Here is a 55,944-nt window from a genome sequence, read left to right as displayed (position 1 = left end):
CCCAAGTACCCCGCCGACTTCAAGCATGTCGACTATGTAAATCCCGACGCACCCAAGGGCGGTACCTTTCGCGAATCCAGCATGGGCGGCTTCGACAGCCTCAACCCGTTCATAAGCAAGGGCGTGCCGGCAGACAATATCGGGCTGATCTACGACACCCTTGCCCAGCAAAGCCTGGACGAACCCATCACCGAATACGGCCTGGTGGCCGGCAAGATCGAAAAGGCCCCGGACAACAGCTGGGTACGCTTCTACATTCGCCCCGAAGCGCGCTTTCACGACGGCCACCCGATCCGTGCCGAAGACGTGGTGTTCAGCTTCCAGACGCTGATGAAGGACGGCTCGCCGATCTACAAGACCTACTACGCCGACGTCGACGAAGTGGTCGCCGAGGACCCGCTGCGGGTGCTGTTCAAGTTCAAGCGCACCAACAACCGCGAACTGCCGCTGATCCTTGGGCAACTGACCGTGTTGCCCAAGCATTACTGGGAGGGCCGCGACTTCTCCAAGGGCAACCTGGAGATTCCGTTGGGCAGCGGCCCGTACAAGGTGGCGGAGGTCAAGGCCGGGCGTTCGGTCCGCTACGAGCGGGTCAAGGACTACTGGGCCAAGGACCTGCCGATCAACAAGGGTTTCTACAACTTCGATTACCGCGTCACCGATTACTACCGCGACAACACCGTGGCCCTCGAAGCCCTCAAGGCCGGGCAGTTCGATTACTGGCTGGAAATCAGCGCGAAAAACTGGGCCAACGCCTACAACACCCCCGCCGTTGCCCAGGGCCGCCTGATCAAGGAAGAAATTCCCAACGGCAACCCTACCGGGATGCAGGGCTTCGTGTTCAACACCCGCAAGCCGATGTTCCAGGACGTGCGGGTGCGCAAGGCCATCAGCCTGTTGCTGGACTTTGAATGGAGCAACAAACAGCTGTTCAATGGCGCCTACACCCGTAGCCGCAGCTATTTCGAAAACTCCGAGATGGCCGCCACCGGCCTGCCCGGCCCGGATGAACTGGCGATTCTTGAACCGCTGCGGGACAAAATCCCGCCCCAGGTATTCACCGAAGCCTTCGAGCCGTCGAAGACCGACGCCAGCGGTATGATCCGCACCCAGCAGCGCGAGGCCTATCAGTTGCTGCAAGAGGCCGGTTGGAAGATCGTCGACGACAAGATGGTCGACAGCACCGGCAAACCGGTGACCATCGAGTTCCTGCTGGCCCAGACCGAGTTCGAACGCATCCTGTTGCCGTTCAAGCGCAACCTGGCAGACCTGGGGATCGACCTGGTGATCCGCCGGGTCGACATCTCGCAGTACATCAACCGCATCCGCTCCCGGGATTTCGACATGGTGGTGGGCAGTTTCCCGCAGTCCTCTTCGCCAGGTAACGAGCAGCGTGAGTACTGGAAGTCATCCAGCGCCGACAAGCCCGGCAGCCGCAACTACATCGGCCTGAAAGACCCGGCCATCGACCAACTGGTGGAAGAACTCATCGACTCCGACTCGCGCAAGAGCCTGGTGGCCCACGCCAAGGCACTCGACCGCGTGCTGCAGTTCGGCTACTACGTGATCCCCAACTGGCACATCAAGACCTTCCGCGTGGCGTATTGGGACCACCTCGGCCATCCGAAGGTCTCACCACGGTATGACGTCGGCACCGCCACCTGGTGGAGCAAACCCGACGCGAAACCTGCGATAACCGTGGACACCAACCAGAGCGCCGATCCGGCGAGCGGGGGCGACTGAGATGCTGGCCTATATTGTTCGTCGACTGCTGCTGATCATCCCGACGCTGTTCGGCATTTTGCTGATCAACTTTGTGATCATCCAGGCTGCGCCCGGTGGCCCGGTGGAGCAGATGATCGCCAAGCTCGAAGGCTTTGAAGGCGCCACCAGCCGGATTGCCGGTGGCGGTGCCGAAGTCTCGGTGGCCGGCTCCAGCTATCGCGGCGCCCAGGGCCTGGACCCGGCGCTGGTGAAGGAAATCGAGAAGATGTACGGCTTCGACAAGTCGGCGCCGGAACGCTTGTGGATCATGGTCAAGAACTACGCCCGGCTGGATTTTGGCGACAGCTTCTTCCGCGACGCCAAGGTCATCGACCTGATCAAGGAAAAGATGCCGGTGTCCATCTCACTCGGGTTGTGGAGCACCCTGATCATGTACCTGGTGTCGATACCCCTGGGGATCGCCAAGGCTACGCGGCACGGCAGCCACTTTGACGTGTGGACCAGCTCGGCGATCATCGTCGGCTATGCGATCCCGGCGTTCCTGTTTGCGATCCTGCTGATCGTGGTGTTCGCCGGCGGCAGTTACTTCGACTGGTTTCCGTTACGCGGGCTCACGTCCAACAACTTTGATGAATTGAGCTGGGGCGGCAAGATCCTCGATTACTTCTGGCACCTCGCCCTGCCCGTGACGGCTTTGGTGATCGGCAACTTCGCGACCATGACCCTGCTCACCAAAAACAGCTTTCTGGACGAGATCAACAAACAGTACGTGGTCACCGCCAAGGCCAAGGGCCTGACCAATCACCGCGTGCTCTACGGCCACGTGTTTCGCAACGCGATGCTGCTGGTGATCGCTGGCTTCCCGTCGGCCTTTATCGGCATCTTCTTTACCGGCTCGTTGCTGGTGGAAGTGATCTTCTCCCTCGACGGCCTGGGCCTGATGAGCTTTGAAGCGGCGATCAACCGCGACTATCCGGTGGTTTTTGGCACGCTGTTTATCTTCACCCTGCTGGGGCTGGTGGTGAAACTGATCGGTGACCTCACCTACACCCTGGTCGATCCGCGTATCGACTTCGCCAGCCGGGAGCATTGAGATGAATCTATCCCCCTCAATCGTCGGCGGTTCGAACGTTTCAAGGCCAACAAGCGTGGCTGGTGGTCGCTATGGCTGTTCCTGATTCTATCCGGCCTGAGCCTGGGTGCCGAGCTGATCGCCAACGACAAGCCGCTGGCGGTGCATTACGACGGCGACTGGTATTTCCCGGCGCTCAAGCGCTACCCCGAGACCACCTTCGGCGGCGAATTCCCGCTGGAAGCCAACTACAAGAGCCCGTATATCCAGGAGCTGCTCAAAGCCAAGGATGCCTGGACGTTGTGGGCGCCGATCCCGTTCAGCTACCAGAGCATCAACTACGACCTGAAAGTCCCGGCGCCCGCGCCGCCGTCACGGGACAACCTGCTGGGCACCGATGACCAGGGCCGCGATGTACTGGCACGGGTGATCTACGGGTTCAGGATTTCCGTGCTGTTTGCCCTGACGTTGACCGTACTCAGTTCGATCATCGGCGTGATCGCCGGGGCCTTGCAGGGTTTCTACGGTGGCTGGGTCGACCTGGCCGGGCAGCGCTTCCTGGAGATCTGGTCGGGCTTGCCGGTGCTGTATTTGCTGATCATCCTCGCCAGTTTCGTGCAGCCCAATTTCTGGTGGCTGCTGGGGATCATGCTGCTGTTTTCCTGGATGAGCCTGGTGGACGTGGTGCGCGCCGAATTCCTGCGCGGGCGTAATCTGGAATACGTGCGGGCGGCGCGGGCGCTGGGGATGCAGAACGGCGCGATCATGTTCCGCCATATCCTGCCCAACGCCATGGTCTCCACCATGACCTTCATGCCGTTCATCCTGACCGGCGCCATCGGCACCCTCACCGCCCTGGACTTCCTGGGCTTTGGCCTGCCGGCCGGCTCGCCGTCCCTGGGTGAGCTGGTGGCCCAGGGCAAATCCAACCTGCAGGCGCCGTGGCTGGGCATGAGTGCGTTTGCCGTGCTGGCGATCATGTTGAGTTTGCTGGTGTTTATCGGCGAGTCCGCTCGCGATGCCTTCGACCCGAGGAAATGAGATGAATCAGGACAATCTGATCGAAGTCCGCGACCTCTCCGTCGAGTTCGTCGTAGGCAACACCCACCAGCGTGTGGTGAACAACGTCAGCTTCGATATCAAGCGCGGCGAAACCCTGGCGCTGGTGGGCGAAAGCGGCTCGGGCAAGTCGGTCACGGCGCACTCGATCCTGCGCCTGCTGCCCTACCCGCTGGCACGACACCCGTCGGGGACGATCCAGTACGCCAACCACGATTTGCTGACCCTGAAAGAAAAGACCATCCGGCATATCCGCGGCAACCGGATTGCGATGATCTTCCAGGAGCCGATGACCTCGCTGAACCCGCTGCACTCCATCGAGAAGCAGATCAACGAAGTGCTCGGCCTGCATAAGGGCTTGACCGGCAAGGTCGCCACCAAACGCACCCTGGAGCTGCTGGAACTCGTAGGCATCCCCGAGCCCCACAAGCGTCTCAAGGCCCTGCCCCACGAGCTGTCCGGCGGCCAGCGCCAGCGGGTGATGATCGCCATGGCCCTGGCCAATGAGCCGGAGCTGCTGATTGCCGACGAACCGACCACGGCGCTCGACGTCACCGTACAGTTGAAGATCCTGGAGCTGCTCAAAGAGTTGCAGGCGCGCCTGGGCATGGCCTTGCTGTTGATCAGTCATGACCTGAACCTGGTCAGGCGCATTGCCCACCGGGTATGTGTGATGCAAAAAGGCTGCATCGTCGAACAGGCCGAATGCGAAACCCTGTTCCAGTCGCCGCAGCATCCGTACACCCAGGAGCTGCTGGCAGCCGAGCCCAGCGGCGGCCCTGCCACCAATGAAATTGGCCCTCCGCTGCTCGAAGTCGACGACCTGAAGGTCTGGTTCCCGATCAAAAAAGGCTTCCTGCGCAATACCGTCGATTACGTCAAGGCAGTGGACGGCATCAACTTCAGCCTGCCCCAGGGCCAGACCCTTGGCATCGTCGGTGAAAGTGGTTCGGGCAAGTCCACTTTAGGCCTGGCGATTTTGCGGCTGATTGCGAGCAAGGGTGGCATTCGCTTCGAAGGTCATCAGATGGACAAACTCAGCCAGCAGCAGGTGCGCCCGCTGCGCCGGGAAATGCAGGTGGTGTTCCAGGACCCGTTTGGCAGCCTGAGCCCGCGCATGTGCGTGAGCGAAATCGTCGGCGAAGGCCTGCGCATCCACAAGATGGGGACTGCCGCCGAGCAGGAAGCGGCGATTATCGCCGCGCTCAAGGAAGTAGGCCTGGACCCGGAAACCCGCAATCGCTACCCCCACGAGTTTTCCGGCGGCCAACGCCAGCGCATCGCTATTGCCCGCGCGTTGGTGCTCAAGCCACGTCTGATTTTGCTGGATGAACCGACCTCGGCCCTCGACCGGACCGTGCAACGCCAGGTGGTGGAACTGCTGCGCAACCTGCAGGCCAAGTACAACCTGACCTACCTGTTCATCAGCCACGACCTCGCCGTGGTCAAGGCCTTGAGTCACCAGCTGATGGTGGTCAAGCACGGGCAGGCGGTGGAGCAAGGGGATGCACCTGCGATCTTCGCCAACCCCCAGCATGCCTACACCCGGCAACTGCTCGAGGCAGCGTTCCTGGTGCCCGGCCCCTAGCAGTAGAACCACCGTAGCAGCTGTCGAGCCCCAGCGAGGCTGCGTCAGGCGCGCCTCGGTGCAATGCCAGGCTCGATAACAGCGGTGCGACTAACGCAGCCTCGCTGGGGCTCGACAGCTGCTACGCCATTGGGTGTCAGAAATCGGTAGAGGCCGACAACTCACGCCAGGCGGCGGTCTCTTCCTTGACGTAGGCCAGCTTGGCCTCGATCGCCTGCAACGTGTCGGTGCCCAAGGCCAGGCGCATCGGTGGATGCGGCGCTTCCACCAATTTGATCATGGCCACAGCCAGCAGCTCCGGATTACCCGGTTGCTGCTGGTTGTAGACCTTGGCCAGCTTGCGCACCTCGCCGGAGGTGGCGGCATAATCGTCGATGATCAAGGGCGACTCCACCAGGGAGTTGCCGTCCAGGAAATCGGTACGGAAATAACCCGGCTCCACCACCGTCACCTTGACGCCCAAGGGGGCGAGTTCTGCGTGCAGCGCTTCGCTCAAACCTTCAACAGCAAACTTGGTCGAGCAATACGTGCCGAATCCCGCCCCCGAACGGAAGCCGCCTACCGACGAAATATTGATCACATGCCCACTGCGCGCCTGGCGCATGAACGGCAATACACCCCGTGTGACATTGAGCAGGCCGAAGACATTGGTTTCGTACAAGCGGCGAACCTCATCGGCAGACGCCTCCTCCACCGCACCCAGTAAGCCAAAACCGGCATTGTTGACCAACACATCGATGCGCCCGAAGTGCTCGACGGCGGCGCGGGCAACGTCGGCTGCCTGGGTTTCGTCGGTCACATCCAACTGCACGGCCAGCAGGCCAGGTTGGGCGCCGAAACGCTCGATGACTGTCTGGGCATTACGGGCCGTTGCCACCACTGCATCGCCGTGGGCCAGTGCCGCTGCGACGATTTTCGCGCCGATGCCTCGGGAAGCCCCGGTTACCAACCAAACACGCTTGAAGGAATGTGCCGTTGTCATGATCCGTACCTGATGGAGTGAAAGTGAAGTAAAGGTACGCCGTGGCATTAGCCGGAAAAATCGTCTCGTGCTACAAGCACTATGAAACTCTCTTTCATAATGGTCCGTGAATGAACCTTGATCCCTTCAATGGCTTGACCGAGTTCCTCGCAGTGGCTGAGCTTAAGAACTTCACTCAAGCCGCCGCGCGCCTGGGGGTTACGCCGACGGCGGTCAGCCATGCGGTAAAAACCCTGGAGAAGCGCACGGGTGTAGTGCTGTTCCAACGCACCACGCGCCGGGTGGCGCTGACTGAGGCCGGAATGACGCTTTACAGCCGCCTGCGCCCCGCCGCCGGAGAAATCGACGACGCGCTGGCGGCCCTCAGTGGCTACCGCGACCGCCCCATGGGCACCTTGCGCCTGACGGTGCCGAGGTTGTCGGGCAAGCTGCTGATCGAGCCGTTGATTCCACGCTTTCGTGAGGCGTTTCCGGATGTGGTGCTCGATATTTCCCTGGACGATGCCGCCGTGGATCTGGTGACTCAGGGCTTCGACGCCGGTATTCGCCTGGGGGAATCCATCGACAAGGATATGGTCGCCGTACGCCTGACACCGGACTTGAAGTGGTCGGTGGTGGGCTCTCCCGACTACTTCGCCAAGGCCGGCAAGCCGACAACGCCGGAAGAGCTCACCGCCCATGAAACTATCGGCTATCGCTTCCTGACGTCGGGCATGGCTCACCGCTGGGAATTCGAGCGGGCGGGCCGGGAATTCACGGTCGGCGTTCAAGGCGGGCTGATCGTCAATGACCGCAACCTGATGATCGCCGCCGCGCGCGCCGGCCAGGGCCTGGCGTACGTGAGTGATTTCGAGGTCATGGAGGACCTGGCTTCAGGCGCACTGGAACCCGTGCTGCAATCTTTCGTACCGCCAAGCAGCGGGCTGTACCTGTATTTCCCCGCCCGAACCCAGAGCCAACCGAAACTGCGGGCCTTTATCGACCTGGCCACCGCGTGGATTGCCGAGAAGCGTGGGCTCTGACAGCGCCGCAAAAGCAAACCAATATCATTTGCGCAGCGCCCGGCCCTTTGGTTTAATCGCGACCAATTCTTATTTACGCCAAGGCTTCTACGCCACATGGATACTGTGTCGACCTCGCCCACCTCATTCAGCGACCTCTACGGCAATCACCATTCCTGGCTGCTGGGGCTGCTGCGCAGGCGCCTGAGCAATCGCTGGGATGCGGCGGACCTGGCCCACGACACGTTTATCCGGGTGCTCAAGCGTCCGCCTGCCGACACCGATGAGACGCGGGAGCGCTCCTACTTGGCCACCATCGCCCGGGGGCTGTGCATCGATCACTGGCGCCGGCGCCAACTGGAACAGGCGTGGCTGCAAAGCCTCGCGGATCGGCCGCAAGCCCTGCAACCTTCGCCGGAACAACGGGCGATCATCGTCGAAACCCTCTACGAAGTGGACGCCATGCTCGCCCGACTGCCCCACAAGGTGCGCGAAGCGTTTTTACTGGCACAGTTACACGGCATGCCCTACAAGCAGATCGGTGAGCAACTCGGGGTGGGCGAACGGATGGTGAAAAAATACCTGGCCCAGGCGCTGCTGCATTGCGCGGTGCTCGAAGCGGAACTGGACGGGATGCTCGTGGAGTGACCAGCCCCGGAAAACTCAGCCATGTCAGCCTGGAACAGGCGGCCCAGTGGTATGTACGCCTGCAGGATCAGCCCGAGGCTGCCCAGCACTGGCAGGCATGGCTGCGACAAAGTCCGGAACACCAGGCCGCCTGGGGTTATGTAGAGCGGGTCAGCCAACGCTTTGCCCCGTTGGCCGAGCAATCCCACAGCGCCAGCCGTGCGTTGCGCAGCTCTCGGCGCCAGACGCTCAAGACCCTGCTGGTGTTGTGTGCCGGCTCAACGCTGGCCTGGGGCACCTGGCGCAACACCGCCCTGCCACGGCTGGTGGGCGGCTGGAATGCCGACTACGCCACCGCTGGAGGTGAAACCCGCGAAGCGCTGCTGGACGATGGCAGTCGTCTGTGGTTGAACGCCTTGAGCGCCCTGGATGTACGTTTTGACCGGGGCCAGCGCTTGCTGCACCTGCGTTTCGGCGAAGTGCTGATTGAGACCGCCAAGGACCCGACCCGCCCGTTCCTGGTGGAGACTCAACAGGGTCGCCTGCGGGCACTCGGCACCCGCTTCAGCGTGGTGCAGGACGGCGACAGCACCTTGCTCAATGTGTTTGAAGGCCGGGTTGAAGTGCGCACTGCCGCGAGCCATCAGGTACAGATCATTGAGGCCGGGAAACAAGTGGCCTTCACCCGCGACGGGTTCAACCTTAACTCACCCGCATCCGCCACCCGTGAGGCCTGGAGCCGTGGCGTGTTGCTGGCCGACAACCTGCCGCTTGGCGAACTGATCGCCGAACTCAACCGTTTTCGCTCCGGCCACCTGGGTTGTGATCCAGCCGTGGCGCAACTGCCGGTGATGGGCTCGTTCCCCCTCAAAGACAGCGACCACGCACTGCGCCTGCTACAGGCCGCGCTGCCGATTCAGGTCGACACACTCATGCCGTGGTGGGTCACGGTCAGGCCCAAACACCCAAGCGCATAAAAACTTTCAGCCGTCAGTTCCCTTTTCCAAAACTCGTTCGGTTAACCCAGCAGATGCTTTCAATTCGCCGATCGATTTGATCCAAAGGGAATGTTCATGTCGCAACCCGCTCGCTTCACTTTGCGCCCGCTGGCGCTGGCCGTTACTGCTACCTTGTTGTGCCTGGGCGCGCTCGACGCGCAAGCCGCCGAGTCGCCGTCGACTCAGGAAACCGCCCGCCACTACACCATCGCCGCGGGTTCTTTGGTCAACGTGCTGAACAGCTTCGCCGAGCAGTCAGGGATCTTTTTCGCCGGCCACAACAGCCTGGCCAGCGGCAAAACCAGCCCGGGCCTCAACGGCAGCTACACCCCGGCCAGCGGTTTGCAACGGCTGTTGCAAGGCAGCGGCCTGCAGGCCGTGCCCCAGGGCAACAACGGCTACGTGCTGGAGTTGATTCCAGCCAACACCGGCGCCCTGGAGCTGGGCGCCACCACCATCTCCGGCGAAGGCCTGGGCGCCACTACCGAAGACACTCACGCCTACACCACCGGCGCCATGGCCTCGGCCACCGGCCTGGCGCTGTCGATGCGTGAGACACCGCAATCGGTGACGGTCATCACCCGCCAGCAAATGGATGACCAGGGTTCCACCAGCATCGCCGACACCCTGCGTCGTGCGCCCGGCGTGAGCGTGCAGAACTACGACAGCGAGCGCTGGGAGTTTTCCAGCCGCGGCCTGCCGATCACCAACTTCCAGTACGACGGGGTCAACTCCACCTACGACGGCGTGTATGACTACGGCACCACCAGCACCGACATGGCGGTGTATGACCGCCTGGAAATCATCAAGGGTTCGGCCGGCCTGATGTCCGGTTCGGGCGACCCCTCGGCCACGGTCAACCTGATTCGCAAAAAGCCCACCCGGGATTTCAAGGCCTCGGTCACCCAGACGTTCGGCTCGTGGGACAACTACCGCACCGAAGGCGATATTTCCGGGCCACTGACCGACTCCGGCAATGTGCGCGGGCGTTTTGTCGGTGTGTATCAGGACCGCCAGTCGTACCTGGACCACTACCAGAACACCAAGGACATCGCCTACGGCATTCTCGAGGCCGACTTGACGCCCGACACCCTGCTGACCTTCGGCATCGACCAGCAGGACACCCGCTCCCGCGGCGCCAGCTGGACCGGTTTCCCGATGTACTTCAGCAACGGTTCGCGCACCGATTTCTCGCGCTCGTTTAACCCGGCTGCCGACTGGAGCCGCCGCGACTTCCAGAACCAGACCCTGTTTGCCTCGGTGGAACAAAAGCTGGCGAACGACTGGTCGCTGAAAGTCAGCCTCGACCGCAAGCGCAGCCAGCACGACACCCTGCTCGCCTCCGCCAGCGGCGGCAACCCGGACCCGGTCACGGGCGACGGGATGTACATGTTCATGGGCAAGTACAAGGGTGACCAGGTGCAAAACACCCTGGACATCAACCTCAATGGCCCCTTCAGCCTGTTCGGGCGCGAGCATGAATTGATCATGGGCTTCATGGCCACCCGCTCCAAACAGGACGTGCCGGTGTACGGCTCGATCTACCCACCCGTGGGTGGCAGCATTTACGACTGGCGCGGCGAATACCCGAAGCCTGACATTCCCCGCAGCGGCCAGAACGACATCGTGCAACGCCAGACCGGCGCGTACCTGGCCACGCGCTTGAAACCCACCGATGACTTGTCGGTGATCCTGGGTACCCGCGTCAGCAACTTCAGCGGCACCGACAACACCGACTTCTACGACCCGACCAAGGCCGACAACCGTCTCACCTACCGCCAGACGGGCGTCGTCACGCCCTATGCAGGCATCGTCTACGACCTGAATGACATCTGGTCGGTGTACACCAGCTACACCAAGATCTACAAGCCGCAGAACAGCAAGGACGCCGACCGCAAGTTGCTCGATCCGATTGAAGGTGACACCTACGAAGCCGGGCTCAAGGCAGCGTTTTTCGACGGCCGCCTGAACGCCAGTTTTGCCGCATTCCGCATCGAACAGGACAACGTCGCACAGTACGTTTCCGGGTTTGAGACCGACTCGGTGTATCGCCCGATTGCCGGCGCCACCACCAAGGGCTTTGAAGTCGAACTGGCCGGTGAAGTGCTGGACGGCTGGAACGTCTCGGCGGGCTACACCTACCAGCACAGCCGTGACGCCAACGGCGATTACGTCTATGGCTCCGTGCTGCAAACCACCACGCCGCAGCAAGTGGTGCGGCTGTTCAACACCTATCGGCTGCCCGGCGCTCTGGAAAACCTGACCGTGGGTGGCGGCGTGAATTGGCAGAGCGAGTTCTTCGGCAATGTGTTCCAGCCCGATCCCAATGACTCGGTGAATTTCGGCCACAACTCACGCATCACTCAGGACAGCTACTTCCTGGTGGACGTGATGGCGCGCTACCGCTTCAACGAGCACCTGAGCACCACGTTGAACGTGAAGAACCTGTTCGACAAAAAGTACTACACCGGCCTGGGCAACTTCGGCACCGGTTTCTACGGCGAGCCGCGCAGCCTGCAATTGGCGACCCGCTGGGATTTTTGAGCCCAAACGCCAGACTGCCGTAGCGCCTGCACCGGCAGTCGACTCGGGCTACACCCCATCAGGAAGGTACGTCTTTTGTTCTTGCCCGGCCCATCCGACGATGCAGGCTCCGGTCGCCCATAGCACATGGGCGACCTTGCACAGAGCCTGAACGCCATGGATGATTTACCCTTTCTGTCCCACCTGTTGAAGAACATCTCGCCCTCCGCCCTGGAACTGATCAAGCGCCAGGCATTGCGCCTCAAGGATGACCAAGCGTTGATCGCCGAGCTGATCGCCGGGTTGATCAGCCTGGTTGCCCAGGGCACCGCACCGGCCACCGACCCCATTCTGGTCAGCGTGCCCGAACACACCATGCTCGGTCAGTGGGCGCGCCTCTTCTGCGATGCCATCGGCCGCCCAGCCTTTCGTGAGTGGGCCTCACGCCATGACCTGGAACTGGCAAGCCTGGTGTTTCGGGGCGGCGATTTGCAGGCCAATATCCTGGAAGGCACGGTCAAAACACCGTACACCTTCACCCTGAACAAAGACTCGGACTGGTGGCGTGTCGCGAATCCGATCCTGGAGGTGGTGCAGATTATCGACACGGTCAACGCCGGCTTGCCGTTCATGGACAACCCCGTCGAGCCTCATTCGCGAAAATTGCCGCTGAACCTGGTATTGCCGTTCTACGGCTACCCGGTACCGACCAATCATTTGCAGGCCCAGGTGATTCTCGAAGAGATCCACACCCTTGACACGCTGCCCGGTGTCGATGAAAGCGGGCGCCTCAAATCAACCCTGCGCAAGCGCCTGACCGAGGAGCAGCGGGATTACCAGCAACTGGCCGACGCGCTGCAGACGCTCCTGGGGCAAAGCACAAACGGCAGCCCGCCTTTCGATTGGCTCCAGCTCTACCTGCAACGATGCAGCCTGGACTCGGACTCGATGCTGTCGAGCACGTTAAAATACGCGGCACAGCTGCTTGACGCCGTGACGCAAGGGGAAGAATTCGCGAGCCTCAACCTGTCGAGTGAAGGCGCAGTAACCACCTACCGCTACTCCGTCGACCAAAAAGCAGTGATTGCCGTGATCGACGACCGAGAGGTGAACAGCTCGCCCCTGGATCGCTCCAATAACTCGCCGCTGAACCAGCAATGGGACGAACTCGAGCGCCTGGCCAATCTCGCCCATACCGACGTATTGCCGGACGCCAGCCTCACCCTGGCCGCGCTGATGACGGTATATCGGCTGCCCCGGCCCGCCAGCGCAGAGGAAGCCCTGGCTCTGATCGAACAGCTACGCGCCACCACGGCTGCCACGTTTCCCTACGTCAGCTCGGCGGCGCACTCATTGATGGCCGTCAGCAAACACACGCGGCATATCGCAGTGCTCAACGACCGCTACACCATGCGGGCAGCACTCAAGTCGATCACCCTCGATACACAGCTCAACAGCACCCTGGACATGACCTTCAACCTGGCCCTGGGCTCACCCTTTTTCGGGTTGATCGACAAAGGCGCGCAATTGCTCGCCGGCCTGCGCCAGGAAGCGGCCTTTCAACGCGTGAGCGCCAGACGCCAGTTCGACCTTGCCCGGGTATACGTACTGAACGCGGACGGCGACCTCAGTGGCTACGCGCTGGACGATACCCCCAAGGTACTCACCCGTACCGACACGCCGCTCTCAAGCCTGACCTCGATGGCCGAGCCCTTACTGGAGCTGGCCCGCCAATCCGGCGGGCGCATCAGCAGCGATGGCCAGGTCAGCTTGCGACAGTTACTTAACCTGTACCAGATGGCGCTCCCCACCACCCGTGAAGAGGCGCACATCACCGCACGCCTGCTGGGCATCGCGATACTCAAGCCGCCCCGTCACGGCAACTACTGGCGGGCGTTGCAGGTGATGCCACTGCTGGCAGCGCAACGCAAACAGGTGCTGCAGACCGTCGCCGCCTTCCTGCCCAACCCGGACGTAAAACTGTTCGACTACCTGAGCGAAGTGGTCGTAGGCGAAAAAAACCGCGACCAAGTGCGCGCCGAGGCTGATCTGCTGCTGCACCAACTATTGGCGTCGCCCCGGGCCCAGGCACTGGCCGCGCGGCTGTCCGAAACCGTGGGCTGGTACGGAGAACATGCCAGCGCTGCGAACACCCGTGCCAGCCGCAACGCACTGTTGTTTGCCGCACTGATTCTCAGCCTGGACGCGAACGCCGGTACGCGGCGGGCCACTGTCGCTGGTTACGACCTGACTGATTCCCACAACTGGGGCCTGACCTTCGATGAAGTACTTGGCGTCGTAGAAGCCATGGTCCAGTTCAAGGTCTTGCGCACCAACGCCGTGCCCATGGCCACGCACCTGCTGCTGGCGGGCACCGCTCCGGAATTCCTGGTACGGGACATTCCTGATGAGGTGTCGTACATGAGTTCCCATACCTGGGTGCATTTCAAGCAATACGTAGACCTGATCGAAGCTGAAACACCAGGCGCGTCAAGGGCCATGCGCTTCACTGACTTCATGGCGATGATCTACTTCATCATTCCTTCCCGCAGGGTCCGCCGGGGCAGCCTGCCGATTACCGATTGGGCCGTGGCCAACGGGGTGCTGGTCAAAAGCATCGAGCCTCGCGATACCGCCGAAAAGAATCGCGCCATTGCCGCGTTGAACGAGCAGATCAACCTGCTGCAGGTCAGTTCCGAGTTGCTGAAGAACGGGCATATCAGCCTGTATGAGATGGCCTTGCAGGATCTTCAGCGGGTGTTTGCCGGCAACCCCTACCTGGAGCGATGGGTCATACAATGGCAGGCCAGGCCAGGTACGCACCCGCCGCCGGGCATCGCCGCCAACACCGCCGTTTCGCTGGTTCAGTTGCACATGGCAGGCCAGCTGACCAAGGGCACTACGCAATGGCGCTCGACCGTCAAGGACGTGGATTTCGCCAGCATGGCGCCACGGTTCGATGAGTTGGGGTCGATCCATTCCGCCTTTGCCACCGAGTTCGAGAAACGCTACACGGCGGTGCGCGCAGCGCTGATACAGTCGATCATGTATTGGATGTCACAACTGACCCTGCTGAGTCGTGAAGCTATGGAGTATGGCAAGCTGGAATTCCATCGCCTGCAAACCCCGCGCACCAGCGCGGGCGGGCAACCACCGGGCATCGGGCGATTCGGGGTGCTGGTGCTGTGTCAGTACGCCCGCGACAAACGCTTCTACGAGTTTTTCCCAAAGCAACTGAAGGTTGCCCCACTACCGGACCTGACCCTGCAAACGTTCGAGCAGGCCCTGCGCACCGGCAATACCCAAGGCAGCCCGCTGCCGATCGATTGGTCAGCGTACGCGCGCGGCACCCTTCCCAACGGGCAGCAACAAGCGACGGTCATCGCCCAACGTTTTGCCGAGCTGCCTGCCGTCTATGGGCCGGGCCCTGCGGTGCCCAACACCTTCACCTCGCCACGCAGCCTGGCCATAGCCAGTATCGTGATTGACCAACATTTGCTGGCAGGCGCCGATGAGGCGCGAGCGGCGGCGAGGCAACCCCTTTCCCTGGCAGACGCCATCAACGGCGTAGATCCGCGGGTCGGTTTCCTGCGCAGAATGGAACCCGAAACCATGAAATGAAACGTTGCAGGCCGGTTTCTGTGTAATTATTCACTGCATTGTTTCCCGGTGAGACTTGTAGTGATGCGATCGCCCCTCGAACCGACTGCCCCTTCCTTCTGGCGCGACGAACGCCTGCCGTTCATTGAGGCGCGGACCATCGCCGACGGGCGAAAGGTCTGCTACACCCGCCACGCCCACGAGCACTTTTCCATCGGTGCGATCACGTCCGGGCAGAGCCTGTACATCCATGGGACATCGACCCTCAAGATCAGCACCGGCACCGTGGTCTTGATGAACCCCGGGGATGTCCACGCCTGCAACCCCATTGATGATCTGCCCTGGTCCTATCACATGCTGTATATCGATACGGCCTGGCTGACCGACCTGCAGCACCAGCTGGGTTTCAGCAAGGACCAGGACTTTCGACCGTTCACCGCCACGCACACCACGGATATCGCGTTGTACAGCGGGCTGAACGAGCTGTATGAGGTGCTGGTGGACAACCACGCCGAACACCTGCACAAGCAGAGTGCGGTGGTGAGTTTTTTCACCGACGTGCAGCAGCGTCTCAATCCTTCGACAACCCCGGTGCGTGAGGTTAATCACAAACTGGAGCGCGCCGCCGACTATATTCGCGAGCATTGCACCGAGGCCCTAAAGCTGGAGGATATTTGCCTGGCGGCCGAGCTGTCGCCGTCCTACCTGATCCGTGCGTTCAAACAGTATTACGGCATGACGCCCCATGCATTCCTGGTCAACCGGCGCATCCAGTTTGCTCGCACCCAGTTACGCAACGGCCAGTTGATCGCCGACGTCGCACTGGCAGCCGGCTTTTCTGACCAGGCGCATTTCCAGCGCACGTTCAAACAGCACCTGGCGGCGACGCCCGGGCAATATCGCGGCTGACTCAGGCCAGCAGCAGATACCCCACGCTGGCCACCAGCAACCCGGCCATGGAGCGATTGAACAGGCGCATGCCCTGGGGGTTGCTCAGGTAACGGCGCAGGAACGTCCCGGCGTACGCCCAGCACGCCACCGACAGGTAGCAAATCACCAGGTAGATCGCCGCAAACAGCCAGACTTGCCGGGCATCACCATCGGCGACAAACAGCCCCATGCCTGCCACACACGCCAGCCAGGCCTTGGGGTTGAGCCACTGCATGATCGCGCCGTAGAGCATCGAGGGCGCCGTGGCCGTGCCTTCAGCGTCCAGTCGCCCATCGTCCACCGCCAGCTTCCAGGCCATGTACAACAGGAACGCCACCCCGCCCCATTGAATCAGCTGGGTCAGCAGCGGCCAGCGCACCAATACTTCATGCAGCCCCAGGCCAATCAGCACCAGCAGCAAGGTGAACCCCAGCGCGGCCCCGGCCACGTGCTTCTGGCTGGCGGCAAACCCAAAGCGCGCCCCTGAACTGATGGCCACGACATTCACCGGTCCCGGCGTGATGGAGGTGGCCAGGGCGAAGGCGGCCATGGAAATGATCAAGCTCATTGCAGTTCCTTGTTGTTGTGCAGGTATGAGCTGAACCTTAAGGGGAAGACGGATCGCGGTATTGAAGAAAATGACCCTGGCGAGACTACTCCCCCGTCATCCGCTCCAGGCTGTTGCTCAAGTGCAACAGCATGGCGGCTCTGGCCGCGTCCGGGTCCTGCCGGCGAATGGCTTTCAGGATCGCCTCGTGCTCAAGGTTCGCCAGCCGACCCAGCTCCATCAGATCCGCGTCACCGCGCTCTTCGGCGTTGATTCGGGTGCGCGGGATTACCGAATTGCCCAGGTGATAAATCACGTCGGTGAAATAGGTATTGCCGGTGGCCTGGGCGATCAAGCGATGGAAGCGCACATCGGGTTCAACGGCGCTGTCGTTGTTGGCCAGTGAGTCCTGGTAGTCATCCAGCGCCTGGCGCATCTGCTGCAATTGTTCGTCGGTGCGGCGCAGGGCCGCCAGTGCGGCCGCTTGGGTCTCCAGGCCCATGCGCAGCTCAAGAATGCCGCGCACGCTGGCAGCGGTGTCATGGGTCAGGTGCAGGCCCTGGCGTTCGTCGCGCGCCAGCACAAAGGTGCCGACACCGTGGCGGGTTTCTACAAGCCCTGCGGCCTGCAATTTGGAGAGCGCTTCGCGCACCACCGTGCGACTGACGCCGTACTCACCCACGATGGCCGATTCGGACGGCAGTTTTTCACCCGGCGCCATTTGCCCCAGGAGAATCTGCTGGGTCAACGCGGTAACGATGTCGTGAGCAAGGCCCGGGGAGCGCTTGCGATGAGGTGCCGAGCTGGGGTTTTGCATCAGGAATTCCGTTGAAGGGCGCCTGGCAATACTAGCATTCTTAAACGAGCCAACTTGTATGACAACAAACAAATACCTGTAGGAGCGAGCTTGCTCGCGAAAAAACCTGCAGCACCGCAAACATTCAAGAATACCGCGTAATTGTTGATTATTTTCGCGAGCAAGCTCGCTCCTACAAAGGGTTGCCATCTCTGAAATTGCAGTTGTATGATGTCTATCAAGTTGTCAGACATCTCTGGTAACCCAAGCACTTCCCCGCACAACAATAATCAGTGGGAGTTTGACCTAGTGACCCCTTCCAGCCCTGCGACAGCTGCGCCTGCCACCGACCCGGTCTTGGCCCGCGCGATCAAGAAAGTGAAGAGCCACGTGCTCCCGCTCTTCGTGATCATGTTCATCGTCAACTACATCGACCGCGTCAACATCGGCTTTGTGCGTACCCATATGGAGCACGACCTGGGCATTGGTGCGGCCGCCTACGGCTTCGGCGCCGGGTTGTTTTTCATCGGCTACGCGCTGTTCGAAGTGCCGTCCAACATGCTTCTGCAAAAAGTCGGCGCACGCATCTGGCTGACCCGCATCATGTTCACCTGGGGCATCACCGCGACGTTGATGGCCTTTATCCAGAACGAAACCCACTTCTACATCCTGCGCTTCCTGCTGGGCGTGGCCGAAGCCGGCTTCTTCCCTGGGGTGATTTACTATTTCACCCGCTGGTTGCCCGGTGTCGAACGCGGCAAGGCGATTGCGATTTTCCTCAGCGGCTCGGCCCTCGCCTCGCTGATCTCCGGCCCCTTGTCCGGCGTGCTGTTGCAAATCACCGGCCTTGGCCTGCACGGCTGGCAGTGGATGTACATCATCGAAGGCATGGCCTCGGTGCTGCTGTGCTTTTTCGTGTGGTTCTGGCTGGACTCCAAGCCCCACGACGCCAAGTGGCTCAGCCTTGAAGAAAAGGATGCGCTGGTGGGCGAGATCGACCGCGAGCAACGTGAGCGTGATGCCGCCACCACGGTCAAGCCGACCCTGGGCAAGTTGCTTAAGGACCGCCAGATCATGCTGTTCTGCGCCTTGTACTTCTGCATCCAGCTCACCATCTACGCCGCCACTTTCTGGCTGCCGAGCATCATCAAAAAGATGGGCGACCTGAGCGACATCCAGGTGGGTTTCTACAACTCGATCCCGTGGTTGATCTCGATCATCGCGATGTACGCTTTCGCTGCATTGGCGGGCAAGTTCAAGTTCCAGCAAGCGTGGGTCGCGGCGGCATTGTTGATCGCTGCGGTCGGGATGTTCCTGTCCACCACCGGCGGGCCGATCTTTGCCTTTATTGCCATCTGCTTTGCGGCGATTGGCTTCAAGTCGGCCTCCTCGCTGTTTTGGCCGATTCCCCAGGGTTACCTGGATGCACGCATCGCCGCAGCGGTGATCGCGCTGATCAACTCCATCGGCAACCTGGGCGGGTTTGTAGCGCCCACCACCTTTGGTTTCCTGGAACAGACCACCGGCTCGATCCAGGGCGGCCTGTATGGCCTGGCGGGCACTTCGATCCTTGCGGCCATCCTGGTGTTTTTCGCCAGGACACTGCCTGCGCCGACCGCCAGCAGGGTGCTGCAACCCGCCCCCGTCTTGAGCAAATAAGGACTACACGATGAACACAGAACACCAGCACCACGCCAACGGCGCCCCAGTCGTTACCGGCCTGCAAGTCATCCCGGTGGCCGGCCACGACAGCATGCTGCTCAACCTCAGCGGCGCCCACGGGCCGTTTTTCACGCGCAATATCGTGATCCTTACCGACAGCGCCGGCCGTACCGGTGTGGGTGAAGTACCGGGTGGCGAACGCATTCGCGAAACCCTGGAAGACGCCCGCAGCCTGGTGATCGGCAAGCCCATCGGCCAGTACCAGAGCATCCTCAATGCCATGCGCCAGACCTTCGCCGCGCGGGATTCGGCGGGCCGGGGTTTGCAGACGTTTGACCTGCGCATCACCATCCATGCCGTCACGGCGATGGAAGCTGCACTGCTGGACTTGCTCGGCCAATTCCTTGAAGTCCCGGTGGCAGCCCTTCTCGGCGAAGGCCAGCAACGCGACGCGGTGAAGATGCTCGGCTACCTGTTCTACATCGGTGATCGCCAGCAAACCGACCTGGCCTATCGCAGTGAAGACCATGCCGAAGACTGGTTCCGCCTGCGTCACGAACAGGCCATGACCCCCGAAGCCATCGTGCGTCTGGCAGAGGCGGCCAAGGCGCAATACGGTTTCAATGACTTCAAGCTCAAGGGCGGCGTACTGCGCGGCGCCGAAGAAATCGAAGCGGTCACGGCGCTGGCCGAGCGCTTCCCCGATGCGCGCATCACCCTGGACCCCAATGGCGCCTGGTCACTGAAAGAAGCCATCGCCCTGTGCCGCGACCAGCACCACGTACTGGCCTACGCCGAAGACCCTTGCGGTGCGGAAAACGGTTACTCCGGGCGTGAAGTCATGGCCGAATTCCGCCGCGCCACCGGGCTGCCGACCGCCACCAATATGATCGCCACCGACTGGCGGGAAATGGGTCACGCGATCCAGTTGCAGTCCGTGGACATCCCACTGGCCGATCCACACTTCTGGACCATGCAAGGCTCGGTGCGCGTGGCGCAGATGTGCCACGAGTGGGGCCTGACCTGGGGCTCGCATTCCAACAATCACTTCGATATTTCCCTGGCGATGTTCACCCAGGTGGCTGCCGCGGCACCGGGGGAAATCACCGCCATCGACACGCACTGGATCTGGCAGGACGGCCAGCGGTTGACCAAGGCTCCATTGAAGATCGTCGACGGGCATATCAAGGTGCCGGCCAAACCGGGCCTGGGCGTAGACATCGACATGGACGCCGTGGCCCACGCCCACGAACTGTACAAAGGCATGGGCCTGGGGGCACGTAATGACAGCGTGGCGATGCAATTCATGATTCCGGGCTGGACGTTCGATAACAAACGGCCGTGCCTGGTGCGCTGACCTCAGCTGAAGATCATCGAAAAGTGCGCGCCCACCCCGGCGCGCACGCCCTCACCTACTGCCAGCGCTACCGAGCCGCCGGCCAGGTTGGCATCACCACAGGTAAACACGCCGGGCACCGTGGTCTGGCGCGTTTCGTTGGTCAGTAGATAAGGTCCGGTCGGCCCTTCGACAAACTCACACCCCAACTGCTCGGCCAACGGGCTGGCCATACGCGTACGGGACAGGGTGAAGATACCGTCCAGGGCGATCACTCGACCGTCTGCCAATTCCATATCCGCCCGCTCACCGACAATCCGCCGCACCGCCTGACTTTCGATATGGACGCCACGCCGCTCCAGTTGCGCCTGCTGTTCGGCATCCGGCACAAATACGCCGTTGGTAAACAGCGTGGTGGTGCCCCAATCCGGCAGCAGCATGGCGTGATGCATCGCTAGCGGCGAAGTCGCCAGCACGCCAATGCGGCCTTGATCCAACTCGTAGCCGTGGCAATACGGGCAATGAAACACATGCTTGCCCCAGCGCTCCTTCAGCCCTTCCACCTCGGGCAACTCATCCACCACGCCGGTGGCAAGAATCAGGCGCTTAGCGTTGAACCCACCGTTGCAGCGGGTTTGCACCACGAAACCGTCCTGGCGTTGGGTAGCGTCAACGGCGGTGTCCTGCACCCAGGTCACCGTCGGATACTCCATCAACTGCCCTCGCCCTTCGGCGGCGATCAACTCCGGCGGCTGGCCATCCTGGCTGAGGAAACCATGGGAGGTGGCCGCAAACCGATTGCGCCGCTGCCCGGCATCAATCACCAGCACCTTGCGCCGGGCCCGCGCCAATTGCAGGCCGGCGGACATTCCGGCGTAGCTGCCGCCCACGATAATCACGTCGTAAACCATGAAGATGACCTCTCTGGTGGCCCTTGCATCGGTTGCCGGGCATTCACGACACACCATAAGTTACGTAAAAATACCTCGTCAAGCATCTCGCAACTCTAATCGTTACGAACGATACTTTCGGGCAGGAAATCCAGAGGCTTGCAGATGAGAAACGACACCCGGCTTTCGCGCATGCTCCATGTGCTGATCCACATGGGCCGCCACGAGGAACGCGCCACCTCGGAGACCATCGCGCAGATGCTTGGTACCAACGCGGTGGTGGTGCGCCGCACCCTCGGCCTGCTCAAGGAGAAGGGTTATGTGCGTTCGGAAAAAGGCCATCAGGGCGGCTGGAGCCTGGGCAAACCCTTGAGTGAAATCACGTTGCTGGACATCCACAACGCCCTCGGCACGTCGTCGATCTTTGCCGTCGGCTTGTCCACCGATCACCCGCAATGCCTGGTGGAACAGGCCGTCAATGCGGCGCTGAACCAGGCCTTTGATGACGCCCAGGCGTTGCTCCTGCAGCGTTTGGGCGAGGTGACGCTAGCCCAGTTGGCGGATGATTTTGACGAGCGCTACCAAGTAGCGATGACACCAGCGCCGTGCGCGTGATGCCTTCGGCGCCCTAGGCGCCGCCCACCGAACGCCACGCGGCCTCGGCCAGGGTCTCGCGATAGAGCCGCGGGCTGCTGATCGCCCGCCCGGCCAGCCAGGCGCGGCAGTAGGTATCGGCCTGGCCGATGATCAGTGCCGCCAGCAGCTCGGCCGGTACCTGATTAAGCTGATCAGCACGCCCAGGTAGCCCCATCCAATCCTTCAGCACTGCATTGCGCGCCTGGTTGCGGCTTTCCAGCTCGGCGGCGAATGGCCCCTTGGTCACGGCGAAATGCGCGTGGTACTGAAAACGCGCCCATTGCGGTTCGCTGTCCACCCAATCGACATAGCTGTGAACCAGCGCGTACACACCCTCCTTCGCCGTTTCGGCCGATTCAAGATAACGCCCACGCAATTCGGCTTGGTCTTCCAGCGCAGTAAAAAACAGCGCGGCGACCAGGCCTTCCTTGTTGCCGAAGTGGTGATAGATCGCGCCGACGCTGGTGTCGCAACGTGCGCGGATCATCTCGATGGTGGTGGCTTCAAGGCCCTGTTCGTTGAACAGGTCGAGGGCGGCCTTGAAGATGTCGCGCTTCAATTCGGCCCTTCGGCCAGGGAAGCAACGCTGGAGCAGATCCGGGGTTTGCATGCTGAACATGAGCTCAATCGTTTGAAGAAAGGATAAGCCCGGGCAGCTTGACAGATTTCCCAAGGGCAGAATACTGTTCCGTTACAGAACATAATTCTGTATCGGAATAATATTCCGTAAATCTCACACCTCAGCGAGGCAGCACCATGAGTCAGGCTTTGAGCATGTTCAACAGTGTCGGTCCCGAAGCGTTCAGCAAACTGGCGTGCCAGATGGCGCCCTACTTCAGCACGATCAATCCGTTGATGACCCAGTTGCGGCCGGGGTTTGCCTCGGTGGAAGTGCCGTTCAGCAAGGCTATTACCAACCACCTGGGCACGGTGCACGCCATTGCCATGTGCAACGCTGCGGAGTTGGCGGCGGGCACCATGACGGACGTTTCTGTGCCGGCGGGTGCGCGGTGGATTCCCAAGGGGATGACGGTGGAGTATCTGGCCAAGGCCAAGAGCAGCGTGACGGCGACGGCCAATGGTGAGGGGATTGATTGGCAAACGGCGGGTGACAAGGTGGTGCCGGTGGAGATGCTGGATGCGGAGGGGAAATTGGTGTTTACCGCGCGGATTACCATGAATGTGAAATTGGGGTGAGTGTGTTGGGGATTGGGGGTATATCCGTTATTTAGGTAACGGCCGCCTATGGTTCCGCTCTTACAGCGGCTCACTTTTGAAGAGCGCAAAAGTAAGCAAAACGCTCTTGCCCCACCACTCGGCACCTCGCCTAGGCTCGGTGTGCCCTCACTCCGGCTTTGGACCGTGGGCCGCCGTCATGGGCCATCCTTGGCCCAGGACGGCTAACCCGGCGTCCTGCCGGGTTACCCACGCTCCAAAGCCTGCGTTCGGCCAGCGTGGTTTAATGGGGCGCCTAAGATCAAGATCAAAAGCAGAGCACAGCGGCCTACCGGCCGGCTTGAGTGTAGTGAAGCAAAGGCACAAGCCAAATCAAAAGCGGGCACAGTCAAATGTGGGAGCTGGCTTGCCTGCGATTGGATCGCCTCGGTGCATCTGGAAGACCGAGGTGTCTGCCTCGCAGGCAAGCCAGCTCCCACAGAAAAGCAGAGCTGCATCAGCTTCAGATTTGGCTTTCGCTCTGGTCTTTGCCTTTGCTTTTAACACTCAAGCCGGCCGGTAGGCCGCTGTGCTCTTGATCTGCTTTTGATTTTGATCTGACTGCCCCAATAAGCCCGAGGCCGAACGCAGGTATTGCGGAGCGGGTAAACCGGCAGGACGCCGGTTTAGCCGCGCCGGGCCATGGATGGCCCGTCGCGGCGGCCCGCGGAGCAATGCCGGAGTGAGGGAACACCGAGCCTAGGCGAGGTGCCGACAGGCGGGGCAGAGCCCTTTGCTTACTTTGGGGCTTTTCCAAAGTGAGCCGCTGTAAGAGCGGAACCATAAGCGGCCGTTACCTAAATAACGGATATACACCCAAAAAACTACCCCCCACAATTCCCACCAATCACCTCCCCCGCAAACGCCCTACGCACAAACGGCGTCGAGTCCACGAGCGAACCATTGACCGTCGCAGAATGATCAAGCTCAGGATAAAAATGCCATTCGATCCGATCCCCCGCCTTGCACGCACCCCTGACAAGCGCCTTTTGCCCCGGCACAAACACATCCCGATCCTGCCCCCGTACCGATGAACACCGGAATATCCGTCTTCAACGTCGGATACGCCGACTCACGATAAACCCTGTCGAGTGCCGCTTTCGGCGAACGCTTGAAGCTGTCATTGAAGCTGAGCCCATCAGCCATCACCCGCTGCTCTATGACATGCAAGCAATCACGCTGACTGATCTCAAACGCCGGCATCCCACGCTCGCTCAAGTAGTCGGCAGCCACGAACGAAGGATCAAACAAAGTGGCTGTACTCAGCCGCAGCAGGTTGTAGGCAAAGGTCGGCACCACCGAACTGCGTGCCTTTTCCACCTCGGCACTGTCACCCGTTTTATGGGCAGCCGCGTAAGGTGTACCGGTCGCCACCACCCCCACAATATCCAACTCGGGCGCATAGTCTTTCGCATAGACCGCCGTGGCAAACGCAGCACGGCCGCCCTGAGACTGCCCGAACACCACCACCCGCTTGGAGAGTTCGAAATCACCCGCCATCACCGCACGAATGCTGTCGAGCACACCATAAGCGAGCGGACTGGTCAGCCCATACGGATGCAGGCCAGGTGTCCCAAGCCCTTGGTAATCAGTGGCGACGATGGCGTAGCCCTGGGCCAGCCAATAATTGAGATACCGCGTATCTCGCGGGCTGCGCCCGGCGAACGATGGCGCGCAGATATCGGCGCTGCCCACCGTGCCGTGGGCCCACGCCATCAACGGCCAACCACCCACCGGCGGTGTGCCCTTGGGCAGGAACAGCGCACCGGAAACGACAATCCGCTTGCGGGCATCGAGACCGTCGGTGGAGGTGTACAAAATACGGATGTTCTGCCCTGCATCGGCCAGGCTTTGCTGGCCGGTCAACGGCTCGCTGCGCAGCATCTGCCCGGGTGAGGCAGGCAGCTTGTCGGTCCAAGTATAAAACGCGGGAACAGCACCATCACCGACAAACGTTTGCTCAGCACTCACACCACTGCATCCGGCAAGCAACATCGCCAGCGCAAGCGATAACCGTCGCGACATCACCAGCCCTCTTTCAACATCCGCAATTCCAGGTACTGCAACAGCATGATGGTCTTGCCATCGACGATCTCGGCACTTTCTACCATGGCCAGAGCCGCCTCAAATCCCAACTCCAGCACTTCGATATCCTCGCCCTCATCTTCCAGCCCGCCGCCATCACTGACCCGATCACCGGGCTGATATTCGCCGATGAAAAAGTGAATGCGCTCGGTCACCGAACCCGGGCTCATGAAGGCCGAATAGATCTTTTCTACATGCCCCACACGGTAGCCCGTCTCTTCTTCCGCTTCCAGGCGAATACGTTCCTCGGGGCTGGCGTTGTCGAGCAGGCCAGCGGCGGATTCGATAAGGTAGCCGTGGTAGCCATTAACGAAGGTCGGCATGCGGAACTGGCGAATCAGCAACACCGTGCGCCGTTCGCGGTTGTACAGCAGGATGGTCGCGCCATTGCCCCTGTCATAGATTTCGCGGGTCTGGGACTGCCAGCTGCCATCGCGGCGGCGCAGGTCGAAGGTGTATTTTTTCAGCACATACCAGTTATCCGAGAGCAACTCTTCGGCGTGGATACGAACGGGGCTGTTTTCCATGGCGGGGCCTTTTTGTCTTGTGTTATTCAGCATGTCGTGCAAAATCGTGCACAGTCAAGAAAAAACGTGCAGGAAGCTACTGATGCTGACCCAACAACGCAAACAACACCTGCTGGACACGCTGCACCGCGATGGCCGGCTGATTGCCAAGGAGTTGAGCCAGGCATTGGAGGTGTCCGAAGACACGATTCGCCGCGACCTGCGGGAAATGGCCAAGGAAGGTTTGCTGCTGCGGGTGCATGGCGGCGCCTTGCCGGCTTCGCCCGCGATGGCGGATTTTTCGGTACGGGAACACCTGGTGCCCGAGGAAAAAATCGCCATTGGCCGCGCGGCAGCACAACTTGTGCAGCCCGGCCAGGTGGTGTTTATCGATGGCGGTACCACGTGCCTGCAACTGGTCCATCACTTGCCGGCGGACCTCAGCGCCACCGTGGTCACCCACAGCCCGTCGATTGCCATGGCCTTGGTGGATCATCCGCAGATTGAAGTGATCATGCTCGGCGGCCGGCTGTTTCGCCATTCACTGGTGGGGGTTGGCGCGGCCACGCTGGAGGCCATCGGCCGAGTAAACGCCGACCTGTATTTCATGGGGGTGTGCAGTGTGCACCCGAGTGCCGGCCTGTCTACCGGCGATTATGAAGAGGCGGTGGTGAAGCGCGCGCTGTGCCACGCCGCAGCTGAAACCATCGTGCTGGCCACCTCGGAAAAGCTCAACACCGCATCGCCCTACCAAGTGGTGGAGCTGGCCCATGCCAGCGCGATCGTCGCATTGGCCAGTACGCCGCAGGCACTGCTGCAACCCTATGAGGCCCAAGGGCTGACGCTTTATCTTGCGTGACCTTCAACTCTCCTTGATGGCCTCCCATGATGCGGCGACTTGCGTAGCGTCCGAGGCTTGGACCCGCGCCAGGTCAACCGGATACTCGACATGCGGATTCTCAGCGAAACGCGTGGCGGTGAACTGGCCGTTACTGGCCCGCAGGATATAACCGCTGTCCAGGCACAACGCAGAAGCCAGGAAGATCACCCCGGGGGTTACCCACTCCGGCTTGAGGTTGTGCGGCTCGCCGCTCACGCCCCACATGCGGGTCTTGGCTACCGGCGAGATGGCATTGACCAGGATTCCATCCTCGGCCCCTTCCCCACTCAATGCATTCATGATCCCCAATTGCGCCATCTTGCCGGCGCTGTAGGCCACGAGTCCCGGCTGGGCATAGTGTGTGTACATCGCACGGTCAGAGGTGGTCAGCACGATGCGCGGTGCGATGGATTGCTGGAGATGCCGCCAGGCGTGTTTGCACAGCCAGATCGGTGCGTAGACATTGATGTCCATTGCCCGTCGGATAAACGCCGCGTCGGCGGCCTCGATCGGTTGATAGCCGACCCAGCCGGCATTGTGGATCAGGATATCGAGCTGCCCGAAATGGGTGATGGCGCACTCGATCAGGTCTTGGCAGCCAGCTTCACCGGACAGGTCACCCACGTGACTAACCACCTGCAGACCTTCACGTTGAAGCGCCAGCGCAGCCGCCTGGACCACCTGTGGGTCCACACCATCACCGAGGGTGTCCGCGCCGATATCACTGATCACCACCTGCGCGCCGAGGCGCGCCAACTCACGCGCATAGCTGAAGCCCAAGCCTCGGGCGGCACCGGTCACGATTGCGGTTTTACCTGTAAAGTCCATCGTTGCGTTCTCCTGATAGGCACTCCACCCTAACAACCCGAGGCCACCCTGTTTAATACTGAAAAACAGCGATGTTGATACCCCGGACGTATCAAGCCCCACAGGCTCCATCTACCTGAAGGATCAGCCCTGATGATCGAAACCCGCCTGCTGCGCCAGTTCGTTGCCGTTGCCGAGGAGCTGCACTTTCACAAGGCTGCGCTGCGCCTGCATATGGCGCAGCCCGCGTTGAGCCAGGCGATCAATCGCCTGGAACAGAAGTTGGGGTTTGCACTGCTGGAGCGTGACCGACGCGGTGTGCGGCGGCTGCCGGCCGGGGCAGCGTTTCTTCAGACGGCCTACACCGTCCTCGGGCAATTGCAGCAAGGCGTCGAACACGCCCGGCAGGTGTCTCAGGGAGTCGCCGGCACCCTCACCATCACCTCGGTGTCGATTGCCGGTTATCCCTGGCTGCTGGATGCCCTCAAGCAGTTTCGCCAGGCGTTTCCCAAGGTGCAGCTGGTGATCAAGGAAATGCCCTCCGCCAGCCAGGCGAAAGCTCTGATAACGGGTGAGGCCGATATCGCCTTTTTGCGCCGTCTGCCGGGTCTGGCGGATCACATCGAGTCCCGGCTATTACTGGATGAACCGATTCTGATGGCGCTGCCCGTGGACCATCCCGATGCCGGCAACGCCGCTATCGAGCTGAAGGATTTCGCCGATGCCGACTTTGTGTTCACCCCACAGGTATTGGGCAGCGGCTATCACCACCAGTTGATCGTCTTGTGCGAGGCCGCAGGCTTCTATCCGCGCGTGGTCCAGGAAGCCGATCAATTGCACACCCTGATTGGCCTGGTGGCGTGCGGGTTTGGGGTGGCACTGGTACCAGAGTCGATTGCCCGTTCGATCACCGGTGACAAAGTGGTGTTTGTTCCCCTCTCCGTGTCGCCTTCCACCATCGGGCTCTACCTCAATTGGAGCACCGACAATCCCTCGCCATTACCCGGACACTTCTTCTCGGTACTGGAAGGAGCCCTGTAATACTTTGCAAGCAATGCCCGATGACGGCTGTCTAAATATTTCCTGCACAGCCAAGGCATCTGTTAAAACCCGTGCTTTGCCTCTGTCCTGGAACCTTCATGTCTTCACGTTTCCTGTCCCGCCTCGGCTTGCGCTGGTTTCCCCTGCTGTGCATGGCGGCCTTGATCATCGGCCTGCCCGTGGGGTGCGCGGTGCTGCAACACAAGGAGCGCGAACTGCTGTTTCGCGTCGAGCCGGGCACAGCCAGTTGGTACAGCGGGTTGCCGCGTGATGTGCAGGAGTTCGACCTGAAACCCGCAAGTTTCAAGTCCGGGCAAAATATTCACGGCTGGTGGTGGCCGGCGGCGCAGAAGGACGCCCCGGCGATTCTCTATTTGCACGGCGTACGCTGGAACCTCACCGGCCAGCTGTTTCGCATCGAACAACTGCGGGCCCTGGGCTTCTCGGTACTGGCCATCGACTATCGCGGCTTCGGCCAGAGCCGGGGTGACCTGCCTTCGGAAACCAGCGTGTACGAAGACGCGCGCATTGCCTGGGAACGCTTCCAGGTGCTGCAACCCGACCCCGCCAAACGCCTCATATACGGGCACTCCCTGGGTGGCGCTGTGGCCATCGACCTGGCGGCAGAGCTGGGCAAGCAGGCCGCGGATAACCATGTGCCGCCTCCGGTGCGCGGGCTGGTAATCGAATCCACCTTCACCTCCCTGGCAGATGTAGCCACGGCGGTGGCCAATACTTCATTGCCGGTGCGCTGGCTGCTGTCACAGAAGTTCGATTCCATCGACAAGATCGCCGATATCCACATGCCGCTGCTGGTGGTCCACGGACTCGCCGATGCCTTTGTGCCACCGCGCTTCAGTCAGCAATTGTTTGATGCCGCGCAAGAGCCCAAGCACCTGTTGCTGGTGCCCGGCGCTACTCATAACGACAGCATGCGGCTGGCTGGGCGCAACTATCGCCAGGCCCTGGATAGCCTGATGCAATCGAAGCGCCCAACCCAAGTGGCCGGTCCCTCTACCGGGCGCCCGAACGACTCTTAAATCTGCATTTCGGCACCGGTTTCGCCGGTGCCTGTCAAGGCGCAAAGCCTGCCCATACTGGCCATAAACAGCGACTGATCAAATATTAACCGCCGGTTAAATCGCCATACCCGCCGGGCTCAAGGGAAGTTATCCACAGAGATACCCACGGTTTTCGTGGACAACTCTTTTTACTTTTTTACGATTTTTTTGCTCAGTGATGCCCTGCTGGAAAGCTTCACGGCAGCTAAAACTCCTGCATCAGCCCGCTGACCGAAACACGGCACTGGGTACCGAGCACGTTCATGATCCTGTGTGGTTTGGTCATGATTTTCAGCACATTCGACAGGGCGTCGGAGGGACACAGCCACCCATTGCATTTCCGCCGAATGCTGATTAATCTCGCACAAACACGCATTAACGAGCACAAACATGCATAACACCCATGCCGCCGTCGACCTGCCCTCCCTGCGCAAACAAAAAATCCTGTTGCTGCTGGAGCGCGACGGCAAGGTCACCGCCTCGGAACTGGTGGAACATTTCGCTGTTTCCCAGGACACCATTCGCCGCGACCTCGGCGAACTTGCCTCCGCAGGTTTACTGCAACGCGTGCATGGCGGCGCCCTGCCGCGACCGAAGGACACCGGCAAGGACTTCTTCACCCGGTTCGGCGAAACCACCGCGACCAAACGCCACCTGGCGCAACTCGCCGCCGATCGCGTGGAAGACGGCCAGATCGTGCTGTTCGACTCCGGTACCACCACCCTGCAAATCGCCCAGTCCTTGCCGCACTCCATCAAGCTGACCGCCGTCACCCACTCACCGATGATTGCTATCGCGTTGTCCGAGCACCCCAATGTGACGGTGATCCTCGCGGGAGGCCAACTCAACCCGGTGACCATGGCGGCCAGCGGACACGAGGCGTTGCGGCTGATCCAGGGCATCAAGGCCGACCTGTTGTTCACGGGTGTGTGCGCCCTGCATCCACAGGTCGGCATCAGCTCGCTGCACTTTGAGGAGGTGGCGGTAAAGCAAGCTATGCTCGACAGCGCCTCCCACGTGGTGGCCGTCACCCTGGCCGACAAACTGGGCGCCGTGGAGCCATTTGTGGTGGCACCGTGCAGTCGCATCCATACCCTGATTACCGAGTGGCATGTGCCGCCGGGCAGCGTCGAGGCTTATGAATGCCTGGGGCTGGAGGTGATGCAAGTGGATGCCTGACATGCCCCCCATAACAGCCCGATAGCCTTTGCAGAGGAGTATTCCGATGGCGTTTCCCGTCCTGATCTTGGATGCCCCCAACCCTCCCCTGCTCCATGATGAGATCGAACGGTGCCTGGCATACGGCCTGGAAATCACCCTCAACCTGCACTACTTCACCGATCAGGACAGCATCAAAACCCATTACGACGGGCGCATTCAGTTCGTGGATATCAACTGCCACGACACACCTTCGCTGATCAGCGCGGTGGTAAAAGCCGGTGGCTACAGCGTACTCAAGACCCGCTTGAACATTCCCCTGGGCGCTGCACTGATCAACGCCGTGGCCTCGCCGGATCTAAGCAGCCCGCTGCAGGCGATCGCCCAGGCCGGCGTCGGGCTTAACCATATCGACTTGCAGGCCGCCGCCGAGCATGGCGTGGCCGTGCTCAATACCCCGGGCTCCAACGCGACGGCCGTGGCGGAATATGTGCTGGCGCAAACCCTGTTCCTGTCTCGGGACCTTAACCTCTACAACACCCAAACCCATCAAGGCCAGTGGTCGAAAGGCCTGCTCGCGCCCGCGTTGCAAATCGCCGAGTTGACGCTGGGGCTGGTAGGCACCGGCAGGATAGCCCAGGTGCTCGCCCATAAGGCCCGGGCCCTGGGCATGCAAGTGATCGCCACCGGCTCGGAGCGATTCACCCGGCAGGCCGCCGCGAACCTGGGCCTGCAATGGCGCGCCACACTCGGCGAATTGCTGGATGAGGCCGATGTCGTGTCCATCCATACCCCACTCACCCCGCAGACCAGGGGCTTGTTCGACAGCACTGCATTCACTCGGATGAAGCCGGGGTCGATCCTGATCAATACAGCCCGTGGCGGCATTGTCGACGAGGGCCAGTTGGCGACGTTCATGACGCGCGTTCCCGGCCATATCAAGGGGGTCGCCATCGATACCTTTGCCAGGGAAAAACATCAGTTCGAATCGCCTTTGACGGGTATTGCCAACGCGATACTGACGCCACACATCGCGGGCAACACCCGTACCGCAATCACCGAGGCGTCAGCGCAAATCATTGACCACATTCATGCCTTCCACCAAGCAAGGCTTGAAGGCTGAGGGCATCCCCAACCGCATGGCCACTGGCGGTGTTGTCAAAAATGCACCAGGTGGGAACGCCCTCGGTTGACGATCTTTGCATCGCCTCGCACAGGGCGTGTAATCGATCCATTTCGTAGGCGCTGTGATAGATACGCGGCGAACCGTGCAGGCGCCAATAACGCACGCCTTGCCAGCCTCTCGGTACGTCACCTTCAGCGATCACCGGAGGGTCGGCGGCCACCCGGCCTATTTGATACTCCTGCAACATGCCTTCGGCCTGCACCCAACTGGCATGCCGAGGCTCCAGCACCACATTACCGGCGAAGCGTTGGCGCAAGGCCGTGAAGAAACCGGCAGCGATGGCTGCCTCATAGTTCAATGAAGGCGGTAATTGCACCAGCAGGCAGCCCAGGCGATCACCCAACTGCAGGCACTGTGAGAGGAATTCATCCAACGCCTTATCGCAGTCATGCAGACGCAACTCATGGGTTATCAGCCGAGGCACCTTGACCGAAAAACCAAAGCCCGGCGGCACCGATTGCGCCCATCGCTCATAGGTTTGCGGACGATGGGGACGATAAAAGGAGCTGTTGATTTCAACCGCATTCAAGCATGCGGCATAACGTTGCAGATGGGTGCCCTGGCGGGGAAAGCGAGGCCATTGCTCACGAGGCAGGCTCCAACCGGCACACCCCAGAAAAATCGGCATCAGAACAGCACCGACGCTGCATCCCTCATGAAGATCTCCACCGTCTTCGGCCCGACGCCTTCGAACGCGTTCAAGCGTTTTTCAAACTCCGCGCGGTCGGCACTGGCATCGTGTATCTGGCTGATCTTGCCCGCGTACTCCGCGTTCAACTTGCTACTGAGGTCCAGCAGGCGTTGCGCGGTGCTTTCGTCGTAACGCACGTAATGCGCCTCGCCGAGCATGGCCACCAACTCACGGGAGGTGCAGTGTTGCAGTTTGCGCGGCGTGTCCCGGCCATGCTTCACCACAATCACCTGATAGGCCTGCGCCGCGATCTGCGCCTGAATGCGCTTGCCCATCAAGAAGCTGGCGATAAACCACTTGAACAGTGCGGTGTCATCACCGGCTTTGAGCTCGATACCCAGCTCACCGGCACTGATGGATCGCCCCATGACGACCTCCGTTCTTCACTGGCCCAGCTTGCGCTCGGCCTTGGCCGCTTGTTCATTGATCAAGTCGGTTTGCCGCTGTGTGTCCTTGATGGACGTCGGCGTAATCACCTTATCAACGGTTTCAGTCTTGGGGTTGGGGCGCTGCAAGGAACTGTCCTTCTCGTCAAGCTGGCGACCTTTCTGCGCCTGTTCGGAGCTGATTGCATCGGGGGTTTTGTCGGCGGTTTTTTCAGTGCCCATGGTGATTCTCCTGCTGTTAAAAGATCAGGCTCCAGCGCGGAGCCGTTATGCAGCAGAGCCCATGGTTTTTTGATAGTTCAAGGAAATTGCGTGGGCTGCGGCCCGGAGAAATAAGCGCAAATTAATTTAAACCTTTTGCTCAGGCACCCGCTCAACAGTCAGGTAACGGCATCGCGCCACTCTTCAGGAGAAGCATCATGAAGCACTTGCTGATGAAACAAATGGGACTGACCTTCGCACTGGCCGCGGGCTCGATTGGCATGGCCATGGCGGCCACCTCCAATGACTTCGTCGACGCCGCCGCGCAAGGCGGAATTACCGAAGTCGAGGCCGGAAAACTGGCGTTGGAAAAAAGCGGTGCCGCCGATATCAAGGCGTTTGCCCAGCACATGATCACCGACCATACCAAGGCCAACCAGGAGCTGACTGCCCTGGCGACCAAGCTTGATATCAAGGTACCGGATGATGCCAGCCTGACCGACAAGGCCAAAAAATGATCCTGGAGATTCGTGAAGAATCTTTCGACAAGGCTTACGCCGACAACCAGGTGAAGGCCCATGAAGACACCGTGGCGCTGTTCAAAAAAGAAGCCGCTTCTTCGGACAACGCCGAACTGAAGGCGTTTGCCGAGAAGACGCTGCCGACGCTCGAAACCCACTTGAAGATGGCCAAGGAGCTGCAATCCCAGCACGCCAATTAATTATCTACCCACTCAGGAGACACTCGACCATGAGTTCGCAACTGCACGGCAAGAAGATTCTGATCATCACCTCCAACACTGGCATCGAGCGCGACGAATTGCTCAAGCCGCTGGAAGCCCTGCGCGGTTTTGGCGCCACGGTAACCCACGGCTCGAGCAAAGGTGGCAGCACCCAGACCTTTCTCCAGGACACCGAGAAAGACAGGACAGTGGAGTCCGATGCCAAGCTTTCGGATCTGCACGGCAGTGATTTTGATGCACTGGTCATCCCCGGCGGCACCGTCAACGCTGACACCCTGCGTCAGGATGCCGATGCCTTGCGGCTGATCAATGATTTCGTCAAGGCAGGTAAAACCGTAGCCGCCATCTGCCACGGCCCTTGGGCCCTGATCGATGCCGGCGTGATCGAAGGCAAGACCCTCACCTCCTACAAAAGCGTGCGTACCGACTTGGTCAATGCCGGCGCAGCCAACTGGGTGGATGCGCAGGTGAAAGAATGCCCGGCCAATGGCTGGACGTTGATCACCTCGCGCACGCCTGATGATTTGCCTGCGTTCAACGAGGCGATTGCCAAAACCCTGGCGGCTTGACGCCACCCAACGCAAACAGGCGCCCTTGGGCGCCTGTTCTTTTTCGATTCTGTCTTAGCTTTTGCCGTGCTCAGCGGCGTGTGTCGCGCGGTTCACACCCTTTGGCCCAAACAGCGCCCAGAGAATCAGCCCCAACAGCGGCATGAAGATCAGTACCACCAACCATAAACCCTTGGTTTCCCAGCCACTGCCACTGCGCAGCACGCTGTTGATCGCCCACAGTTCCAGCAGCACCAGAATCACTGCCAAGCCAATCCAGACATATTCGATTTGCATGATTCATCCTCCTGAGGTCGTATGCGTTAGGTCAAGCAACACGCCCGAGGGTTCATTAAAATTGCAGCGGATGGCTCTCGCCCAACGGTTGCGGCACATGCGCCGCAACCTTCTAGACTCAACTGTACGTCACCTCTTACCCTACGGAGGCCCAGGATGACCGAGCACATCATCCACTTTCACTGCCAGATCGATCAGGGCACTACCGAGCGCTTTCGGGATTGCTGCCTGGACGCGATCGAGCAAGGCGCCAGCTCGTTGTTGTTGAACCTGTCGACCACCGGTGGCAGCACCAATTTCGGCTTTACCCTCTACACCTTCCTCAAGTCCCTACCGGTGCCGCTGTGTGCGATTAATGCAGGTAACATCGAATCCATGGGCATCATCATGTTCCTGGCGGCCGGTCGCCGGATCACTACGCCCCACTCACGCTTTTTGATCCACCCGATGAACTGGTACTTCAACCAGAGCTCCGTCGATCATCAGCGTCTGCGGGAATACCTTTCAAGCCTGGACAACGACCTGGCGCGCTACGTGAAAATCTACGAACTGGAAACCGCCAACGCCGACACGCACCTGGATATTTTCAAGTGCCTGTCCGCCGAGGAAAAAGTCATCGCCGCCCACGAGTCACTGGCCTACGGGATTGCCCATAAGGTGGAACAGATCGTGTTTGCCGACGATATCAAGCACTGGAAAGTCAGCGGCGGCTAGGCATGGTTTAATGCATGCCAGCCGCCACCGGACCGTGCAACCTGCACGACCAGCGCCGATATTTATTCGATATAAATTATTGATTTATAAGCTAATAAATATTCCGCTCAACTTGGTACAACTCATGCTGTAGAGGTCTGGACAGGCGGGCAATTCGACCTGCCCTTTCGCTACCCGTGAGGTGTCACCCATGAATGCCATTGATCTTCTCAAGGCCGACCACGAACGCGTCAAAGCCATCCTGAACCAGCTGAGTGAGTCTACTGAACGCGGCGTCAAAAAGCGCACCGAGCTACTGGCGAAACTGGAAATGGAAATCAGCCTGCACACCCGCCTTGAGGAGGAAATTCTCTATCCGGCTTTTCGCAAGGCCGGGGGCAAGGATCAGGAAATCATGTACCACGAGGCCAAGGAAGAACATCGCACCGTCGACTCCCTCGTCCTGCCAGACCTGAAGCAGACTTCGCCCTCCACCACCGAGTTTTCCGGCCGGGTGAAAGTCGTCAAGGAACTGTTGGAGCACCATATCGAGGAAGAGGAAAGCGAGATGTTCCCACAGGCCAGGAAGCTGTTGGGCAAGGCCTTGCTGGAAGAGCTGGGCGCGGAGATGGAAGCGATGAAAGCCGCGCACAAGAAAGCACCCGGCGCGAAGCCAATGGCCGCTTGATGTCCATTCGTCGCATGCCTGGAAACTATTTCAAACTTTGATTTGGCTGGAGGATTCCCAATTAGGCAACACCATTGATTCGCTCATCATTGAGGGTTTTCAAAATGGCTAATAGTGGAAAAACCACCCCAGGTGCTGGTCACAAAGACCAGAAAGACACAAACCGTAAAAGCGGCGGCCAGGGTTCAGGCGGCAACTTCGCCAATGACCGCGAGAAGGCTTCTGAAGCAGGCAAAAAAGGCGGGGCTCATAGCCACGCCCCAGGCTCCAAGAAGTCTTGATTGAGGCGTCGCCGAAGCCTGGATGTATTCCGGGCTTCGGTCCCCATCGCCAAGAGGGATTGAGTCATGAAGACCAGCATTTCCCAAAGGATCGTACTCGCCGCCAGCTTGACGCTCGTACTGTATGCCCCCGTCTACGCAGCCTTCGGCGACAACACCGCACCCGAGACGCCTGCCTTGAGCGGCAACAGCGTGCCAGGCTCGGCACTGCCGCCAGGCACCTATCCCAGCAGCCCATCCGGGGCCGACAGCAGTGGCAGCAAGGACACTGAGACCAATGCACCCGCGCCGTCAAAAAGCGTGAAGAGCACGCGCCACAAAGGCTCCTCGACCCAGCACCCGTCCAGCAAGAGCGACAAGAAACCCGCGCCTGCATCGGGAAGTTGAGAAACTAGAGCTCGCTTGGGCCACCGATAAAGTCCAGGCGCAAGTTCAACCACTGCCGAACGATTTCCCGGGACGCTTGCCGGGCATCAACAGCAGAGAAGCCCCGCTCGCGCTGCAACCATTCGCTCGTGACTTGGCGCGCCGGTTCAATGGCCGCCAGCGCCTGCTGGCGTTGCTTGGCGGGCCAGTGTTTATCAGTGCCCCAGTTGCGCAGCGTTAATTCAGGATCCTGGGTCTTGCCTGCGGCGCCTGGCTGGAGAAACAGCCGAGGCGACGCAGTGGCCTTGAGGGAAAGAGTGTTCCAGTCGGCATAGCTGGCAAAGCGGATCGTGCCCTCGTTCTGCGAGGCCGTGGACAAAGGCTCGGTCAAACTGTCGTCCAACCGCTTCCACGCCGGCTGTGCAAACAGATCACCTTGGGGGGCACAGATCGGCGCAAAACTGTCGCGGGTGGAGCCGTACAACGATCCGAACGACTCATACGCGACCTCGCCCTGCCGGCTGAAGACAAAGCAGTGCACATACGGGCGTTGGTCGGCGTACATCTCATACTGTTGGCGCTCAATCATCATGCGCAGCAAGGTCAACGTCACCCGGTCACGGCTGACGACGGGATCGTTTTGCAGGTCCTGCCAGATCGACCAGGGAAAACTGTCTTCCTTGAGTGCTACGAGAACTTGCTTGCGATTCTCCTCGGCCTCATTCTCCGTCACGCCACTGTCGGGTTCAAAACGCTGCAGGTAAACCAGCCAGGCGGCTGCCAGATCGTTCATCGGGTAGCGCCGGAGCCCTTCTGCTGCCTGGGCCGGATGGTACGGGATACTGGCAATGATTGCGTCAAGGGCTGCGGTGTCTTTGTGGGTGATGGTTCCCACCTCGACCACTCGCTGACTCAGTTGGGATTGCAGGCAGCCGGGCAGTTGTTCCGGGGCACCGGCACACGCGTTGCGAGCCTGCAGCCAGATGCGCTGGCCACGGCGCAATTCGTCGCGCTGGTCGGGTGCCAGTTTGGCCATTGCCTGGCTGTAGTACAGGCCCAGCGTAGTGTCGAGTTCGCTTAATTCAGGGCTGGCGCAAATAGCCTTTTCCACCGTGGTGGAGGCCTTTTTACAATCGAAGGACACGCCACTGGCAGGCATCCCCGCGCCCATCAGCACGCCAGTGAGCAACAACATTGGATAGGCAGAATGAATACGGCGGGCCATGGCTTTCCTAGGGTGAGTTCCTTTCAAGGCGCTTATTGTGCCGACGCGATTGCCAATGTCCAGTCTGTCGGCACTGTCCTACGAAGCACTCGCCATGGAAGGGCGATCACTTGCCAGCTCTCGCTCAATCTGTTCGATGCTCGGCAAGCTGGTTTGCAGCTCTGCAGGCAGGGATTCCACCGGTTGATACTCGGCAACACCAATGGGGCGCGAGCTGTCACGCAGGGCGTATTCGGCCACTACTTCGTTCTTGCTCTTGCACAGCAGCAAGCCGATGGTGGGGCTGTCCTGCGGGTGCTTGAGCTGGGCGTCTACCGCCGCGAGGTAAAAGCCCAACTGCCCCAGATGGTCGGGTTTGAATTTACCGGCCTTGAGTTCGATCACCACGTAGCACCTCAGCTTGAGGTGATAAAACAGCAGGTCGACGAAAAACTCCTCGTCCCCTACGTCCAGCAATACTTGCCGTCCCACGAAGGCAAAACCGGCGCCCAGCTCCAGCAAAAAATCGGTGACATGTTTGACCAAGGCGTTTTCGATTTCACGTTCCTGCGCGTCAAGGGACAGGCCGAGGAAGTCGAAACGGTAAGGATCTTTAAGTGATTCGCGAGCCAGGTCGGATTGGGCTTTGGGCAGCAGTCCCTCGAAGTTGCTGACCGCATTGCCGCTGCGTTCCAGCAGGCGACCTTCGATTTGCATCACCAGGACGTTGCGCGACCAATTGTGTTCGATGGCCTGTGCAATGTACCAGCGACGGGTTTCGGGGCCGGGCAGCCTGTCCAGCAACACCAGGTTATGGCCCCAAGGCAATTGTGCAGCAGCCTGTTGCACAAATTCGGAATCCGGCCACGCTTCGGCAAATGCACGCATGTACTTCAGGTTGCGCGGCGAAAAACCCTTCATCTCCGGAAACGCTGAACGCAAATCCTGCGCCAGCCGCTCAATCACCTTGGTCCCCCAGCCCTGCCGTGCCTGCCGGGTCAAAATATCCTGGCCGATTTGCCAATACAGCAACACCAGCTCGCGGTTTACCGCCAGGGTGGCGCGCTGCTGGGCGGAGTGGATTCGACTCTTGAGATCGGACAGCCAATCGCTGTATCCCTCGGGTGGTGTGATCAGGCTATCGGGGGTCTCACTCATTCCTTTTCCCTCGTGGGTTGGGCAGGCGGCCGATAGTAGCGAGGGAAAAATGCGTGATGGGCCAGCAGAATGCTTTCGATACAAATCAACTGGAACCGTACCTTCAGGCGCATCAAGGGGTGCCTCAACATGCGTGCTGTGGTCAAATGAGCCGGTCACTTCCATGGTTATTCCCGATCTATGAACGCCACACACACTGACGACAGCCAGGCATCCACCGGGGACCGCATCCTGTTCCTGATCAAGACCCGTGGCCCACTGAAAACTGCGGACCTGGCTGCGCTGCTGGACATCACCTCCGAAGCCGCCCGCCAGCAAATCCAGAAGTTGCAGGTCGCGGAGTTGATCGTCGGCGTATCAGCCCCCATCTCGGGTGCCGGCCGGCCATCGTTGAAGTGGACCCTGACCGAAACCGCCCAAAGCAAATTCCCCGATTCCCACAGCGTGCTGACGTTGCACCTGATCGAGTCCATCGAAGGGATTTTTGGCAGCGAAGGCGTGGAAAAAGTCATCGCCAGCATGGAGGCGACCGCCAAGCATGAATACATCCAGGCTTGCTCCGTCGCACCCAGCTTGCGGGAGAAAGTCGAGATCCTGGTGCAGATTCGCGAGCGCGCCGGGTACATGGCGCAGATGGAGCCGCTGAACGATGGCTGGCTACTGGTGGAAAACCACTGCCCGATCTGCGTGGCCGCCCGCAAATGCCAGGGGTTCTGCCGTTCGGAACTGCAGATCTTCCAGGCAGCCCTGGGCGATGAGAATGTGGTGGAGCGGCGCGAGCATTTGATTTCCGGGGACCGGCGCTGCGCCTACAGTATCCAGCCCCGCCGCCTGTAAGAAAGAGGCTGTGATGGGCTGCGCAACCATCGCAAGCCCTTACCGCAGTGTCCCGGATACACCAGCGCTTCAGGATTCACGACCGCTGCGCAGTCCATCGCAGCCTCTGCCTCACGCCGTACTCAAGCCCATTGCAGGTTGAACGAACAGTCGCGGGAACGCACGGCATGCTTCAACAAAGGCGTGTCGATGGACAGATTCTGGTGCAGTGGCGCAATGCCCATCAACCATATAACCAAGCAAGATCTTGGATAATACGTTGAGCGCTTTGAATTACACAAGCCATTACTTTTTACGGTGCCGTAAACAGCCTAAACCCTGACCCCCAGCATGCCGCTGGTAATGATGATCGTGACTATGGCGCCCATGCCAATCACCAGCCAGGTCAACAGCGAACTGCGTGACTCGCTGACATTGTGATTACGCAATACACCTCGCAAACCACAACCCAGATGCCCAATCAACAGGAACACCGCCAGCGAGTAATGCGGCAGCAGCCGAATGCTCCATGGATCCGCTAATAACCCTACGGGCTCGGCCACGGCCCAAGCGTAATCGGTGTCGGTGCCGAAGTAACGCGCCAGGGTAAATACCGAGTTGATATGGGACGCGATAAACAGCGAGAGATAGGCGCCGGAGGCGGTCTGTAACGCGTCCAGCAGGTCGGCACGCGTGACGGTCTTCGGGCGAATCAACACCAGCCCGCTGAGAATCTGGAAGAAAAACGTGACAATGATCACCGGCTCCAGCCAGCCATTGCGATACACCCGTCGCAGCACGTCCATCACCGACTTATGCACATCGGTACCCAGTACACCCAGTAGATGGTTGAACAGGTGCGGCGCGAGAAACACCAACAGGATCGCCACCGAGGCGATGCCGTGGGCGACACGCAGCTTGATATAGGTCTTGTCCGAGGTCACCAGGCTGATGCTCGGCCCCGTTGAAGAGACCATGGCAAAAAAGCCCGCCAGCGCCAGCCACAGTCCGCTCCATACCGCGATGTCGTGGCCCTCGATTTTCATCAGGTACAGCAAGACGCCCATCAGCGTGTACGCAGGAGGCGCAGCCACCGCCAGGCACGACAAGCGGCGCGCGAGGACCAGGCGTGCGCTCATGACCGGTTGAACACCGGTGACATACACACAGGCAAACGCCAACAGCGGCACGGCATAGGCACTCAGGATCAGCGCCAGGGCGACCGGGGTGCCGGCGCCTGCCACATGCGCCTGGTTACTCCACGCCAGCGCCCACGGATAGTACAGCGCCGCGGCGAACGGCAGCAGCCACAGCCATTCCAGCCAGGTTTTGATAGCTTTGCTTAACATATTGATTTCCCGGTGATAAATATCACCCGGATAGTGCCCAGCCGTCGCCACCCGCGACAATTAGGCACCCTGGCAAAAGCCTTTACCCAATGGTCATGCCTTAAAGGCCTGCACCATGTAGTCCACAAACAATTTCACCCTCAGCGGCGTTTTGTCTCGCTGGCGATAACAGATGTAATGCCCCCTGCCCCGCGCCTGCGCCGTATAGCCTGGTAGCAAGACAACCAGGCGCTGTTGTGCGATCCAGTGCTGCGCCTGATAACCGGCGAGCTGCGCCACCCCACCACCGGCCACAGCCGCCAGCGCCACCAGTTCAGGGTCATTGAACAACTGGCTGTATGGCAATGGCAGCCGCACGAACTGCCCGTCGACTTCAAACTCCCACACATGCGGCTTGCCCGACTGCGCCAGGCGAAAGGCGATAGTCTTGTGCGCCGCCAGGTCTTCCAGGGTCTGCGGGTAGCCGGCTACGTGCAGGTACTCAGGCGCGGCGCAGGTGACAAAACTCATCGGCGCCAGTTGCCTGGCAATCACATCGGCGTCCTCCAGCCGCCCGTTGCGAATCGCGACATCCACGCGACCTTCGGCGAAATCCACATGGCGATCATTCAGATCAAATTCGAGGGTGATGTCCGGGTGAGCCTTACAGAACCCAGGCAACAGCGGCGCAATGCACTTGCGCCCAAAGCCCACCGTGGAACTCACACGAACCACACCAGAAGGCGACTGGGTGGATTGCTTGAGTGCCTCGGTAGCGCGCAACAGATGCTCGACACTGGGCAGGCACTCTTGAAAAAACCGTCGCCCTTCCTGCGTGACCGCCACGCTGTGGGTCGTGCGCTCCAGCAGCTTGATCGCCAGTTGGGTTTCCAGGCGGGTAATGCTGCGACTCACCGAAGGCACTGAAATGCCCAGATCGCGGGCCGCCTCGCTGAAGCTTTCGCTGGCCGCGACTTTCATGAAGGCGATGACGCCGGCGAAGTTTTTTCCGATGGACATCGGTGGGTTCCTTAACGAAGACATGCACTTCAAAAGCCTCGACAGTACCCAATCGGAAAGCTAAATGCCCTGGCCAATCAAGCGGTTTACCACTAGTCCACGCCCGCAGACCCGATTAATGCGCAGAGCAGAGATCTGCAGGCAATACCTGGGCGCCCCCGAACGCCAGGGTGCACAGACCAAGAATGATGTAGATCACCGCGCGACCTCGATCACGATCTTGCCGAAGGCACCGCGCCGAAGATGAGCAAAGGCTTCGGGGACTTGCTCGAAGCCGTAGGTGTGATCAATCATCGGCTCGATGCCATGGCGGTCGATCATCGCAATCAGGTCTTCCAGGGCCCGGCGCGGCCCGACTGCGATGCCGGTGATGGACGCCCGCTTGGCGAGCAGCGCCATGACCGTCGCGCTCAGTTGATCACTCTCCAGCAAGCCGATCACCGAGATACGCCCGCCATTGGCCACCGCTTGCAGGGACCGCGTGAGGTTGTCTCCACCGGCCATTTCAAGGATATGTTCGGCGCCTCGCCCACCCGTCAGTTCTTGCACTGCGGTGTGCCACTCCGGCACCCGGCTGCGGTTGATGCCATGGGTGGCACCCAGCTCGATGGCGCGCGCGATCTTTTCATCGCTGCTGCTGGTGATGATCACGTGGGCGCCATTGGCCGCCGCCAATTGCACGGCAAACAACGAGACGCCCCCGGTGCCCTGCACCACCACAGTGTGGCCGGCGTGCAGGTGGCCCAGTTCGAACAGTGCCATCCAGGCGGTCAGGGCGGCCACCGGCAAGGTGCTGGCCTGCCCCACCGTAAGGCTGAGCGGCGCCTGCACACACCATTCGGCAGGCGTTGCCACGTACTCGGCGAGCATCCCGGGGATGGGGCCACCCTGAGACGGTGCCTGGCTCCAGGAGAAAGGGGCACCGTCGATCCAGCCAGCAAAAAACGCCGACAGCACCTTGTCGCCAACCTTGAAGCGCGTGACGCCCTCGCCCACCGCGACCACCGTGCCCGCCATGTCGGAGGCCGGCGTGAATGGGAATGTGAGGTCGGCGCCCATGCCGTTGTCGACCACTTCGCCGTCGCGGTAATTGAGCGAGACGGCCTCGACGCGCACCAGTACCTCCACCGCCTTCGCGGTGGGGCGCGGCACGTCGGCAAGGCGCAGTGTGTGCAGTCCCAGTGCGGGTATTTCCCAGCGCTTCATGGTGTCGGTCATCGTGGTATTCCTCGTGAATGGGCTATGCCACAAGGATATGAGCCTTGCTTCACGGGATTAAGGGGGCGCCACCTCCATTGTCTGCGGAGCTTTTGTTCCGTAATCCGGATAAGGTGTCCAGGCGCCCCTTCAGCCAAACCGGAGCCTCGATGGACAGCATCAACACCCTGAATGTTTTTGTGCAGGTCGCCGAAACCCGCAGTTTTGTCGCCGCCGGGCGCGTGCTGGGCGTAACGGCCTCGGCGGTCGGCAAGAGCGTGGTGCGCCTGGAGGAACGCCTGGGTGTGCGCCTGTTTAACCGCAGCACCCGCAGCGTCACGCTGACTGCCGAGGGCGAGCTGTTCCTGGAGCGCAGCCGGCGCATCCTGATGGAGATCGACGAGGCCGAAGCCGAGCTTTCGCAAACCGTGTCGGCGCCTCGTGGCCGGCTCAAGGTCAGCCTTCCGCTGGTGGGCCATCCGTTCTTGCAGGTGCTCGCGCAATTCAAGAAAGACTACCCCGAGGTGGAGCTGGACCTGAGCTTTACCGACCGCCGCGTGGACGTGGTGGAAGAAGGTTACGACGCCGTGCTGCGCAGCGGTGAAGCGCCCGACTCGCGCCTCACATCGCGCCTGATCGGCGGCTATCGGATGCTGCTGGTGGCGTCACCGGCTTACCTCGCCGAGAGCGGCACGCCGCAACGGCCGGAAGACCTGGCCCAGCATGCATGCATCAAGTTCCGCTACCCCAACACAGGCAAAATGCAGCGCTGGCCCCTGCGCCAGGACGGGGTGGAAGCTGATTTCCCACTGCCGGCCGCGATGGTCTGCAACAACCTGGAAGCGCGCATCTGCTTTGCCGTGCAAGGTATCGGCATCGCCTACCTGGCGGATTTCGCCATTCGTGAATGGCTCGACAGCGGACAATTGGTGCCGGTGCTGGAGGCGTGTTCGGAAGCAGAGAACTTCCGGATCATGTGGCCTTCGGGCCGGCATCCAACACCCAAGCTGCGGGTGTTTATCGACTACCTGCATGCGCACTTGTTTCCCGAGAATGGGCCTGCGAGCAAACGTGCAGACTGCCGGCCCACGTCTTGATCACAGCGCCTGATCAGCATCGAACTGCTCCCGGGCACGCCTGAATCCGTCGGCGTTTTCCACCACCCACGTCCACAACGGAATCATGTGCACCAGCAGCTGTTTGCCCAGCTCCGACAGCTGGTATTCGACCTTGGGCGGCACCTCCTGAAAGTCGTGGCGCAACACCAGGCCATCGCGCTCCAGATGGCGCAAGGTCCGCGTGAGCATGCGCTGGGTGACGCCCTCCATGCGCCGGCCGATCTCGGCATGGCGCAGTCGCCCGTTAACGCCCAACAGGTGCACGATGCCCAACGACCAGCGGTTACCCGCATGGGTCAGCACCTGGCGCTTGAGCCCGTCTTCATCGGCGCTAATGGCTTCGCAGGCGGCTTGTGAGCGCCTGATGATCTCGTCGTTGTCCACCTTCTACTCCCGGTATCACTGGTGTGCCTTCTTATGCCCCGTCGGCAATTCTGCAAGCATGGCATGACTTTCAATCGAACCGAGAACCCTATGACTGCTTCGATCCTTGTACTGGGCGCCGGCGAACTGGGCCTGGCGGTACTGCGCCAACTGGCACGCCTGGCTGCACCGCAAAATGTGCCTGTGACGGTGTTGCTGCGCCCCGCCACACTGAACTCCCTCGACCCCGCCAAACAGCAGGAAATCACCGAACTGCGCGCCCTGGGCATTGAGCTGCTGGCCGGTGACCTGGCCAACGGCTCCGAGGCCGAACTGGCAACGGTGTTCGCCAACTATCACACCGTGATCAGTTGCATCGGCTTTGCCGCAGGCCCGGGCACCCAGCGCAAGCTGACCCACGCGGTCATCGCAGGTGGCGTGAAGCGTTATGTACCGTGGCAGTTCGGTGTGGATTACGACGTGATCGGCCGTGGCTCGGCCCAGGACCTGTGGGACGAACAGCTTGATGTGCGCGACTTGCTGCGTGACCAACAGGGCACGCAATGGGTGATCGTCTCCACCGGGATGTTCACCAGTTTTCTGTTCGAGCCGTCCTTCGGCGTTGTCGACCTGGCACAAAACACCGTGCGCGCACTGGGGGATTGGGACACTGCCGTCACCGTCACCACGCCTGAGGACATCGGCCTGCTGACGGCGCGCATCCTGTTCAGCGAACCGCCGATCGTCAACCGAGTGGTGTACACCGCAGGCGACACCCTGACCTACGGCGAGCTGGCAGAGACCGTGGATGCGCAACTGGGGCTCACCCTCAAACGCGAACGCTGGTCGGTGACGTACCTGGAAGCGGAACTGGCCGCTGCACCCGAGGACAATCTGCTGAAATACCGGGTGGCCTTCGCCCAAGGCCACGGCGTGGCCTGGGACCCCGCCGTCACCTTCAATGCCCAACAGCAGATCGCCGTCACCAGCGTTGCCCAGTGGATCGAGCAGAACCTCAAGGCACCGGCAACCACCCGCTGAACCGTCCCTGGCTATCCAGCGCGCACCAGGCGAAATCCCCGGGCAGCGGCGGCAGTTTCTGCAGCGGTACGCCGCTGCCCTGCTTCCAATCCACCACTTGCAGGGGTGAACCTTGCCAGGCCAGGACCAAGCCCCGGGCCTGGCTGGTGTCATCGCTGACCCAACGGGCTGCCGCCGCTGTCATGAACGCTTCGATGGGTTCTTCATCGATCTGCGTGCGATACACCGAACCGAGCAACCAACGACACACACTCACGTGGTAGGTCCAGTTCAGGGAGGGACGGTTGCGGTAGGCCCAAGTCATGAAACTGCGAAACAGGTTCAAGCCCTCCGGCGGGTCGAGCTTGAGCAAACCGGGGCAGATGTCGAACAAGGTGTGCCAATACGGCAGCAACCGTGCATCCAGGTGGACGAAACAGCGGGCGTTACTCGGGTATTCGACAGACGGCAACAACACGTCGCCGCGGGACGGACGGCGCGACGCCTTGCTGACCAGGCGGGCAGCGCCGGAAGGCAGGATAGAGCTCATGGAACGCACTCACACTCGTGACGATAGAACGCCTCCTGGTAACAGGAAGCCCAAGGCACACGTCAGAATGCAGGGGAAGCGCGAGGGTTGGCCGAGGGCCAGGAATACCGCGGAGGCGCCTTGTTACGCTGCTCATGGGCCGGGCGCGGCTTTTGCCCCAGGCCCAACAACCAGGCCAGGCAAAACAGGAAAACGATGCCCAGGGTCACGGCGGAGCACACCGGGCAGGCGAAGAAGTTCGACCAACTGCTGGTCGTCGGATTACCCAGGCCGGCATCCGAGGACGGGGCCTTGGTGCCCAGGCTTGAACAGAACTGCCCGCCCAGGCCATTGAGCTCCAGGCCCATCATCTGCCCATGGCCCAAACCACAGACGAACACATTGAACAGGACGCAAAAATACAGGGTCCAGGCAATGAGTGAACGGTCCGGGCGGGAGAATTTCATGGCGGCGACTTTACCATTCCCCCTGTAGGAGCTGTCGAGCTTTAGCGAGGCTGCGAATGGATCGCCTCGGTGCCCCTGCAAGACCGTGGCGCCTGCATCGCAGCCTCGCTCAAGCTCGACAGCTCCCACATCTGGTCTTGCGCGGCAGGGCCTGTGACAGAACGTCGCAGATTACGCCCAGAGGCCCAGGTTGTTAGAATGCCACGCTCTCCTCGCCTGATTTAACGCTTCGTGGTACCCAGGCGCTTCACAGGATGCACAGTTGATGAGTACGTTATTCACCCGCCGCAAAGTCCTCTCCGGCATGGGATTGCTGGGCCTGGGCCTGCTGGCCGGCTGTGACAACAGCCCGAAACTGAACTTCAAGTACGGCAAGGATCTGAGCGACAAGATCATGGGCCGTACCTTCAAGCTCAAGAACACAGATGGCGAAACCGTCACCTTGAGTTCCTTCCGCGGCTTGATGCCGGTGGTGTTCTTCGGCTTCACCCAGTGCCCCGCCGTATGCCCGACCACCCTGGCGCGCATGGCCCAGGCGAAAAAACTGATGGGCCGCGACGGCAAGATCATGCAGGTGGTATTTATCACCCTCGATCCCGAACGCGACACGCCCAAGATACTCGACGCCTACGTCAAGGCCTTCGACCCGAGTTTTGAAGCGCTGTACGGCACCCCGGAAGAAATCGCCGTGGCCGCCAAGGAATTCGGGATCTTTTATGAAAAGATCCCCGCCGGCGACAGCTACACCCTCTCCCACACCGCCACCAGCTTTGTGTTCGACACCCGAGGCACCTTGCGCCTGGGCCTGTCTGCCTCGCTTAACGCCAAAGAGTGCGCAGAAGACCTGCTCACCGTCATGGAGGTCTGCTAATGACTGCCGTTCAACACCTCAAACGCTTCGCCCTCGGTCTTTCCCTGCTGGGCCTCGCCGCACACGCCAGTGCACAGGCGGTGGTCAGCGACGCCTGGGTACGCGCCTCGGTACCGGGCCAGCCGTCCAGCGGCGCGTTCATGACCGTCACCGCCGACAGCGACAGCAAACTGCTCAGCGTGGCGTCGCCGGTCGCCAAGACCGTGCAGATCCATGAGATGACCATGAAGGACGACGTGATGCGCATGGGCCCGGTGGACTCGGTGCCGTTGCCTGCCGGCAAGGCCGTCAAGCTCGACCCGGATGGCTATCACGTGATGCTGATCGACCTCACCGCCCAGATCAAGGAAGGCGACCAGGTGCCGCTGACCGTCACCGTGGAAAATGCCAAGGGCGAAAAGCAGTCGATCGAAGTGAAGGCTGAGGCCCGCGCGTTGAATGCAACGGAAACCATGGACCACAGCAAGATGCACTAAAGCGCAGATCAAAATGTGGGAGCGGGCTTGTGTGGGAGCGGGCTTGCTCGCGAATGCGGTGTGACAGTCACCGGATGTATTGACTGATCCACCGCTTTCGCGAGCAAGCCCGCTCCCACATTGGCCCTTCAGTGTCTGAAAAATCGGGCGTCCGCTTCATACTTTTTTCGTCTCGTCTCAACACTTTCTATATATTTTCAATCTGCAAAACAACTCGTTAGCCTGCGCAAGCCGGACGCGTCTCCCTGTCGCCGTCCGGCCAGACAATTCTAAAAATAAGCAGCAGACAACGGGAATAACAATGAAAAAATCCCCTATTACCCTGGGTTTGACTTCGGCCACCCTCGGTTTGACCCTCGCCTTCCCAACCTTTGCCGAAGCGGACTTTTTTGAAGACAGCAAGGCTGACCTCGAATTTCGCAACTTCTACTTCAACAGCGATTACCGCCAGCCCAACGCGAGCCAGTCCAAACGCGATGAGTGGGCCCAAGGGCTGATCCTCAATTACCAGTCGGGCTATACCGAAGGTTTGGTGGGATTCGGGATCGATGCCATCGGCTTGCAAGGCCTGAAACTCGACTCAAGCCCAGACCGCCAAAACACCGGCCTGCTTCCCGTCGGCGAGGACGGGGCTCCGGACAGCTACAGCCGAATGGGCGCCACTGCCAAGGCGCGCATCTCCAAAAGCGTACTTAAATTCGGCACGCTGATCCCCAAGCTGCCCACCGTACTGCCCAATGACGGTCGGCTGCTGCCCCAGACCTTTCGCGGCACCCAACTGACCAGCCAGGACATCGCCGGCCTGACCTTCGACGCCGGGCGCCTGACCAGCAACACCCTGCGTAACGACAGCGGCCATGCAGACATTGAAGTCGATGGCAAAGGCATCAAGGGCGCCGTGCCCAGCGATAAATTCGACTTCGCCAGTGCCAGCTACAGCTGGACCAAAACCCTCGTCACCGGCTACCACTACGCCAACCTCGAGAACAACTACAAGCAACACATCTTCAACCTGGTCCACACCCTGCCATTGGGTGACGCCCAGTCGTTCAAGACCGACCTGCGTTACGCCGACTCCAGCAAGGAAGGCAACAGCAACATCGACAACCAGGCCTTCGGCGCCAAGTTCACCTATAGCATCCAGGGCCACTCGTTCGGCGCCGCCTACCAGCGCATGAAAGGCACCACCGGCTTCCCCCACCTGGACGGTACCGACTCCTACCTCGTCAACTACGTGATGATCTCGCCGGACTTCGCCAACCCTGAGGAAAAGTCCTGGCAGGCCCGCTACGACTATGACTTCGCCGCCCTCGGCATCCCCGGCCTGACCTTCATGACCCGCTACCTCAAAGGCGACAACTTCGTACGCACTCGCACCCTGGAAGGCACCGAGTGGGAGCGCAACACCGATATCGGCTACGTGTTTCAGAGCGGCGCCCTGAAGAACCTTGAAGTGAAATGGCGCAATGGCACGTATCGCAGCAATGGCAGCGGCAGCGATATCGACCAGAACCGCTTTATCGTCAGCTACACCCTGCCCTTGCTGTGATTTTTCCCGGAGCGTTGCACATGAATAACAAAAAAAGCCTGATCCACCTGGCCGTCGCCTTTGCCCTGTTGAGCAGTTACGGCGCCTACGCCGCCGACACCGGCGCGTTGCCCTGCAAAACCACCGAAGAATGCGCGGCCCAGGCGGCCAAAGTCGGGGCCACGCCGGGCTCCTCGCAAAGCGCCCACAAGGCCAAGGGCGACCCGACCCAAACCCAGTTCGCCTGGCTGAACCGCATCAACAAAGCCTCGATCGTGATGCTCACCGAAGAAGGCATCGTCAAGCCGGACATGGGCCACAAGATCGCCGGCGGCGTGCGCTTTGCCATCGACCAGGCCGACCAGCCCGATGGCAAGCGCCCGGAAGACGTGCTGCAACTGGAAAAAATCATGACCGACAAGATCGGTCCGGAAGCCTCCCTGATCCACTCCGGCCGCAGCCGCCAGGACATGCTCGCCACCTACCGCCTGGCCAAACTGCGCTCCCAGGTGCTGGCCTACAGCGACGCACTGAACGCCACCCGTCAACGTATCCTGAATATCGCCGACAAGAACATCGACACCCTGGTACCCGCCTACACCAACGGCGTGCAGGCCATGCCCATCAGCTATGCGCACTACCTGCTGGCGTTCGAAGCCGCATTTGATCGCGACGGCCAGCGCATTCGTGAACTCTATACCCGCCTCAACCTGAGCCCGATGGGCACCGCGGTACTGGCGAACTCCGCTTACCCGCTGAACCGCGAACGCCTGGCCGAGTTGCTGGGGTTCGACGGCGTGCGGGAAAACTCCCTGGATTCGAGCCAGGTGTCGACGTACGACATTCCGATCGAGGCGGCCAACCTGGCGGCGTCTTCGGCGATCCGCATCGGTGCGATGATTGGCGATATCCATACCCAGTACCATCAGATCCGCCCCTGGCTGCTGCTGGACGAAGAGTCCACCTACACCAGCAGCGCGATGCCACAAAAGCGCAACCCGGGGTTGTTGATGCGCACCCGGGAATCGGCCTCTGACGTGGTGGGCCTGGCGCAGACCGTGACGTTGCGCGCGCACAACGTCACCACCGGCATGACCGACTACAAGTTCGCGTTTGATTCACTGGGGCTGTTCCAGTCCACCGATGACATGTTCAAAAGCATGGATGCCGTGCTGGATGCGCTGCAGATCAACCCGCAGCGAGCGCTGGATGAGCTGGAGTTGGAGTGGACCACTTCGATGGAGTTGGCCGACACCCTGGAGCGCCAGTTCAAGGTGCCGTTCCGCATTGGTCACAGCTTCGCGTCGCTGATCGTCACCGAGGCACGCAGCAACGGCACCACGCCAAAGACCTTCCCGTATGCAGACGCGCAGAAGCTGTACACCCAGGCGGCGGACAAATACAAATGGACGCCGAATACGTTGCCGCTGGATGAGGCGGGTTTCCGCGCGGCGCTGTCGCCGACGACGATGGTCAAGACCCGTAAAGGCACGGGTGGGCCGCAGCCGGAAGAGGTCAAGCGGATGTTGGTAGAAGCGCGGAAGAATCTCGACGCGGACCAGAGTTGGTTGAAGGAGCGTCGTGAGAAGCTGAAAGGTGCTGAGGGCAATCTGGACAAGGCCTTCGACAAGTTGCTCAACGCCAAGGGCTGAAATGCAATCTGAATGTGGGAGCGGGCTTGCTCGCGAAGGCGGTGAATCGGTTAGCAGATTTATTGGCTGACCCACCGCATTCGCGAGCAAGCCCGCTCCCACATTTGACCGAGTTTTGGCTTGGAAAGTGTGCTCGGCTCAGTGACTCAATTCCCGCTTCAACACCTCGCGATCAATCGACTTCTGCCACCCGCATATCGCCAGGCACGCCACGCAATTGCCCAGCACATTGGTCAACGACCGACACTTCATCAGCCGCTCCACTCCCAACAACAACCCTACCCCTTCCAGCGGCACCAGTTGCAGGATGTTCAAGGTGGCGATCAGGGTAAACAGCGCCGAGCCCGCCACACTGGTAGACCCCAGCGAAGTGAACAGGCAGATGACCAGCACCGCCAGCAACTCGGGAACCGCAATCTCGACCCCAGCCAAATGCGCCAGAAACATGATGGCGGTGGTCAGGTAAATATTGGTGCCGGCCAAGTTGAACGTATAACCGGTGGTCAGCACCAACCGTACTAACTGGCGATCACAGCCCAGCGCTTCAAGTTTGCTGACACAACCGGGAAGTGCAGCCACTGATGAGCCGGTAAACGTCACCAACAACAACTCTTCTTTTAAATAAATAATTAACCGAGTCAATTTAACGCCGACCAGGCGCGCAATCGTCGCAAACACTAAAATCACGAAAACCGCGCACGCCAGGTAAATAACCACAATAAACTTCAACAGCGGTAAAACAGAACTTAAACCGTACTTCCCCACCACAAACGCCATCGCCCCAAAAGCCGCCAGCGGTGCAAATTTCAAGATAAAGCGCAATAGCAAGAACAGCCCGGCGACTGCTGCTTCCAACCAGCCGAGGCAGCGGTTGCCAACCTTGCCGCCACGCCCCAGCACCAGCCCGCACAGCACCGCCACCAGCATCACCTGAAGTACCAGACTCTGGGTAAAAACCCTGTAAAGACTGGATGAAATCGACGTCATGGACAGCTCATGCAGGAGCGCCTCCGGCGCAACAGGCGGCGTCAGGGGGTCAAAATCCAGGTTAGCCACTGCCGTGTGATCCAGGCTGAACAGCCACCCCGTCGACATTCCCAACACCAATGCGGCAAGGGACATCAGCTGGAAATACACCACGATGCGCCCGACTACATGCCGATGCTGAGGCTCGCGCTTGATACCCGCCACACCCGTTGACACCAACACAAACAACAGAAACGGCATCAATAACCCGACCACTTTTATAAAAGCGTCGCTGAGCAGTTTCATTTCAACCGCCACGCCTGGATAAAACAGTCCCAACACCATACCAAGTGCAATGGCAATCAAAATAGGCAATGTGGCGTTATTGGAAAATCGGGATGGCATCAATGCTCCAGGGTCTTTTTATTTATTGTTATTGTCGGATCAAGCCACTTTCGGCATATTGGTCGCCAAGGCGCATTCTGGCCACAAATAATAAAGTCTTGTCACGGGATATACCACCATGGAACTTCGCCATTTACGTTATTTCATCATGGTGGCCGAAGAGCGACATTTCACCCGCGCCGCCGCCCGCCTGAACATGCAACAACCGCCCCTCAGCCAACAGATTCGAGCCCTGGAACAAGAGCTGGGGTTCGACCTGTTCAAGCGCCACCCCAAGGGCGTCGACCTGACCGCCGGTGGGATGGTGTTTCTCGAAGAGGCTCGGGCCATCCTCGCCCGCGTCGAGCAAGGCTCCCTCAAGGCCGCCCGCGCCGCCCAGGGCATCGAGGGCACACTGATCATCGCCTTCACCAGCTCCGCGGCTGCCCATCCGCTGATCCCGCGGATCATTCGTGCCTACCGCGAGCACTACCCGGGCGTGGAACTCTCGATCAACGAAGGCAGCGCCCGGGAAGTCACCGAAGACACCATCGAAAAACGCATAGACATCGGCATCCTCCGCGCCCCGGTGGGCGACCACCAGAGCCTGACCTTCCACCGCCTGCTCAACGAAGAAATGCTGCTGACCCTGCCCGTCGGGCATCCTCTGCTCAAGGGCGCCGAGCCAAAAATCACCATGGCTGAGCTCAAGGACGAACGCTTCATCCTTGTCCGCCGCCCCGGCGCGCCTGGGATGTACGCCAACCTGATCAAGGCCTGCCAGAACGCCGGCTTCGAGCCGAAGATCGCCTTTGAAGTGGAGCGCATGCTGACCAACGTCAGCCTGGTGGCCGCCGGTGAAGGCATCTCGGTGGTGCCCGCGTCGATGCGCGATGTGCACCGCGAGAGCGTGGTGTATTGCCGGATCAGCGATGCACGTCCGAGGTTATTGGCGCCGATCACCCTGGTGCGGCGCACGTTCAATCCGTCGGCGCCGTTGCAGAATTTCATTGGGTTGGCGCGGGAGTTGGCGGGGGTTTATCGCAAGGGTTGAGTCATCGCGTGAAAACTCTCGGTGAGCAGTTCCACCGCCGCGCGGATGCTGTCGCTTTGCCGTGGAACGGCGTACAGGCCGTAGTTGACACTCAAAATAGGCCCATCGCTTTCAGCCAAGGAAATGATGCGCATGGTCTCCGGCCGAATGTTCTCCGCCGGCAGCAAGGCCACACCCAGTCCACCCTCCACCGCTGCGGTGATTACGCCAATGTTCGGGCTGGTCACCGTGACCCGAAAATCCCGCCCGGCGTTCAGCAACGCATCAAACATCAAGCGCCGCCAGGCACAGGGTTCGGCATACACGATGACATCCAGCGGCAGCGCCGCATCGATTTCTTCATCAATCGCGCACACCCAGTACAGCTCGACGTTCCAGGCGTGCACAGGGTCGGCGTTGAACGATGAGCTGACGCCAATGGCCACATCCAGCTCGCCGTCATTCCAACGTTCGGCGAGCGCGTCGCCGTGGTCAACGACGACCTCCAGGTGCACATGCGGGCAGGCGCGCCGCAGCCGGCCGAGCGCTGCCGGCAACGCCGATACCGCCACGTCTTCCGAGAGCCCGACGCGCACATTGCCCATCACCGTGCGCTCTTTCAGGCGCGCTGCTACCGTCTCGCCCAAGGCCAGAATGCGCGTCGCGTAGGTGAGCAGCAGTTCCCCTTCGGTAGTGGGCACCACGCCCCGACCTGTTCTGCGCAACAGCCGCTGGCCTAGCAACTCTTCAAGCCGGCGGATTTGTGCGCTGAGGGCCGATTGCGCCCTGCCCGCCTGCTGGGCTGCACCACTCAGGCTGCCGTGCTGGCATACCGAGATAAAGGTTCGTAGCAAATAGGGTTCAAACGTGTCGGATATCATGTTTGGATTAACTCTGAATCAACAGCTATCACCCTACCTCGATAGCTGGAGCATGACTACTCTGCTGGAACTTTATCAACCAGGAAGAGCCTCATGACCCAACTCCAGAACCAACGCATCGTACTGGCAGCCCGCCCCGACGGGCGCCCGCAACCCAGCGATTTTCGCGTGGAGTACAGCGCGATTCCCGTGCCTGCCGAAGGCGAAGTGTTGCTTGAGAACCTCTATCTGTCCCTCGACCCCTACATGCGCTGGCGCATGAGTGCAGCCAAATCCTATGCCGAGCCAGTGGGCATCGGCGAGGTGATGGTGGGCGGCACGGTCGCGCGGATCAAACACTCACGAAACCCATTGTGGCAAGAGGGCGACATGGTGCTTGCCTATGCCGGCTGGCAGCGTTTTGCGCTCTCGGACGGTCTCGATCTGCGGCTTCTGGATCCGGGCATCGCCCACCCCAGCACAGCGCTGGGAGTTCTTGGAATGCCGGGGTTCACCGCTTACTCGGGGTTGCTCACTATCGGCCAACCCAAGCCCGGTGACACCGTGGTAGTGGCGGCGGCGAGTGGCGCAGTGGGCTCGGTGGTCGGCCAGATCGCCCGCATCAAGGGCGCACGCGCCGTGGGTATCGCAGGCGGGCCGGAGAAATGCGCGTTCGTGAAAAATGAACTCGGGTTTGATGCCGTCATCGACCATCGCGCAGCGGATTTTGCCCAGCAGTTGGCCGAAGCCTGCACCAATGGAATTGACGTTTACTTCGAAAATGTCTCGGGGGCGGTTTGGGATGCCGTGAGGCCGCTGCTCAATGACTTTGCGCGGATACCCGTATGTGGGTTGATCGCCCATTACAACGACAGCTCGGTGCCTGGGCAACAGGTCGACCGACTACCGGCGACTATGCACGACATCCTCGCCAAGAGCCTCACCGTGCGCGGCTTTATCCAGACCGAGTTTGTTGACGAGCAGCAGGACGACTTTTTGCAGGAAGCCGCGCAGTGGATTGATCAGGGCAAGCTGAAGTGGCGCGAAGACATTGTCGAGGGCCTTGAGAATGCGCCTGAGGCGTTTATCGGGCTGCTGGAGGGGCGCAACTTCGGCAAGTTGATTGTGCGACTGGCTTGACGCCTCAATC

At 60.5% G+C, this 55,944-nt stretch carries 54 protein-coding genes and 3 pseudogenes (2 of these 57 only partly in view); 34 read left to right on the top strand and 23 right to left on the bottom strand.

Going from position 1 to position 55,944, the window contains the following annotated elements; genetic code table 11:
- The 4 genes in view from JFU58_RS19310 to JFU58_RS19295 are tightly spaced (at most 9 nt apart) and all read left to right on the top strand, a layout consistent with a single transcriptional unit that may run on beyond the window.
- Window positions 1–1,743 carry the 3' portion of an extracellular solute-binding protein gene (locus tag JFU58_RS19310; RefSeq protein ID WP_093197592.1) on the top strand. Its footprint begins 96 nt before the window's first position, so only the last 1,743 of its 1,839 coding nucleotides appear in the window; the start codon falls outside the window, past its left edge; the stop codon is at window positions 1,741–1,743.
- Between the two features lies 1 nt (window position 1,744).
- Window positions 1,745–2,818, top strand: coding sequence for a microcin C ABC transporter permease YejB (locus JFU58_RS19305; protein ID WP_017477557.1), 1,074 nt, complete (start codon window positions 1,745–1,747; stop codon window positions 2,816–2,818).
- Between the two features lie 9 nt (window positions 2,819–2,827).
- Window positions 2,828–3,838, top strand: coding sequence for a microcin C ABC transporter permease (locus JFU58_RS19300; protein ID WP_201141682.1), 1,011 nt, complete (start codon window positions 2,828–2,830; stop codon window positions 3,836–3,838).
- A 1-nt stretch (window position 3,839) separates the two neighbouring features.
- A complete protein-coding gene (locus JFU58_RS19295; RefSeq protein WP_017477555.1) occupies window positions 3,840–5,444 on the top strand; it encodes an ABC transporter ATP-binding protein in 1,605 nt (534 codons plus the stop codon).
- A 136-nt stretch (window positions 5,445–5,580) separates the two neighbouring features.
- On the opposite strand, the gene JFU58_RS19290 is transcribed toward JFU58_RS19295, so the two are convergent.
- The gene (locus tag JFU58_RS19290; protein ID WP_201141660.1) at window positions 5,581–6,426 is read right to left on the bottom strand and encodes an oxidoreductase; all 846 of its coding nucleotides are present in this window, start codon (window positions 6,424–6,426) and stop codon (window positions 5,581–5,583) included.
- Between the two features lie 110 nt (window positions 6,427–6,536).
- Here JFU58_RS19290 and JFU58_RS19285 point away from each other — a divergent pair, with 110 nt between their 5' ends.
- The 6 genes from JFU58_RS19285 to JFU58_RS19260 all read left to right on the top strand — a co-directional run bounded on the left by JFU58_RS19285 (window position 6,537) and on the right by JFU58_RS19260 (window position 16,084).
- Window positions 6,537–7,448: a LysR family transcriptional regulator gene (locus JFU58_RS19285; protein WP_063030784.1), complete on the top strand. Its 912-nt coding sequence runs from the start codon at window positions 6,537–6,539 to the stop codon at window positions 7,446–7,448.
- A gap of 96 nt (window positions 7,449–7,544) precedes the next feature.
- Entirely contained in the window at window positions 7,545–8,075 is a 531-nt protein-coding gene (locus tag JFU58_RS19280; protein ID WP_063030786.1) for a sigma-70 family RNA polymerase sigma factor, read from the top strand.
- Entirely contained in the window at window positions 8,072–9,031 is a 960-nt protein-coding gene (locus JFU58_RS19275) for a FecR domain-containing protein (protein ID WP_201141658.1), read from the top strand. The genes JFU58_RS19280 and JFU58_RS19275 overlap by 4 nt, the downstream gene beginning before the upstream one ends.
- Window positions 9,032–9,127: 96 nt before the next feature.
- On the top strand, window positions 9,128–11,596 hold the full coding sequence (locus JFU58_RS19270; RefSeq protein ID WP_201141656.1) for a TonB-dependent siderophore receptor: 2,469 nt from the start codon (window positions 9,128–9,130) through the stop codon (window positions 11,594–11,596).
- Window positions 11,597–11,722: 126 nt separating this feature from the next.
- Complete coding sequence (locus JFU58_RS19265; RefSeq protein ID WP_242488281.1) at window positions 11,723–15,196, top strand: hypothetical protein; 3,474 nt, start codon at window positions 11,723–11,725, stop codon at window positions 15,194–15,196.
- A 63-nt stretch (window positions 15,197–15,259) separates the two neighbouring features.
- Entirely contained in the window at window positions 15,260–16,084 is an 825-nt protein-coding gene (locus JFU58_RS19260; RefSeq protein WP_201141678.1) for an AraC family transcriptional regulator, read from the top strand.
- 1 nt (window position 16,085) lies between these two features.
- Here JFU58_RS19260 and JFU58_RS19255 read toward each other — a convergent pair whose 3' ends face one another.
- Window positions 16,086–16,673, bottom strand: coding sequence for a LysE family translocator (locus JFU58_RS19255; protein WP_201141654.1), 588 nt, complete (start codon window positions 16,671–16,673; stop codon window positions 16,086–16,088).
- An 85-nt stretch (window positions 16,674–16,758) separates the two neighbouring features.
- The gene (locus JFU58_RS19250; protein ID WP_017477549.1) at window positions 16,759–17,469 is read right to left on the bottom strand and encodes a FadR/GntR family transcriptional regulator; all 711 of its coding nucleotides are present in this window, start codon (window positions 17,467–17,469) and stop codon (window positions 16,759–16,761) included.
- Window positions 17,470–17,757: 288 nt separating this feature from the next.
- Between JFU58_RS19250 and JFU58_RS19245 the strand changes: the two genes are divergently transcribed.
- Both JFU58_RS19245 and gudD read left to right on the top strand, forming a co-directional pair.
- On the top strand, window positions 17,758–19,107 hold the full coding sequence (locus JFU58_RS19245) for an MFS transporter (protein ID WP_201141652.1): 1,350 nt from the start codon (window positions 17,758–17,760) through the stop codon (window positions 19,105–19,107).
- A gap of 10 nt (window positions 19,108–19,117) precedes the next feature.
- Window positions 19,118–20,467 carry a glucarate dehydratase gene (gudD, locus tag JFU58_RS19240; RefSeq protein ID WP_177026754.1) on the top strand — a complete coding sequence of 450 codons (1,350 nt, stop codon included), beginning with the start codon at window positions 19,118–19,120 and terminating at the stop codon, window positions 20,465–20,467.
- A 2-nt stretch (window positions 20,468–20,469) separates the two neighbouring features.
- Here gudD and JFU58_RS19235 read toward each other — a convergent pair whose 3' ends face one another.
- A complete protein-coding gene (locus JFU58_RS19235) occupies window positions 20,470–21,357 on the bottom strand; it encodes an NAD(P)/FAD-dependent oxidoreductase (RefSeq protein WP_177026755.1) in 888 nt (295 codons plus the stop codon).
- Window positions 21,358–21,501: 144 nt separating this feature from the next.
- On the opposite strand from JFU58_RS19235, the gene JFU58_RS19230 reads away from it, so the two are divergent.
- Window positions 21,502–21,951, top strand: coding sequence for an Rrf2 family transcriptional regulator (locus JFU58_RS19230; protein ID WP_177026756.1), 450 nt, complete (start codon window positions 21,502–21,504; stop codon window positions 21,949–21,951).
- A 13-nt stretch (window positions 21,952–21,964) separates the two neighbouring features.
- On the opposite strand, the gene JFU58_RS19225 is transcribed toward JFU58_RS19230, so the two are convergent.
- A complete protein-coding gene (locus JFU58_RS19225; protein WP_177071773.1) occupies window positions 21,965–22,582 on the bottom strand; it encodes a TetR/AcrR family transcriptional regulator in 618 nt (205 codons plus the stop codon).
- Between the two features lie 146 nt (window positions 22,583–22,728).
- Here JFU58_RS19225 and JFU58_RS19220 point away from each other — a divergent pair, with 146 nt between their 5' ends.
- Window positions 22,729–23,169 (top strand): hotdog fold domain-containing protein, encoded by a 441-nt coding sequence (locus JFU58_RS19220; RefSeq protein ID WP_063030800.1) that lies wholly within the window; start codon window positions 22,729–22,731, stop codon window positions 23,167–23,169.
- An 842-nt stretch (window positions 23,170–24,011) separates the two neighbouring features.
- On the opposite strand, the pseudogene JFU58_RS19215 reads toward JFU58_RS19220, so the two are convergent.
- Window positions 24,012–25,212 (bottom strand): annotated as a pseudogene (locus JFU58_RS19215) (lipase family protein).
- Window positions 25,212–25,799, bottom strand: a complete 588-nt coding sequence (nudK, locus tag JFU58_RS19210; protein WP_093197631.1) for a GDP-mannose pyrophosphatase NudK — start codon at window positions 25,797–25,799, stop codon at window positions 25,212–25,214. Before nudK ends, JFU58_RS19215 begins: the two are co-directional and overlap by 1 nt.
- 82 nt (window positions 25,800–25,881) lie before the next feature.
- Between nudK and JFU58_RS19205 the strand changes: the two genes are divergently transcribed.
- Window positions 25,882–26,637, top strand: a complete 756-nt coding sequence (locus JFU58_RS19205; protein ID WP_093197635.1) for a DeoR/GlpR family DNA-binding transcription regulator — start codon at window positions 25,882–25,884, stop codon at window positions 26,635–26,637.
- Between the two features lie 3 nt (window positions 26,638–26,640).
- Here JFU58_RS19205 and JFU58_RS19200 read toward each other — a convergent pair whose 3' ends face one another.
- Entirely contained in the window at window positions 26,641–27,486 is an 846-nt protein-coding gene (locus JFU58_RS19200) for an SDR family NAD(P)-dependent oxidoreductase (protein ID WP_093197639.1), read from the bottom strand.
- 132 nt (window positions 27,487–27,618) lie between these two features.
- Here JFU58_RS19200 and JFU58_RS19195 point away from each other — a divergent pair, with 132 nt between their 5' ends.
- The 4 genes from JFU58_RS19195 (at window position 27,619) to JFU58_RS19180 (ending at window position 31,848) form a co-directional block, all read left to right on the top strand.
- Entirely contained in the window at window positions 27,619–28,506 is an 888-nt protein-coding gene (locus JFU58_RS19195) for a LysR family transcriptional regulator (protein ID WP_177026594.1), read from the top strand.
- Between the two features lie 98 nt (window positions 28,507–28,604).
- Window positions 28,605–29,546 (top strand): alpha/beta hydrolase, encoded by a 942-nt coding sequence (locus JFU58_RS19190; RefSeq protein WP_017475159.1) that lies wholly within the window; start codon window positions 28,605–28,607, stop codon window positions 29,544–29,546.
- A gap of 411 nt (window positions 29,547–29,957) precedes the next feature.
- Window positions 29,958–30,746, top strand: coding sequence for a DeoR/GlpR family DNA-binding transcription regulator (locus JFU58_RS19185; protein WP_093197648.1), 789 nt, complete (start codon window positions 29,958–29,960; stop codon window positions 30,744–30,746).
- 46 nt (window positions 30,747–30,792) lie between these two features.
- Complete coding sequence (locus JFU58_RS19180) at window positions 30,793–31,848, top strand: NAD(P)-dependent oxidoreductase (RefSeq protein WP_063030814.1); 1,056 nt, start codon at window positions 30,793–30,795, stop codon at window positions 31,846–31,848.
- On the opposite strand, the gene JFU58_RS19175 is transcribed toward JFU58_RS19180, so the two are convergent.
- The 3 genes from JFU58_RS19175 to JFU58_RS19165 are packed head-to-tail and all read right to left on the bottom strand — an operon-like array spanning window position 31,802 to window position 33,210.
- Window positions 31,802–32,539: a DUF72 domain-containing protein gene (locus JFU58_RS19175; protein WP_063030816.1), complete on the bottom strand. Its 738-nt coding sequence runs from the start codon at window positions 32,537–32,539 to the stop codon at window positions 31,802–31,804. The genes JFU58_RS19180 and JFU58_RS19175 overlap by 47 nt on opposite strands.
- Complete coding sequence (locus JFU58_RS19170; protein ID WP_063030818.1) at window positions 32,539–32,970, bottom strand: hypothetical protein; 432 nt, start codon at window positions 32,968–32,970, stop codon at window positions 32,539–32,541. The genes JFU58_RS19175 and JFU58_RS19170 overlap by 1 nt, the downstream gene beginning before the upstream one ends.
- Window positions 32,971–32,985: 15 nt before the next feature.
- Window positions 32,986–33,210, bottom strand: coding sequence for a hypothetical protein (locus JFU58_RS19165; protein ID WP_063030820.1), 225 nt, complete (start codon window positions 33,208–33,210; stop codon window positions 32,986–32,988).
- A 197-nt stretch (window positions 33,211–33,407) separates the two neighbouring features.
- Here JFU58_RS19165 and JFU58_RS19160 point away from each other — a divergent pair.
- A pseudogene (locus JFU58_RS19160) lies at window positions 33,408–33,910 on the top strand (DUF4142 domain-containing protein).
- Between the two features lie 29 nt (window positions 33,911–33,939).
- Window positions 33,940–34,500, top strand: a complete 561-nt coding sequence (locus JFU58_RS19155; RefSeq protein WP_017475154.1) for a type 1 glutamine amidotransferase domain-containing protein — start codon at window positions 33,940–33,942, stop codon at window positions 34,498–34,500.
- Between the two features lie 54 nt (window positions 34,501–34,554).
- Here the strand turns inward: JFU58_RS19155 and JFU58_RS19150 are convergent, their stop codons facing one another.
- The gene (locus JFU58_RS19150) at window positions 34,555–34,776 is read right to left on the bottom strand and encodes a PLD nuclease N-terminal domain-containing protein (protein WP_063030824.1); all 222 of its coding nucleotides are present in this window, start codon (window positions 34,774–34,776) and stop codon (window positions 34,555–34,557) included.
- A 156-nt stretch (window positions 34,777–34,932) separates the two neighbouring features.
- Here JFU58_RS19150 and JFU58_RS19145 point away from each other — a divergent pair, with 156 nt between their 5' ends.
- From JFU58_RS19145 to JFU58_RS19130, 4 genes and pseudogenes are all read left to right on the top strand, one after another.
- The gene (locus tag JFU58_RS19145) at window positions 34,933–35,490 is read left to right on the top strand and encodes an ATP-dependent Clp protease proteolytic subunit (protein WP_063030826.1); all 558 of its coding nucleotides are present in this window, start codon (window positions 34,933–34,935) and stop codon (window positions 35,488–35,490) included.
- A gap of 190 nt (window positions 35,491–35,680) precedes the next feature.
- Window positions 35,681–36,157 (top strand): hemerythrin domain-containing protein, encoded by a 477-nt coding sequence (locus tag JFU58_RS19140; protein WP_008435010.1) that lies wholly within the window; start codon window positions 35,681–35,683, stop codon window positions 36,155–36,157.
- Window positions 36,158–36,324: 167 nt separating this feature from the next.
- Window positions 36,325–36,438: pseudogene (locus tag JFU58_RS32280) on the top strand (general stress protein); the annotation flags it as partial.
- A 66-nt stretch (window positions 36,439–36,504) separates the two neighbouring features.
- The gene (locus JFU58_RS19130) at window positions 36,505–36,825 is read left to right on the top strand and encodes a hypothetical protein (RefSeq protein ID WP_063030830.1); all 321 of its coding nucleotides are present in this window, start codon (window positions 36,505–36,507) and stop codon (window positions 36,823–36,825) included.
- 4 nt (window positions 36,826–36,829) lie between these two features.
- On the opposite strand, the gene JFU58_RS19125 is transcribed toward JFU58_RS19130, so the two are convergent.
- Together JFU58_RS19125 and JFU58_RS19120 are read right to left on the bottom strand one after the other, a co-directional pair.
- Window positions 36,830–38,029: a lysozyme inhibitor LprI family protein gene (locus tag JFU58_RS19125; RefSeq protein WP_201141650.1), complete on the bottom strand. Its 1,200-nt coding sequence runs from the start codon at window positions 38,027–38,029 to the stop codon at window positions 36,830–36,832.
- A 78-nt stretch (window positions 38,030–38,107) separates the two neighbouring features.
- The gene (locus JFU58_RS19120; protein WP_201141648.1) at window positions 38,108–39,166 is read right to left on the bottom strand and encodes a PDDEXK nuclease domain-containing protein; all 1,059 of its coding nucleotides are present in this window, start codon (window positions 39,164–39,166) and stop codon (window positions 38,108–38,110) included.
- Window positions 39,167–39,346: 180 nt separating this feature from the next.
- Here JFU58_RS19120 and JFU58_RS19115 point away from each other — a divergent pair, with 180 nt between their 5' ends.
- Window positions 39,347–40,003, top strand: a complete 657-nt coding sequence (locus JFU58_RS19115) for a helix-turn-helix transcriptional regulator (protein ID WP_201141646.1) — start codon at window positions 39,347–39,349, stop codon at window positions 40,001–40,003.
- A gap of 311 nt (window positions 40,004–40,314) precedes the next feature.
- Here JFU58_RS19115 and JFU58_RS19110 read toward each other — a convergent pair whose 3' ends face one another.
- From JFU58_RS19110 to JFU58_RS19100, 3 genes are all read right to left on the bottom strand, one after another.
- Window positions 40,315–41,331: a hypothetical protein gene (locus JFU58_RS19110; protein WP_093197681.1), complete on the bottom strand. Its 1,017-nt coding sequence runs from the start codon at window positions 41,329–41,331 to the stop codon at window positions 40,315–40,317.
- A 93-nt stretch (window positions 41,332–41,424) separates the two neighbouring features.
- Window positions 41,425–42,330 (bottom strand): LysR family transcriptional regulator, encoded by a 906-nt coding sequence (locus JFU58_RS19105; RefSeq protein WP_201141644.1) that lies wholly within the window; start codon window positions 42,328–42,330, stop codon window positions 41,425–41,427.
- 195 nt (window positions 42,331–42,525) lie between these two features.
- The gene (locus JFU58_RS19100) at window positions 42,526–43,548 is read right to left on the bottom strand and encodes a zinc-dependent alcohol dehydrogenase family protein (RefSeq protein WP_201141642.1); all 1,023 of its coding nucleotides are present in this window, start codon (window positions 43,546–43,548) and stop codon (window positions 42,526–42,528) included.
- 149 nt (window positions 43,549–43,697) lie between these two features.
- Here JFU58_RS19100 and JFU58_RS19095 point away from each other — a divergent pair, with 149 nt between their 5' ends.
- Entirely contained in the window at window positions 43,698–44,624 is a 927-nt protein-coding gene (locus JFU58_RS19095; protein WP_201141639.1) for a LysR family transcriptional regulator, read from the top strand.
- Here the strand turns inward: JFU58_RS19095 and JFU58_RS19090 are convergent, their stop codons facing one another.
- The gene (locus JFU58_RS19090) at window positions 44,625–45,029 is read right to left on the bottom strand and encodes a winged helix-turn-helix transcriptional regulator (RefSeq protein WP_201141637.1); all 405 of its coding nucleotides are present in this window, start codon (window positions 45,027–45,029) and stop codon (window positions 44,625–44,627) included.
- A 90-nt stretch (window positions 45,030–45,119) separates the two neighbouring features.
- Between JFU58_RS19090 and JFU58_RS19085 the strand changes: the two genes are divergently transcribed.
- The gene (locus tag JFU58_RS19085) at window positions 45,120–46,049 is read left to right on the top strand and encodes an aromatic alcohol reductase (RefSeq protein WP_063030842.1); all 930 of its coding nucleotides are present in this window, start codon (window positions 45,120–45,122) and stop codon (window positions 46,047–46,049) included.
- Here the strand turns inward: JFU58_RS19085 and JFU58_RS19080 are convergent.
- Both JFU58_RS19080 and JFU58_RS19075 read right to left on the bottom strand, forming a co-directional pair.
- The gene (locus JFU58_RS19080) at window positions 46,024–46,578 is read right to left on the bottom strand and encodes a putative natural product biosynthesis protein (protein WP_017475145.1); all 555 of its coding nucleotides are present in this window, start codon (window positions 46,576–46,578) and stop codon (window positions 46,024–46,026) included. The two genes, JFU58_RS19085 and JFU58_RS19080, sit on opposite strands and share 26 nt — an antisense overlap.
- 62 nt (window positions 46,579–46,640) lie before the next feature.
- The gene (locus JFU58_RS19075) at window positions 46,641–47,024 is read right to left on the bottom strand and encodes a DUF2946 domain-containing protein (protein ID WP_063030844.1); all 384 of its coding nucleotides are present in this window, start codon (window positions 47,022–47,024) and stop codon (window positions 46,641–46,643) included.
- 265 nt (window positions 47,025–47,289) lie between these two features.
- On the opposite strand from JFU58_RS19075, the gene JFU58_RS19070 reads away from it, so the two are divergent.
- The 4 genes from JFU58_RS19070 to JFU58_RS19055 all read left to right on the top strand — a co-directional run bounded on the left by JFU58_RS19070 (window position 47,290) and on the right by JFU58_RS19055 (window position 51,551).
- A complete protein-coding gene (locus tag JFU58_RS19070; RefSeq protein WP_017475143.1) occupies window positions 47,290–47,895 on the top strand; it encodes an SCO family protein in 606 nt (201 codons plus the stop codon).
- Window positions 47,895–48,371 carry a copper chaperone PCu(A)C gene (locus JFU58_RS19065; RefSeq protein WP_063030846.1) on the top strand — a complete coding sequence of 159 codons (477 nt, stop codon included), beginning with the start codon at window positions 47,895–47,897 and terminating at the stop codon, window positions 48,369–48,371. The genes JFU58_RS19070 and JFU58_RS19065 overlap by 1 nt, the downstream gene beginning before the upstream one ends.
- A 301-nt stretch (window positions 48,372–48,672) precedes the next feature.
- Window positions 48,673–49,920, top strand: coding sequence for an OprD family porin (locus JFU58_RS19060; RefSeq protein ID WP_063030848.1), 1,248 nt, complete (start codon window positions 48,673–48,675; stop codon window positions 49,918–49,920).
- A 20-nt stretch (window positions 49,921–49,940) separates the two neighbouring features.
- A complete protein-coding gene (locus JFU58_RS19055) occupies window positions 49,941–51,551 on the top strand; it encodes an argininosuccinate lyase (RefSeq protein ID WP_201141635.1) in 1,611 nt (536 codons plus the stop codon).
- A 138-nt stretch (window positions 51,552–51,689) separates the two neighbouring features.
- Here the strand turns inward: JFU58_RS19055 and JFU58_RS19050 are convergent, their stop codons facing one another.
- The gene (locus JFU58_RS19050; protein ID WP_201141633.1) at window positions 51,690–52,922 is read right to left on the bottom strand and encodes a cation:dicarboxylate symporter family transporter; all 1,233 of its coding nucleotides are present in this window, start codon (window positions 52,920–52,922) and stop codon (window positions 51,690–51,692) included.
- Between the two features lie 118 nt (window positions 52,923–53,040).
- On the opposite strand from JFU58_RS19050, the gene JFU58_RS19045 reads away from it, so the two are divergent.
- Window positions 53,041–53,955: a LysR family transcriptional regulator gene (locus JFU58_RS19045; protein WP_063030854.1), complete on the top strand. Its 915-nt coding sequence runs from the start codon at window positions 53,041–53,043 to the stop codon at window positions 53,953–53,955.
- Here the strand turns inward: JFU58_RS19045 and JFU58_RS19040 are convergent.
- A complete protein-coding gene (locus tag JFU58_RS19040) occupies window positions 53,940–54,815 on the bottom strand; it encodes a LysR family transcriptional regulator (RefSeq protein ID WP_201141631.1) in 876 nt (291 codons plus the stop codon). The two genes, JFU58_RS19045 and JFU58_RS19040, sit on opposite strands and share 16 nt — an antisense overlap.
- A 93-nt stretch (window positions 54,816–54,908) precedes the next feature.
- On the opposite strand from JFU58_RS19040, the gene JFU58_RS19035 reads away from it, so the two are divergent.
- Window positions 54,909–55,934, top strand: a complete 1,026-nt coding sequence (locus tag JFU58_RS19035) for an NADP-dependent oxidoreductase (protein WP_201141629.1) — start codon at window positions 54,909–54,911, stop codon at window positions 55,932–55,934.
- A gap of 4 nt (window positions 55,935–55,938) precedes the next feature.
- Here the strand turns inward: JFU58_RS19035 and JFU58_RS19030 are convergent, their stop codons facing one another.
- Window positions 55,939–55,944, bottom strand: the 3' portion of a protein-coding gene (locus JFU58_RS19030; RefSeq protein ID WP_201141627.1) for a DHCW motif cupin fold protein. 324 nt of this gene lie beyond the right edge of the window; the window shows 6 of its 330 coding nt (coding positions 325–330); its start codon lies off the right edge, out of view — the gene reads right to left on this strand; the stop codon is at window positions 55,939–55,941.

This window comes from Pseudomonas sp. TH34 (assembly GCF_016650865.1).
GTDB classification, from domain to species: Bacteria; Pseudomonadota; Gammaproteobacteria; order Pseudomonadales; family Pseudomonadaceae; genus Aquipseudomonas; species Aquipseudomonas yamanorum.
Note: the sequence above shows the minus strand (reverse complement) of the source record. Positions and strands in the feature narration are given on the sequence as shown.

Excerpts from the sequence above, each read along its gene's own strand:
- JFU58_RS19305 (WP_017477557.1), top strand. The coding sequence starts at position 1,745 with ATGCTGGCCTATATTGTTCGTCGACTGCTGCTGATCATCCCGACGCTG.
- JFU58_RS19295 (WP_017477555.1), top strand. The coding sequence starts at position 3,840 with ATGAATCAGGACAATCTGATCGAAGTCCGCGACCTCTCCGTCGAGTTC.
- JFU58_RS19290 (WP_201141660.1), bottom strand. The coding sequence starts at position 6,426 with ATGACAACGGCACATTCCTTCAAGCGTGTTTGGTTGGTAACCGGGGCT.
- JFU58_RS19285 (WP_063030784.1), top strand. The coding sequence starts at position 6,537 with ATGAACCTTGATCCCTTCAATGGCTTGACCGAGTTCCTCGCAGTGGCT.
- JFU58_RS19280 (WP_063030786.1), top strand. The coding sequence starts at position 7,545 with ATGGATACTGTGTCGACCTCGCCCACCTCATTCAGCGACCTCTACGGC.
- JFU58_RS19270 (WP_201141656.1), top strand. The coding sequence starts at position 9,128 with ATGTCGCAACCCGCTCGCTTCACTTTGCGCCCGCTGGCGCTGGCCGTT.
- JFU58_RS19265 (WP_242488281.1), top strand. The coding sequence starts at position 11,723 with ATGGGCGACCTTGCACAGAGCCTGAACGCCATGGATGATTTACCCTTT.
- JFU58_RS19260 (WP_201141678.1), top strand. The coding sequence starts at position 15,260 with ATGCGATCGCCCCTCGAACCGACTGCCCCTTCCTTCTGGCGCGACGAA.
- JFU58_RS19255 (WP_201141654.1), bottom strand. The coding sequence starts at position 16,673 with ATGAGCTTGATCATTTCCATGGCCGCCTTCGCCCTGGCCACCTCCATC.
- JFU58_RS19250 (WP_017477549.1), bottom strand. The coding sequence starts at position 17,469 with ATGCAAAACCCCAGCTCGGCACCTCATCGCAAGCGCTCCCCGGGCCTT.
- gudD (WP_177026754.1), top strand. The coding sequence starts at position 19,118 with ATGAACACAGAACACCAGCACCACGCCAACGGCGCCCCAGTCGTTACC.
- JFU58_RS19235 (WP_177026755.1), bottom strand. The coding sequence starts at position 21,357 with ATGGTTTACGACGTGATTATCGTGGGCGGCAGCTACGCCGGAATGTCC.
- JFU58_RS19230 (WP_177026756.1), top strand. The coding sequence starts at position 21,502 with ATGAGAAACGACACCCGGCTTTCGCGCATGCTCCATGTGCTGATCCAC.
- JFU58_RS19225 (WP_177071773.1), bottom strand. The coding sequence starts at position 22,582 with ATGCAAACCCCGGATCTGCTCCAGCGTTGCTTCCCTGGCCGAAGGGCC.
- JFU58_RS19220 (WP_063030800.1), top strand. The coding sequence starts at position 22,729 with ATGAGTCAGGCTTTGAGCATGTTCAACAGTGTCGGTCCCGAAGCGTTC.
- nudK (WP_093197631.1), bottom strand. The coding sequence starts at position 25,799 with ATGGAAAACAGCCCCGTTCGTATCCACGCCGAAGAGTTGCTCTCGGAT.
- JFU58_RS19205 (WP_093197635.1), top strand. The coding sequence starts at position 25,882 with ATGCTGACCCAACAACGCAAACAACACCTGCTGGACACGCTGCACCGC.
- JFU58_RS19200 (WP_093197639.1), bottom strand. The coding sequence starts at position 27,486 with ATGGACTTTACAGGTAAAACCGCAATCGTGACCGGTGCCGCCCGAGGC.
- JFU58_RS19195 (WP_177026594.1), top strand. The coding sequence starts at position 27,619 with ATGATCGAAACCCGCCTGCTGCGCCAGTTCGTTGCCGTTGCCGAGGAG.
- JFU58_RS19190 (WP_017475159.1), top strand. The coding sequence starts at position 28,605 with ATGTCTTCACGTTTCCTGTCCCGCCTCGGCTTGCGCTGGTTTCCCCTG.
- JFU58_RS19185 (WP_093197648.1), top strand. The coding sequence starts at position 29,958 with ATGCATAACACCCATGCCGCCGTCGACCTGCCCTCCCTGCGCAAACAA.
- JFU58_RS19180 (WP_063030814.1), top strand. The coding sequence starts at position 30,793 with ATGGCGTTTCCCGTCCTGATCTTGGATGCCCCCAACCCTCCCCTGCTC.
- JFU58_RS19175 (WP_063030816.1), bottom strand. The coding sequence starts at position 32,539 with ATGCCGATTTTTCTGGGGTGTGCCGGTTGGAGCCTGCCTCGTGAGCAA.
- JFU58_RS19170 (WP_063030818.1), bottom strand. The coding sequence starts at position 32,970 with ATGGGGCGATCCATCAGTGCCGGTGAGCTGGGTATCGAGCTCAAAGCC.
- JFU58_RS19165 (WP_063030820.1), bottom strand. The coding sequence starts at position 33,210 with ATGGGCACTGAAAAAACCGCCGACAAAACCCCCGATGCAATCAGCTCC.
- JFU58_RS19155 (WP_017475154.1), top strand. The coding sequence starts at position 33,940 with ATGAGTTCGCAACTGCACGGCAAGAAGATTCTGATCATCACCTCCAAC.
- JFU58_RS19150 (WP_063030824.1), bottom strand. The coding sequence starts at position 34,776 with ATGCAAATCGAATATGTCTGGATTGGCTTGGCAGTGATTCTGGTGCTG.
- JFU58_RS19145 (WP_063030826.1), top strand. The coding sequence starts at position 34,933 with ATGACCGAGCACATCATCCACTTTCACTGCCAGATCGATCAGGGCACT.
- JFU58_RS19140 (WP_008435010.1), top strand. The coding sequence starts at position 35,681 with ATGAATGCCATTGATCTTCTCAAGGCCGACCACGAACGCGTCAAAGCC.
- JFU58_RS19130 (WP_063030830.1), top strand. The coding sequence starts at position 36,505 with ATGAAGACCAGCATTTCCCAAAGGATCGTACTCGCCGCCAGCTTGACG.
- JFU58_RS19125 (WP_201141650.1), bottom strand. The coding sequence starts at position 38,029 with ATGGCCCGCCGTATTCATTCTGCCTATCCAATGTTGTTGCTCACTGGC.
- JFU58_RS19120 (WP_201141648.1), bottom strand. The coding sequence starts at position 39,166 with ATGAGTGAGACCCCCGATAGCCTGATCACACCACCCGAGGGATACAGC.
- JFU58_RS19115 (WP_201141646.1), top strand. The coding sequence starts at position 39,347 with ATGAACGCCACACACACTGACGACAGCCAGGCATCCACCGGGGACCGC.
- JFU58_RS19110 (WP_093197681.1), bottom strand. The coding sequence starts at position 41,331 with ATGTTAAGCAAAGCTATCAAAACCTGGCTGGAATGGCTGTGGCTGCTG.
- JFU58_RS19105 (WP_201141644.1), bottom strand. The coding sequence starts at position 42,330 with ATGTCCATCGGAAAAAACTTCGCCGGCGTCATCGCCTTCATGAAAGTC.
- JFU58_RS19100 (WP_201141642.1), bottom strand. The coding sequence starts at position 43,548 with ATGACCGACACCATGAAGCGCTGGGAAATACCCGCACTGGGACTGCAC.
- JFU58_RS19095 (WP_201141639.1), top strand. The coding sequence starts at position 43,698 with ATGGACAGCATCAACACCCTGAATGTTTTTGTGCAGGTCGCCGAAACC.
- JFU58_RS19085 (WP_063030842.1), top strand. The coding sequence starts at position 45,120 with ATGACTGCTTCGATCCTTGTACTGGGCGCCGGCGAACTGGGCCTGGCG.
- JFU58_RS19080 (WP_017475145.1), bottom strand. The coding sequence starts at position 46,578 with ATGAGCTCTATCCTGCCTTCCGGCGCTGCCCGCCTGGTCAGCAAGGCG.
- JFU58_RS19075 (WP_063030844.1), bottom strand. The coding sequence starts at position 47,024 with ATGAAATTCTCCCGCCCGGACCGTTCACTCATTGCCTGGACCCTGTAT.
- JFU58_RS19070 (WP_017475143.1), top strand. The coding sequence starts at position 47,290 with ATGAGTACGTTATTCACCCGCCGCAAAGTCCTCTCCGGCATGGGATTG.
- JFU58_RS19065 (WP_063030846.1), top strand. The coding sequence starts at position 47,895 with ATGACTGCCGTTCAACACCTCAAACGCTTCGCCCTCGGTCTTTCCCTG.
- JFU58_RS19060 (WP_063030848.1), top strand. The coding sequence starts at position 48,673 with ATGAAAAAATCCCCTATTACCCTGGGTTTGACTTCGGCCACCCTCGGT.
- JFU58_RS19055 (WP_201141635.1), top strand. The coding sequence starts at position 49,941 with ATGAATAACAAAAAAAGCCTGATCCACCTGGCCGTCGCCTTTGCCCTG.
- JFU58_RS19050 (WP_201141633.1), bottom strand. The coding sequence starts at position 52,922 with ATGCCATCCCGATTTTCCAATAACGCCACATTGCCTATTTTGATTGCC.
- JFU58_RS19045 (WP_063030854.1), top strand. The coding sequence starts at position 53,041 with ATGGAACTTCGCCATTTACGTTATTTCATCATGGTGGCCGAAGAGCGA.
- JFU58_RS19040 (WP_201141631.1), bottom strand. The coding sequence starts at position 54,815 with ATGATATCCGACACGTTTGAACCCTATTTGCTACGAACCTTTATCTCG.
- JFU58_RS19035 (WP_201141629.1), top strand. The coding sequence starts at position 54,909 with ATGACCCAACTCCAGAACCAACGCATCGTACTGGCAGCCCGCCCCGAC.